General features: G+C 45.9%; 54 protein-coding genes and 6 pseudogenes (1 of these 60 running past the window's edge). 32 read left to right on the plus strand and 28 right to left on the minus strand.

Features of this window, described 5'->3' with window-relative positions; translation table 11 throughout:
• Both NDI33_RS14930 and NDI33_RS14935 read left to right on the plus strand, forming a co-directional pair.
• Positions 1–100: pseudogene (locus tag NDI33_RS14930) on the plus strand (IS982 family transposase); the annotation flags it as partial.
• A 523-nt stretch (positions 101–623) separates the two neighbouring features.
• On the plus strand, positions 624–1028 hold the full coding sequence (locus tag NDI33_RS14935) for a fasciclin domain-containing protein (protein ID WP_190444781.1): 405 nt from the start codon (positions 624–626) through the stop codon (positions 1026–1028).
• A gap of 218 nt (positions 1029–1246) precedes the next feature.
• Here NDI33_RS14935 and NDI33_RS14940 read toward each other — a convergent pair whose 3' ends face one another.
• From NDI33_RS14940 to NDI33_RS14960, 5 genes are all read right to left on the minus strand, one after another.
• A complete protein-coding gene (locus tag NDI33_RS14940; protein ID WP_347275852.1) occupies positions 1247–1699 on the minus strand; it encodes an HNH endonuclease signature motif containing protein in 453 nt (150 codons plus the stop codon).
• Positions 1645–2031 carry a hypothetical protein gene (locus NDI33_RS14945; RefSeq protein ID WP_190672972.1) on the minus strand — a complete coding sequence of 129 codons (387 nt, stop codon included), beginning with the start codon at positions 2029–2031 and terminating at the stop codon, positions 1645–1647. The genes NDI33_RS14940 and NDI33_RS14945 overlap by 55 nt, the downstream gene beginning before the upstream one ends.
• Before the next feature lie 63 nt (positions 2032–2094).
• Positions 2095–2235 carry a hypothetical protein gene (locus NDI33_RS14950; RefSeq protein WP_190672975.1) on the minus strand — a complete coding sequence of 47 codons (141 nt, stop codon included), beginning with the start codon at positions 2233–2235 and terminating at the stop codon, positions 2095–2097.
• Between the two features lie 8 nt (positions 2236–2243).
• Positions 2244–2882 carry a VTT domain-containing protein gene (locus NDI33_RS14955; protein ID WP_190672977.1) on the minus strand — a complete coding sequence of 213 codons (639 nt, stop codon included), beginning with the start codon at positions 2880–2882 and terminating at the stop codon, positions 2244–2246.
• Between the two features lie 20 nt (positions 2883–2902).
• Complete coding sequence (locus NDI33_RS14960; protein WP_190672980.1) at positions 2903–3082, minus strand: hypothetical protein; 180 nt, start codon at positions 3080–3082, stop codon at positions 2903–2905.
• 37 nt (positions 3083–3119) lie between these two features.
• Between NDI33_RS14960 and NDI33_RS14965 the strand changes: the two genes are divergently transcribed.
• The 4 genes from NDI33_RS14965 (at position 3120) to NDI33_RS14980 (ending at position 5124) form a co-directional block, all read left to right on the plus strand.
• Entirely contained in the window at positions 3120–3560 is a 441-nt protein-coding gene (locus tag NDI33_RS14965) for a hypothetical protein (protein ID WP_190672983.1), read from the plus strand.
• Positions 3561–3757: 197 nt separating this feature from the next.
• Positions 3758–4201 (plus strand): hypothetical protein, encoded by a 444-nt coding sequence (locus tag NDI33_RS14970; protein ID WP_190672986.1) that lies wholly within the window; start codon positions 3758–3760, stop codon positions 4199–4201.
• A 168-nt stretch (positions 4202–4369) separates the two neighbouring features.
• A complete protein-coding gene (locus NDI33_RS14975) occupies positions 4370–4834 on the plus strand; it encodes a XisH family protein (RefSeq protein WP_190450961.1) in 465 nt (154 codons plus the stop codon).
• Positions 4801–5124, plus strand: a complete 324-nt coding sequence (locus NDI33_RS14980) for a XisI protein (RefSeq protein WP_190433059.1) — start codon at positions 4801–4803, stop codon at positions 5122–5124. The genes NDI33_RS14975 and NDI33_RS14980 overlap by 34 nt, the downstream gene beginning before the upstream one ends.
• A 129-nt stretch (positions 5125–5253) precedes the next feature.
• On the opposite strand, the gene NDI33_RS14985 is transcribed toward NDI33_RS14980, so the two are convergent.
• Positions 5254–8652 carry a leucine-rich repeat domain-containing protein gene (locus NDI33_RS14985; protein ID WP_190672989.1) on the minus strand — a complete coding sequence of 1133 codons (3399 nt, stop codon included), beginning with the start codon at positions 8650–8652 and terminating at the stop codon, positions 5254–5256.
• A gap of 223 nt (positions 8653–8875) precedes the next feature.
• On the opposite strand from NDI33_RS14985, the gene NDI33_RS14990 reads away from it, so the two are divergent.
• The gene (locus tag NDI33_RS14990) at positions 8876–9472 is read left to right on the plus strand and encodes a Uma2 family endonuclease (protein WP_190672992.1); all 597 of its coding nucleotides are present in this window, start codon (positions 8876–8878) and stop codon (positions 9470–9472) included.
• A gap of 114 nt (positions 9473–9586) precedes the next feature.
• Here NDI33_RS14990 and nudC read toward each other — a convergent pair whose 3' ends face one another.
• Positions 9587–10405: an NAD(+) diphosphatase gene (gene nudC, locus NDI33_RS14995; RefSeq protein WP_190672995.1), complete on the minus strand. Its 819-nt coding sequence runs from the start codon at positions 10403–10405 to the stop codon at positions 9587–9589.
• Positions 10406–10744: 339 nt separating this feature from the next.
• Complete coding sequence (leuA, locus tag NDI33_RS15000; protein WP_190672998.1) at positions 10745–12445, minus strand: 2-isopropylmalate synthase; 1701 nt, start codon at positions 12443–12445, stop codon at positions 10745–10747.
• Between the two features lie 567 nt (positions 12446–13012).
• Between leuA and NDI33_RS15005 the strand changes: the two genes are divergently transcribed.
• Together NDI33_RS15005 and NDI33_RS15010 are read left to right on the plus strand one after the other, a co-directional pair.
• Entirely contained in the window at positions 13013–15397 is a 2385-nt protein-coding gene (locus tag NDI33_RS15005) for an MASE1 domain-containing protein (protein ID WP_242033020.1), read from the plus strand.
• A 57-nt stretch (positions 15398–15454) separates the two neighbouring features.
• Positions 15455–16771 (plus strand): response regulator, encoded by a 1317-nt coding sequence (locus NDI33_RS15010; RefSeq protein ID WP_190673004.1) that lies wholly within the window; start codon positions 15455–15457, stop codon positions 16769–16771.
• A gap of 281 nt (positions 16772–17052) precedes the next feature.
• Here NDI33_RS15010 and NDI33_RS15015 read toward each other — a convergent pair whose 3' ends face one another.
• Complete coding sequence (locus tag NDI33_RS15015; protein ID WP_190673007.1) at positions 17053–18231, minus strand: MFS transporter; 1179 nt, start codon at positions 18229–18231, stop codon at positions 17053–17055.
• 430 nt (positions 18232–18661) lie between these two features.
• Here NDI33_RS15015 and NDI33_RS15020 point away from each other — a divergent pair, with 430 nt between their 5' ends.
• The 5 genes from NDI33_RS15020 to NDI33_RS15040 all read left to right on the plus strand — a co-directional run bounded on the left by NDI33_RS15020 (position 18662) and on the right by NDI33_RS15040 (position 22811).
• Positions 18662–21145 carry a BsuBI/PstI family type II restriction endonuclease gene (locus NDI33_RS15020; protein WP_190673010.1) on the plus strand — a complete coding sequence of 828 codons (2484 nt, stop codon included), beginning with the start codon at positions 18662–18664 and terminating at the stop codon, positions 21143–21145.
• A 115-nt stretch (positions 21146–21260) separates the two neighbouring features.
• The gene (locus tag NDI33_RS15025; protein ID WP_190412492.1) at positions 21261–21605 is read left to right on the plus strand and encodes a metalloregulator ArsR/SmtB family transcription factor; all 345 of its coding nucleotides are present in this window, start codon (positions 21261–21263) and stop codon (positions 21603–21605) included.
• The gene (locus tag NDI33_RS15030; protein WP_199302297.1) at positions 21595–22116 is read left to right on the plus strand and encodes an SRPBCC domain-containing protein; all 522 of its coding nucleotides are present in this window, start codon (positions 21595–21597) and stop codon (positions 22114–22116) included. Before NDI33_RS15025 ends, NDI33_RS15030 begins: the two co-directional genes overlap by 11 nt.
• 121 nt (positions 22117–22237) lie before the next feature.
• A complete protein-coding gene (locus tag NDI33_RS15035) occupies positions 22238–22645 on the plus strand; it encodes a VOC family protein (protein WP_190453974.1) in 408 nt (135 codons plus the stop codon).
• 16 nt (positions 22646–22661) lie between these two features.
• Positions 22662–22811: a hypothetical protein gene (locus tag NDI33_RS15040; RefSeq protein ID WP_190673014.1), complete on the plus strand. Its 150-nt coding sequence runs from the start codon at positions 22662–22664 to the stop codon at positions 22809–22811.
• A 67-nt stretch (positions 22812–22878) separates the two neighbouring features.
• Here the strand turns inward: NDI33_RS15040 and NDI33_RS15045 are convergent, their stop codons facing one another.
• Entirely contained in the window at positions 22879–23496 is a 618-nt protein-coding gene (locus NDI33_RS15045) for a TetR/AcrR family transcriptional regulator (protein ID WP_190412490.1), read from the minus strand.
• A gap of 166 nt (positions 23497–23662) precedes the next feature.
• Between NDI33_RS15045 and NDI33_RS15050 the strand changes: the two genes are divergently transcribed.
• The 4 genes from NDI33_RS15050 to NDI33_RS15065 all read left to right on the plus strand — a co-directional run bounded on the left by NDI33_RS15050 (position 23663) and on the right by NDI33_RS15065 (position 28606).
• On the plus strand, positions 23663–24859 hold the full coding sequence (locus NDI33_RS15050) for an ABC exporter membrane fusion protein (RefSeq protein ID WP_190673017.1): 1197 nt from the start codon (positions 23663–23665) through the stop codon (positions 24857–24859).
• A complete protein-coding gene (devC, locus tag NDI33_RS15055) occupies positions 24856–26028 on the plus strand; it encodes an ABC transporter permease DevC (protein WP_190673020.1) in 1173 nt (390 codons plus the stop codon). Before NDI33_RS15050 ends, devC begins: the two co-directional genes overlap by 4 nt.
• Positions 26029–26040: 12 nt before the next feature.
• Complete coding sequence (locus tag NDI33_RS15060; RefSeq protein WP_190528269.1) at positions 26041–26748, plus strand: DevA family ABC transporter ATP-binding protein; 708 nt, start codon at positions 26041–26043, stop codon at positions 26746–26748.
• A gap of 142 nt (positions 26749–26890) precedes the next feature.
• On the plus strand, positions 26891–28606 hold the full coding sequence (locus NDI33_RS15065) for a pseudouridine synthase (protein ID WP_347275850.1): 1716 nt from the start codon (positions 26891–26893) through the stop codon (positions 28604–28606).
• Between the two features lie 45 nt (positions 28607–28651).
• On the opposite strand, the gene NDI33_RS15070 is transcribed toward NDI33_RS15065, so the two are convergent.
• A complete protein-coding gene (locus NDI33_RS15070) occupies positions 28652–29746 on the minus strand; it encodes a WD40 repeat domain-containing protein (protein ID WP_190673023.1) in 1095 nt (364 codons plus the stop codon).
• A gap of 567 nt (positions 29747–30313) precedes the next feature.
• Between NDI33_RS15070 and NDI33_RS15075 the strand changes: the two genes are divergently transcribed.
• The gene (locus NDI33_RS15075; protein WP_242033028.1) at positions 30314–31996 is read left to right on the plus strand and encodes an ABC transporter ATP-binding protein; all 1683 of its coding nucleotides are present in this window, start codon (positions 30314–30316) and stop codon (positions 31994–31996) included.
• 212 nt (positions 31997–32208) lie between these two features.
• Positions 32209–32868 (plus strand): SDR family oxidoreductase, encoded by a 660-nt coding sequence (locus NDI33_RS15080; protein ID WP_190673026.1) that lies wholly within the window; start codon positions 32209–32211, stop codon positions 32866–32868.
• Between the two features lie 11 nt (positions 32869–32879).
• Here NDI33_RS15080 and NDI33_RS15085 read toward each other — a convergent pair whose 3' ends face one another.
• The 5 genes from NDI33_RS15085 to NDI33_RS15105 all read right to left on the minus strand — a co-directional run bounded on the left by NDI33_RS15085 (position 32880) and on the right by NDI33_RS15105 (position 39050).
• A complete protein-coding gene (locus NDI33_RS15085; RefSeq protein WP_190673029.1) occupies positions 32880–34040 on the minus strand; it encodes a hypothetical protein in 1161 nt (386 codons plus the stop codon).
• 382 nt (positions 34041–34422) lie between these two features.
• Entirely contained in the window at positions 34423–35091 is a 669-nt protein-coding gene (locus NDI33_RS15090) for a hypothetical protein (RefSeq protein ID WP_190673032.1), read from the minus strand.
• The gene (locus tag NDI33_RS15095; protein ID WP_190673036.1) at positions 35091–38072 is read right to left on the minus strand and encodes an N-6 DNA methylase; all 2982 of its coding nucleotides are present in this window, start codon (positions 38070–38072) and stop codon (positions 35091–35093) included. The genes NDI33_RS15090 and NDI33_RS15095 overlap by 1 nt, the downstream gene beginning before the upstream one ends.
• A gap of 288 nt (positions 38073–38360) precedes the next feature.
• Positions 38361–38627 (minus strand): Precorrin-3B methylase, encoded by a 267-nt coding sequence (locus NDI33_RS15100; protein WP_190673038.1) that lies wholly within the window; start codon positions 38625–38627, stop codon positions 38361–38363.
• 147 nt (positions 38628–38774) lie between these two features.
• Complete coding sequence (locus tag NDI33_RS15105) at positions 38775–39050, minus strand: UBP-type zinc finger domain-containing protein (protein ID WP_190673040.1); 276 nt, start codon at positions 39048–39050, stop codon at positions 38775–38777.
• Positions 39051–39393: 343 nt separating this feature from the next.
• On the opposite strand from NDI33_RS15105, the gene NDI33_RS15110 reads away from it, so the two are divergent.
• Positions 39394–39948 carry a DUF6438 domain-containing protein gene (locus tag NDI33_RS15110; RefSeq protein WP_190673042.1) on the plus strand — a complete coding sequence of 185 codons (555 nt, stop codon included), beginning with the start codon at positions 39394–39396 and terminating at the stop codon, positions 39946–39948.
• A 312-nt stretch (positions 39949–40260) separates the two neighbouring features.
• The gene (locus tag NDI33_RS15115; RefSeq protein WP_190673044.1) at positions 40261–40947 is read left to right on the plus strand and encodes a Coq4 family protein; all 687 of its coding nucleotides are present in this window, start codon (positions 40261–40263) and stop codon (positions 40945–40947) included.
• 186 nt (positions 40948–41133) lie between these two features.
• Here the strand turns inward: NDI33_RS15115 and NDI33_RS15120 are convergent, their stop codons facing one another.
• Both NDI33_RS15120 and NDI33_RS15125 read right to left on the minus strand, forming a co-directional pair.
• Positions 41134–41427, minus strand: a complete 294-nt coding sequence (locus NDI33_RS15120; protein ID WP_190433004.1) for a hypothetical protein — start codon at positions 41425–41427, stop codon at positions 41134–41136.
• A 166-nt stretch (positions 41428–41593) separates the two neighbouring features.
• On the minus strand, positions 41594–43333 hold the full coding sequence (locus NDI33_RS15125) for an ABC transporter ATP-binding protein/permease (RefSeq protein WP_190673047.1): 1740 nt from the start codon (positions 43331–43333) through the stop codon (positions 41594–41596).
• 107 nt (positions 43334–43440) lie between these two features.
• Here NDI33_RS15125 and NDI33_RS15130 point away from each other — a divergent pair.
• Positions 43441–43548, plus strand: a pseudogene (locus NDI33_RS15130) (aminoacyl-tRNA hydrolase); the annotation flags it as partial.
• A 215-nt stretch (positions 43549–43763) separates the two neighbouring features.
• On the opposite strand, the gene NDI33_RS15135 reads toward NDI33_RS15130, so the two are convergent.
• On the minus strand, positions 43764–44381 hold the full coding sequence (locus NDI33_RS15135; protein WP_190673050.1) for a L,D-transpeptidase: 618 nt from the start codon (positions 44379–44381) through the stop codon (positions 43764–43766).
• Between the two features lie 155 nt (positions 44382–44536).
• Positions 44537–45253, minus strand: a complete 717-nt coding sequence (locus tag NDI33_RS15140; protein WP_190673053.1) for a class I SAM-dependent methyltransferase — start codon at positions 45251–45253, stop codon at positions 44537–44539.
• Between the two features lie 270 nt (positions 45254–45523).
• On the opposite strand from NDI33_RS15140, the gene arfB reads away from it, so the two are divergent.
• Entirely contained in the window at positions 45524–45940 is a 417-nt protein-coding gene (gene arfB, locus NDI33_RS15145) for an alternative ribosome rescue aminoacyl-tRNA hydrolase ArfB (protein WP_190673057.1), read from the plus strand.
• Between the two features lie 14 nt (positions 45941–45954).
• Here the strand turns inward: arfB and NDI33_RS15150 are convergent, their stop codons facing one another.
• The gene (locus tag NDI33_RS15150) at positions 45955–46548 is read right to left on the minus strand and encodes a TetR/AcrR family transcriptional regulator (RefSeq protein WP_190673060.1); all 594 of its coding nucleotides are present in this window, start codon (positions 46546–46548) and stop codon (positions 45955–45957) included.
• A 5-nt stretch (positions 46549–46553) separates the two neighbouring features.
• Positions 46554–47303: an alpha/beta hydrolase gene (locus NDI33_RS15155; protein WP_190673063.1), complete on the minus strand. Its 750-nt coding sequence runs from the start codon at positions 47301–47303 to the stop codon at positions 46554–46556.
• A 277-nt stretch (positions 47304–47580) separates the two neighbouring features.
• On the opposite strand from NDI33_RS15155, the pseudogene NDI33_RS15160 reads away from it, so the two are divergent.
• Together NDI33_RS15160 and NDI33_RS15165 are read left to right on the plus strand one after the other, a co-directional pair.
• A pseudogene (locus tag NDI33_RS15160) lies at positions 47581–47869 on the plus strand (aminoacyl-tRNA hydrolase); the annotation flags it as partial.
• Complete coding sequence (locus NDI33_RS15165; protein ID WP_190673066.1) at positions 47862–48596, plus strand: class I SAM-dependent methyltransferase; 735 nt, start codon at positions 47862–47864, stop codon at positions 48594–48596. The pseudogene NDI33_RS15160 and the gene NDI33_RS15165, both read left to right, overlap by 8 nt.
• A gap of 101 nt (positions 48597–48697) precedes the next feature.
• Here the strand turns inward: NDI33_RS15165 and NDI33_RS15170 are convergent, their stop codons facing one another.
• Both NDI33_RS15170 and NDI33_RS15175 read right to left on the minus strand, forming a co-directional pair.
• Positions 48698–49942, minus strand: a complete 1245-nt coding sequence (locus NDI33_RS15170; protein ID WP_190673069.1) for a family 1 glycosylhydrolase — start codon at positions 49940–49942, stop codon at positions 48698–48700.
• A 99-nt stretch (positions 49943–50041) separates the two neighbouring features.
• Positions 50042–50875, minus strand: a complete 834-nt coding sequence (locus tag NDI33_RS15175; protein WP_199302298.1) for an aldo/keto reductase — start codon at positions 50873–50875, stop codon at positions 50042–50044.
• A gap of 30 nt (positions 50876–50905) precedes the next feature.
• Between NDI33_RS15175 and NDI33_RS15180 the strand changes: the two genes are divergently transcribed.
• Positions 50906–51094, plus strand: a complete 189-nt coding sequence (locus NDI33_RS15180) for a hypothetical protein (protein WP_190412461.1) — start codon at positions 50906–50908, stop codon at positions 51092–51094.
• A gap of 40 nt (positions 51095–51134) precedes the next feature.
• On the opposite strand, the pseudogene NDI33_RS15185 reads toward NDI33_RS15180, so the two are convergent.
• A pseudogene (locus NDI33_RS15185) lies at positions 51135–51431 on the minus strand (Uma2 family endonuclease); the annotation flags it as partial.
• A 68-nt stretch (positions 51432–51499) separates the two neighbouring features.
• On the opposite strand from NDI33_RS15185, the gene NDI33_RS15190 reads away from it, so the two are divergent.
• Positions 51500–51706 carry a hypothetical protein gene (locus tag NDI33_RS15190; RefSeq protein WP_190527990.1) on the plus strand — a complete coding sequence of 69 codons (207 nt, stop codon included), beginning with the start codon at positions 51500–51502 and terminating at the stop codon, positions 51704–51706.
• 193 nt (positions 51707–51899) lie between these two features.
• A complete protein-coding gene (locus NDI33_RS15195) occupies positions 51900–52244 on the plus strand; it encodes a hypothetical protein (protein WP_190412460.1) in 345 nt (114 codons plus the stop codon).
• A gap of 213 nt (positions 52245–52457) precedes the next feature.
• Here the strand turns inward: NDI33_RS15195 and NDI33_RS15200 are convergent.
• Both NDI33_RS15200 and NDI33_RS15205 read right to left on the minus strand, forming a co-directional pair.
• A pseudogene (locus NDI33_RS15200) lies at positions 52458–52763 on the minus strand (Uma2 family endonuclease); the annotation flags it as partial.
• A 131-nt stretch (positions 52764–52894) separates the two neighbouring features.
• Positions 52895–55918 (minus strand): NACHT domain-containing protein, encoded by a 3024-nt coding sequence (locus NDI33_RS15205; protein WP_190673075.1) that lies wholly within the window; start codon positions 55916–55918, stop codon positions 52895–52897.
• 126 nt (positions 55919–56044) lie between these two features.
• Between NDI33_RS15205 and NDI33_RS15210 the strand changes: the two genes are divergently transcribed.
• The 3 genes and pseudogenes from NDI33_RS15210 (at position 56045) to NDI33_RS15220 (ending at position 57344) form a co-directional block, all read left to right on the plus strand.
• The gene (locus NDI33_RS15210; protein WP_190673078.1) at positions 56045–56278 is read left to right on the plus strand and encodes a hypothetical protein; all 234 of its coding nucleotides are present in this window, start codon (positions 56045–56047) and stop codon (positions 56276–56278) included.
• Between the two features lie 234 nt (positions 56279–56512).
• Positions 56513–56671, plus strand: a pseudogene (locus NDI33_RS15215) (TrpB-like pyridoxal-phosphate dependent enzyme); the annotation flags it as partial.
• Between the two features lie 52 nt (positions 56672–56723).
• A complete protein-coding gene (locus NDI33_RS15220; protein WP_190673080.1) occupies positions 56724–57344 on the plus strand; it encodes an alpha-ketoglutarate-dependent dioxygenase AlkB in 621 nt (206 codons plus the stop codon).
• Here the strand turns inward: NDI33_RS15220 and NDI33_RS15225 are convergent.
• On the minus strand, positions 57322–57671 hold the 3' end of the coding sequence (locus NDI33_RS15225) for a GUN4 domain-containing protein (RefSeq protein ID WP_190673083.1). Its footprint extends 844 nt past the window's final position; 350 of the gene's 1194 nt are visible here — the last part of the coding sequence; its start codon lies beyond the right edge, outside the window — the gene reads right to left on this strand; the stop codon is at positions 57322–57324. The genes NDI33_RS15220 and NDI33_RS15225 overlap by 23 nt on opposite strands.

The following is a 57671-nucleotide window of genomic DNA, read 5'->3' on the forward strand; positions in this document are numbered from 1 at the left end:
TCCTGTCAACTTTGCCGTCAATTTGATAGCCGGCTTAATTGCCTACTGCCACCAGCCCAAGAAGCCCTCCCTGATCAACGATGCTGCCTTGCCTGCTTAACCCGAACTCACGTTAACTAGGCTTTATTTAAGAAGAGTGCGATCGCGCTTAGCAGCTTTTGGGATCTCTTGAGACAGTCCCTGGGCTTTGCCCAATCGCACTTACCGTTACAAAACAGAAAATCTGCTTTCGCTGAAACGCTGCTTTAGGTCTCCATTGCTCCGCATTTGCCAAATTCAGCTAAGCAGGTTAATCTACAAGATTAGGATAAAACTACATGAATTTATATTAAAAATATGAGAAACTGGTGCGTCGGCTGTGTTTGCAGCAATGTATGCTATTCCAGTAATTATTGTTATAAAAACGCTCAGTAATCTTCTTAAATAAAGTTGAAGTTTATCCTATAACTTTTGCATAAACTCAACTTAACCTAAATCAAATCTATGACTTTGTTAGTATAAACGATATCTAGTATTTGTGTGGCTTTCGACTCAACAAATTGGGGATATGCCTAAAGGTACAGACAATTTATTAAAATAAACTTTATAGTTGTTAACAAGAGACAAAAAACTAGGTAAAAAACTTGGCTAATATCGTTGATACCGCCGTTCAGGCTGGTTCATTTAACACCCTAGTTGCTGCCGTCAAAGCTGCTGGTTTGGTTGATACACTACAAGGCGCTGGTCCCTTCACTGTGTTTGCGCCTACTGATGAAGCTTTCGCTAAACTTCCCGCAGGTACAGTAGATTCTTTGCTTCAAGATATTCCGAAGCTTAAGCAAATCCTGACCTATCATGTCGTTTCCGGCAAAGTGATGGCAGCTGACGTAGTTAAGCTGAAGTCAGCTACTACAGTTCAGGGTTCAGACGTGAAAATTGATGCTTCCAATGGTGGCGTCAAAGTGAATGATGCAACAGTTGCAACAGCGGATGTTGCTGCTGATAATGGTGTCATCCACGTCATTGACACAGTATTGCTTCCTGCGTAAGTAACGCAAGAAATAGTGAATACTCTGTGTGGGGCAGCGATTATTTATAATCGCTGCCCCACAACTATTTAAATGTGTTTTCCCTATGGGAAAGTTGCGAGTACATTTCTCAAGCGATCTTACAGTTAATATGCGATCGCGTTGCCCTGACTTGTCAATTCGCATAGCTTACTATAAGCTAGTCGTTCAGCTTATCACCCATGACGATATAGGTAGTGTTAAGGAAATAAACTTAGACGAATCCATAGCTGCTGCGCCGTTACTTGTGCTTGACTATTTATCTCTAAACACGCAATCGTTACTCTTCCAATAGGCGTTTTTCCCACAAGCGTTCCAGAATCGCTGTCTACTTGGAAATGGTCGTTCCATTGGTCTTGTCTTGGATTAAACAGACGAACTTCCGTACCGGATTCAGGATCGATTCCACTGATGCGAGTTCCTTTCCGAAGATTGCAGGAGCGACAAGCGAGAGCTAAATTGAATTCAGCATCAGCGCCGCCTCGGTAAAGAGGGACAATATGTTCGACTTCAAACGGGAAGTTGAAAACTAGCTCTGGAGCATAACAATATTCACATCGATGAGCAGCGTGATCAGCGACTAGAGTATAGAAAGGGTTTATTGACTCAGTTGTTGCACCAAAGCTGCTGTTCGGGCTGTGGCTGCTTTTAATTCAGCTTCAACAAGTTTATCTAGCTCTGCTTGTTGTTCTGGAGGTAGCACCTGTCCTTCATCGCGTGCTGTTCGCCACAAACTCATCAACTCTGATAAACGCTGTTGCTCCCCAGCACTAAAAAACCAGTCAGGACGAAAACTCTGGATAAGCAGTAACGTACCCGATTCGCTACCTTCTAACTGAGCAGTTAACGCATCGAGCGCTTCACCTGCGGTTTTACCTGTTGATTGCTTATCACCTGCGTTCGCGTAGCGTGCGCCAAGCGCAATCGCTCGATAAAGCCTCTCGCCATTGGCATCAGATACTGGCAAGATAGCGACTGTAGTCATGTCTTTACCTGAGAGCCTTTTGTCCAATTATAGTTGGAGCAAGATTACCGCAACTGCCTAAACTCAAACTATAACGACAGGCGATCGCGCTTCTACGTGCAGCCAAAATTTAGCAAAGATGCGATAGCGAAGCGCTGAGTTGTCAGTTCGCGCAAGTTTGTTCGAGGATGCGATCGCGTTTGTCACATCGCCGCCATTCAGCACCTAGCCGATTATTGCTTCGACTGGCGTTGGACAATAGCGGTGACGATGCCGATGCCAAATGCTCCGAGGATCGCAAAGCCTAAGAGTAACTGACTGCCTTCAAAGATTCCAGCGCCAGCAGCGACCCAAAGCGGTTTGGCAATCAGAATGCTGACGCCGAGAGCTAAGAAATAGCTTTGCCAACGCATTGTGGTCATTCCGGCAGCATAAGCGACAAAATCAAACAGTCCGGTCATCAAAAGACCCGTCATCAGGAAAAAGTTGCCTTCTAAATGTTGTTGAGCGAGGCGATCGACTTTTTCCATAAATTGCTGACCGACAAATCGCTCTACTAAACCCCGTCCGTAACGACGAGCAATATAGAAATTGAACGTACACGAGGCTAAATCTGCCAACGCAACCACTAGCAATCCTTGAGCGAACCCAAACAGACCTCCTGCTAAAATCGCGTAAGCAGTACCTGGAAGCACTGGCACGATGATACTGGTAAAGCGCAGCCCAAACACGATCGCGGGTGCCCAGATGCCAAACTGCTCCACCTGTTCTCGAACTTGCTCAATCCCATATTTGTTGAGCAGCCAGATTGCTAAAGTAATGAGAACTCCAATCGCAAACCAGCGCAGAATTTTTATCCAGTTGTATTTCATGCGGCTCAACTACTCGAAACCTATTTGGTATGGTTGCATGAAATTGATGGCACCGTGATGGAGCGATCGCGTTGCGCTGACAAGTCAGTTCGCGCAAGTTTATTTGTAGGTTGCGATCGCAAGTGCGGGTGATGAATGCGATCCCTGTTGAAGGGAACTGAGAAGTCGTGCTGAGTGTCATACAGGTTAAAGCATGGCACGCTCCAATCTTTTTTCTTTTATTAATAGAAACCGACCATGAAGACTCTGCTACTCGCCAGTGTATTCGCTTCTTTTTTGGCGTCTAATCCCTTGAATGTGTCCTCAACGAACACGCCTTCTCAAGCAGACTGGTTTCGTTTCATTGCTCAACCACGTACCTCAGGGCAAGCGTTAGAACGTCCTTTGGTGAGTGCAAAAGGTGGCGCGGGAAGTATTGTAATTCGTGCAGACCTATCTGCATCAGATCCTTGCCAGAAGCTCAGCGGTGCGGCGGAACGCAAAGGAAAGAAAGTAACAGTGCGCGTTACCATCCGTCAACCTGAGGGTGGATGTATCGCCACAATCGGCAATTTTCGCTATGAAGCTACTCTTAACAAGCTTACCCCTGGCAAGTACCAGGTTGAAGTAATCCACGAATATGTGAATAATGGTTGGCCAAGTGGAACAGTATTCAAGCGTAAGGTGAGCGTAAGATAAGACAGGAAATCTTCTACCAAGAGCGATCGCGTTGCGCTGACTTGTTAGTTCGCGCAAGTTTGTTTGAGGTTGCGATCGCAAGTGCGGGTGATGAATGCGATCGCTGTTGAAGGGAACTGAGAAGTCGTGCTGAGTGTCATACAGGTTAAAGCATGGCACGCTCCAATCTTTTTTCCTTTTATTAATAGCAACCGACCATGAAGACTCTGCTACTCGCCAGTGTATTCGCTTCTTTTTTGGCGTCCAATCCCTTGAATGTGTCCTCAACGAACACGCCTTCTCAAGCAGACTGGTTTCGGTTCATCGTTCAACCGGGTACGCCTGGACAAGTGTTAGAACGTCCTTTGGTGAGTGCAAGAGGTGGCGCGGGAAATATTACGGTTCGTACAGACCTATCCGCATCAACTCCTTGCCAGAAGCTCAGCGGTGCAGCGGAACGCAAAGGTAAGAAAGTAACAGTGCGCGTTACCATCCGTCCACGTGAGACTGGTGGATGTATCCTCATGGTCGGCAATTTCCGCTATGAAGCGAATCTTAACAAGCTTACCCCTGGCAAGTACCAAGTTGAAGTAATCCACGAATACCCGAATAGTGGTTGGTTAAGTGAGACGGTATTCAAGCGTCAGGTGAGCGTAAGATAAGACAGGAAATCTTCTACCAAGAGCGATCGCGCAAGTTTGTGCGAGGATGCGATCGCACTGATTTCTGCTTGCAACTAAAATTTAGCAAGGATGCGATCGCGTTGCGCTGACAAGTCAGTTCGCATAGCGTACTATAGGCTAGTCATGCGGCTTATGACCGATTAAGTCATGCCTCAACGAGATGCGATCCATAACATCATCAGGCAAGCTCTCATCAAGGAGGGTTGGGAAATCACGGACGATCCCTATGTCATATCCTATGGTGAGCGATTTCTCTTTATCGACTTAGCAGCAAGATTAGATGCCGTCAGCGGTATTGCAGGGCGATTTATTGGTGCCAGACGCGGCAGCAGTCGAATCGCCGTTGAAATTAAGGAGTTTCGAGGCAATTCGGCAATTGCTGATTTGGAGCAAGCGATTGGTCAATATGTTCTTTATCGACTTCTACTTGAACAGGTCGATCCAGATCGTGAATTGTATCTCGCTATTGCAGACACAACCTTCGACGGGATTTTCAGCGAACCGATTGGTGAGTTGGTGAGGCGTGAGTTACCGATGAAATTGCTTATTGTAGATGTAGCGGCGCAAGAGGTGAAGCAATGGATACCACCACTCAAGAACGGGACATTGTAAAGCAAGTAATTCAACGATACGCCCAGTTCAAGCCTTCTCACGGTGATATTCGTCTCGACACGGTATTTGACGACACGCAAAACCGCTATGCGCTGATGCAAGTGGGTTGGGATAGAGGACGAAGAGTTAGGGGAAATTTGATTTATGTGACTCTGCGTGAGGGTAAGGTTTGGGTGGAGTATGACGGGATGGAACAGGGAATCACCAAAGACTTAATCGCCGCAGGCATTCCAAGAGAGCGAATTGTTCTAGCATTTCTCCCTGAAGAGCAAACCGCTGCAACTGCTTAAACTTAGGCTAGATAATAGGTGATCGCGCTTCTACGTGCAGCGAAAACTTAGCAAAGATGCGATCGCACTGCTTCAAAACTTGAGTTAGAAATGCAATACATTAAAGCCCATATCCCTCCAAAGCGCTAGTTAATTAGAGTCGTCTGTCCAAATCTCTAGATTTGTTAGTTCTTTAAGAGGGCTGATATCTAGTACCTGGGTTCTTATCAAAGATAATCTTTGTAACTGAGTCAGCGCAGTTAGAGGAGTGATATTTTGTACCTGAGTTCCGCTCAAATCCAATGTTTGTAACTGAGTCAGCGCAGTTAGAGGAGTGATATCTTGTACCTGAGTTCCGCTCAAATCCAATGCTTGTAACTGAGTCAGCGCAGTTAGAGGAGTGATATCTTGTACCTGAGTTCCGCTCAAATCCAATGTTTGTAACTGAGTCAGCGCAGTTAGAGGAGTGATATCTTGTACCTGAGTTCCGCTCAAATCCAATGTTTGTAACTGAGTCAGCGCAGTTAGAGGAGTGATATCTTGTACCTGAGTTCCGCTCAAATCCAATGTTTGTAACTGAGTCAGCGCAGTTAGAGGAGTGATATCTTGTACCTGAGTTCCGCTCAGATACAATGCTTGTAATTGAGTCAGGCCAGTCAGAGGGGTGATATCTTGTACCTGGGTTCCGCTCAAATCCAATGTTTGTAACTGAGTCAGGCCAGTCAGAGGGGTGATATCTTGTATCTGGGTTTCTCTCAACTCCAATGTTTGTAACTGAGCCAGTACAGTCAGAGGAGTGATATCTTGTACTTGGGTTTCGCTTAAAAACAATGTTTGTAACTGAGTCAGCGCAGTTAGAGGAGTGATATCTTTTAACTGGGTTTCGCTCAAAAACAATGTTTGTAACTGAGTCAGCGCAGTTAGAGGAGTGATATCTTTTACCTGGGTTCCGCTCAGATACAATGCTTGTAACTGAGTCAGCGCAGTCAGAGGAGTGATATCTTGTACCTGGGTTCCGCTCAAAAACAATGTTTGTAACTGAGTCAGCGCAGTTAGAGGAGTGATATCTTGTACCTGGGTTCCGCTCAAAAACAATGTTTGTAACTGAGTCAGCGCAGTCAGAGGAGTGATATCTTTTACCTGGATTCCGCTCAAAAACAATGTTTTTAGAAGTGATAGAACATCACGAACGTAGGCATCACGGTCAAAGTAGTCCCAGCCTCTTCCCAATACGTGACTGAGCCGAGATGCGCCCTCCTGTGAATTAAACTTTGCCTCTGCATAGGGTACTAGCTTTTGCATAGCAGTACTGCTCCCGATGCGGGTCAGTGCTGCAATACAATTGCAGGCTTCTTCAGCAGAAAATTGCGGCTTGTACTCTAGCAAAGGAACAATCGCATCCCCTGCTCTGGCAACCATTGCAACCTCATCCTCATCTTTTGGCGGCAACAGTACCTTTGCATTGTCCAGTACCTCCTGCCGGATATTAGCATCGACTTCTACAACAGTTTCTAGGCAGGCAACGGCTAGCAGATGCAGATAGTGTTTTTTGTCTGGGTCTGTATTGCCTTTCTCAATTAATGCTTTAAGCAATTTCTCTTTCTCTTTAGCACGACCCAGCCCCGCCGCCGCGATAATGGCTTCACGCCACTGGTCATCCGTCGCCCGCTGCAATAGCAAATCAAGACTATCGTCTTCCAGTGCTGCCTTCGCTGCCAGATACTCTTGAAAGGTGCGATGAGCAAAATCAATTTGTCCCATTACGGGTTCTCGTAACAGCCCCGATCGATCGACAAACAGAGACCGGATTTGCTCTCCGGTCACGGCTTGCGGCAGACTCATCAGTTTCAAACGGCGATCAAAATGAGCATCCACTCGGTCTATTTCAATATCAGAGCGATTGTTTTCCATTAACCAGAAGGCAAGGCTTTGAATAAATGCCATCTTCTGGTCTTCATTCAACCCAGTTGGGTAAGTTTCATCCAAGGGAATTTTGCGTCCCTCATCCCGACGGTTCAACAGCATATCAATACACTCTCGATAGAGCTGAAGCCTTGAACTGGGAAGGGCTTCAAGTCGTTCGCGATGCAACGCGCAAATCATCGCACACAGAAGCGGAGTAGATGCCAGCCGCCTCAATTCCGCACGCTGGCGCAACTGACGCTTCAAATTGTCAGCAATTTGCATTGGATCGTCTTGCTGAGTGTTAGATGAACTGTTACTGTTAAGCGCACGATGCCAACGACTCACAAACTCTTCAACATTTGTGGAACTCATCGGTTCCAGCGTAAGATTCTTAAAATTTTCATTCTTGACCCAATCTTCCCATTCCTCACCCTGTAAACTCTTTAGACCAGAAGGACGAGAGGTCACGATATACGTTGCATCAGAAAAATCTCTTACCAAATCTTGGAGAGCTTCAAAAAAAGCTTGCCGTTGCTGGCTGGGCAACTCATCCACACCGTCAATTAAAACTAATGCGTGTCCGCGATCGAGATATTTATGTGCCCAGCCTTGGGGCATGGTTGCTGCAAAATTACGAGCAATCAGTTTAGGGAACTCTTCCGGTGTGGGAAACCCTTCGTCAACCAAACTTCGCAGCCGAATGAAAAAAGGAATCTTGTAATTCCAATGTTGCAACTTTTCAGGGAAATTTCGACTGGCGGCACGTACCGCAAGCCACTGAAGCAACGTACTTTTTCCCGCACCCGCACCTCCCCGGATCACCAGCCTGCGACAATTGCAAATCACCTCATCAACTCGGCGCGATCGATTTACTGCTTCCCGTCCCACCCCTATATCATCAATCAACGTCACAGGGGAACAGTCTGGTTCATCGTCTCCACTCACAGATAGCGTAATGTATGCCATGCTAAGACTCTGCTTATGCGTCAACTTGTCCAGGCGCGGCAGCCCAAACACCTCAAGGCGATCGAGTTCACTGATAACCGTTTTGCAATAACGCTCCACAAACTCGTCTGCGGCTTGTAACGCTTGTTCCCGCTGAGTTTTCAAATCATTCAAAACCTCGTCAAGCCGCTGTAGAGTTGTGGCAGCAACGCTGAGCGAGAATTCTTCTAACTTAGGTGCAGCTTCAATCAAACTTTGGCTTGCGACTAAGAGGGCTTGCTCATACAAAGCTTTCTCATCCCAAGAAAAATCTCGACTTATTTTGGGATTTGCTTTCAGCAGATGTTGATAAAGCTGCTGTGCATCCAAATTCATTCCTACAAGTGCATCAGGCGATAAACCCCCTTTGAATAGGGTTTCAGCAACTCCCAGCAAAACTGCCTCTCGACTATTTGCTGCCAGATTCTTCGCTTCTTGCTCAAACAGAGGACGTATCTGGGTTCCGAGTTCACCTGCTATCTGCCCTATCTTCTGTTCCAACTTGCGCCTATTTCCCGAATCAGGAATTCCATTGGCGGCAGCATCAAACCCTTGCTCTAATACTTTCTTTGTCAAAGTTGAGTCAATACCAGCGGCATCTAGAAGTGTTTTTGCCACAGCAGGAACCAAAATTTTCAGTGCAACAAGGGAAAAAGACATAAGATTGCTGTCCACTCCATAAAAAACCAACCTTGCTTTCCTCTATCAAAATAGCAACTGCCTCAGCAAGCGATCGCACACTCTGGATGTGGAGAATGAACAGTGAGAGCGATCGCTCAAGATTGAAACTGGGACAATAACCAAACATTCAGTTTGTCATAATTTATTTACCGACTTAGCCAAAAGGCTTATCCCAATAGTGTAATTTTCAAACTTAGAAACAATGATTATGCAAGCTGAAGATAAAAAAGTTTACACACCCGAAGAATACCTTGAGTTTGAGGTTAACTCAGAAGAACGGCATGAATATATCAATGGTGAAATTGCCCTAATGACTGGCGGAACCCCCAATCACAATCAAATTGCGCTTAACCTGAGTGGTGCGTTGAATTTTGCACTCAAGCGTCAACCTTATCGAGTATTCGTCACCGACCAACGACTCTGGATTCCTAGAAAACGTATCTATACTTATCCAGATGTCATGGTAGTTCAGGGTGAATTGCAATTACAAGAAGGACGGCGAGACACCATTACTAACCCGTTAATGATTGCTGAAGTGTTGTCAGCGTCCACTAGAAGCTATGACAAAGACGCAAAATTTACCGCTTATCGTACTATTCCCAGTTTTCAAGAATATATCTTAATTGACCAATACACGATGCACATTGAGCAATACTTCAAAACTGAGCAAAAACGCTGGACATTTACTGAGTATGACGATGCTAATGAAATAGTATCTCTAAATTCCCCTTCATTCCAAATAACGCTTGCAGATATATATGACAAGGTTGAGTTTGAGTCAGGAGAAGTAAGCACCTGAAGATATTATTGTTGAACTTATTTCAATGTCTTGATTTTTGCCAATAGCGATCGCACGCTCTGGATGTAGAGAATGAACAGTGCGATCGCTTCTTTTATTACAGACTCGAATCGCTTAATCCGTAGAAACAAACCAGTCGAGAAGTTTTCGAGCGATGCTTAGTTTAGGAGGAATTAACGGTAGGTTGTCTTTACTAAACCAAGCAGCATCCTCCAATTCTTGCGGGTCGATGATAATGTCGCCACTGGCATAGATGGCGGTGAATCCAATCATCAGCGAGTTGGGAAAAGGCCAAGGTTGCGAACCAAAATAACGAATATCCTTGACTTCTATACCAACTTCCTCTCGGACTTCGCGCACGATTGTTTCTTCAAGTGATTCTCCCGGTTCGACAAATCCAGCAATCAAACCGTACATTCCGGCTGGAAACCGAGAAGCGCGAGCTAACAATATCTCTTCACCACGGGAGATGAGTACAATCACCGCAGGCGAGAGGCGAGGATAATTGACTAATCCACACTTAGGACAACGCTTGGCACGTTCGTTGGGTAATTGGGTTTTGGGAGCCGCACACTGTCCGCAATACTGATGGGTGCGATCCCATTCCATAACCTGAATCGCACGACTGCTGAGCGCATACAAGTCTTCGTCTAAGGTGCCGTACAATTCGCGCAGTCCTTGCAAAGTCATGCCATCGGCTATCACCGCATCTTTCGGCAGTTCCGCCGAGTAACATGGTCTATCGTCCAGGGTGCCGAGAAATTGCGATCGCACGGGCACCAAGCCAATCTCTGCCAAACTGATGAGGGTAGGAATTGTGCTGAGTGTCCCTTCCCGTCGAACCAACAGCTGATTCCCGACAAAGGTGAACCACCACGCAGGTTCAGATTGTACTGGAGGTGGAGCAATGCCAGGGATGAAAGTTCGATACATATCCGAGTAGAGTGCGATCGCGTAGCGTGCCGTAGGAATTCGCCTTCATCGTATCATTGCGATCGCATACAGCATCATACAAAAAGCCGCCCGATCGGGGCGGGACTTTCTACCCAGTTTTCAATAATGCGATGTCTAATTCGTAGTCGTGCGGGGCAAGTTTTAGCCAAGAAACGCTAAAAAGCCCCAGGGCGTCTTTCCGTGTTTCGACTCCAAGGGCTTTTCGCTATAACTTTCACTCCTCACACTTACATCATGTTGCTAAAGACATAATTTTGCTATACACCTTCTGACATATATTGAAGTGGATCGGCGATCGCTCTTACTCAAAAATCAGGCTTAAACCGACTCAAAGCTTTGTAATACCTGGATTTGAGTTTCTGAATCAAATTGCTGCCAAGCACGGTTAACCGCACCCAGAACAGCGAGTAACGATGCCGTGACAATATTGGAGTGGATGCCAACGCCGTAGAAAGAACCAGGGAAGCGATCGCCAGCCACCTCAACATAAGCGATCGCAGACGCATTGCTACCCTGGCTGAGTGAGTGTTCGTCGTAACGATCGATGCGAATGCCCAGATTTAGTGCCTTCAGAAATGCATCAATAGGGCCGTTGCCTTTTCCGGTTAGAGCGATGCGTTTCCCGTTCATGTCTAGCGATACTGCGATCGCTTGTTCATCGCCGTCTGTTTCCGACAAGTCGTGAGAGAGGTACTTAAACGGCGATACTGCCTGCAAATACTCTTGCTCGAATAGTTGCCACAGATCCGTTGCAGACATTTCCTGCCCGGAAGCATCCATTGCCCTTTGCACCACTTGGCTAAACTCGATTTGCAACCTCCGAGGCAATACAAGGCTGTAATCCCGTTCCAGCAAGAAGGTAATGCCACCCTTACCCGATTGGCTATTCACCCGAATCACCGATTCGTAGCTGCGTCCCACATCGGTTGGATCGAGTGGCAGATACGGAACTTCCCAAAGTGCATCCGATTCCTGTACCGCCAAGCCTTTCTTGATCGCATCTTGGTGGGAACCAGAGAACGCAGTAAAGACCAAATCCCCAACATACGGATGGCGGGGGTGAATTGGCAATTGCGTGCAATCTTCCACCGTTCTCGCCACCATATTGATATCAGAAAAATCCAAACCGGGATGGATACCTTGGGTGTAAAGGTTCAGCGCCAGCGTCACCAGATCGACATTTCCAGTGCGTTCGCCATTGCCAAACAGACAGCCTTCAACTCGATCCGCACCTGCCATCTGCGCCAGTTCTGCTGCTGCAACGCCGCACCCGCGATCGTTATGGGGATGTACGCACAAAATTACGCTATCTCGTCGCGCCAAGTTACGATGCATCCACTCGACTTGATCGGCGAATATATTAGGCGTTGCAACTTCAACAGTTGCAGGCAAATTGATAATTGCCTTGTGCTGGGGTGTGGGTTGCCAAACATCCAGAACTGCATCGCAAATATCTTTAGCAAAATCCAGTTCAGTCGCCGTAAAGGTTTCTGGAGAGTATTGGAAATACCAATCAGTTTCCGGTTGCGCTGCGGCAAGTTCGTTCATCAATTGCGCTGCGGATGTTGCCATCTCGATAGTACCCGCGCGATCGAGATTAAAGACAGTGCGGCGGAAGACTGGAGAGGTGGCATTGTAAAGATGCACGATCGCTCGTTTTGCACCTTGCAATGCTTCAAAGGTACGACGAATTAGATGTTCGCGGGCAGGGGTTAAAACCTGAATTGTGACGTTATCGGGTATTAATTGCTGCTCGATCAGGCGGCGGACGAAATCAAAGTCAGTTTGTGAAGCGGAGGGAAATGCAACTTCGATTTCTTGAAACCCAATTTCGACTAAAAGCTTAAACAGACGTAACTTGCGTTCAACGTGCATCGGCTCGATTAGTGCCTGATTGCCATCGCGCAAATCGGTACTCAGCCAGATGGGAGGATGGGTAATGGTTTTCGAGGACCAAGTGCGGTCTGGTAAGTTAATTGGCGCAAATGAACGATATTTGGTTCCGGGATGCTTCAACACGATCGATATTTCCTATATTTTTGGTGTTTGTGAGATGCTGTGGCGATCGCAATCGAGTTAAACAAGGAGTTGCCAGGTTGCGACGCAGACCAATCCTGACAACCCACCAACAGTCGCAGTAACATCTCAAGTGCTGTATGAAGTCGCATAAAAATCTCCAAAAAATTGGTGAATGAATGACAATGCCGCACTTGCCCGCGTAGGCAAGGAGATTTAGGCTTGAAAGGGAAAAACTTGGTTTAAGTGGTAAAAAATTATTTGCGCCCAAGGCGCAGCAGCAGCCCTAGCCCTAGTAGTTGGCTAGTGGAGTGGTGTAGAGATTGCTGCCGTGGAAGCATGAGATCGAGACAATAAACTATGGATATATTAGCCCTAGACCTTACAGGGGTCAATATTCAGATGGACATACTTTGGTAACATAACGCCAATCAACTTGCGATCGCACGGGCACCAACTCAATCTCACCCGCTGTTAACTTCAAATTCAATTTGGGAACTATAAGGGTAGCAGCCTTCCTAGAAGTTTGCTGCTTTTATGCTCTGTGCGCGGAGACAGGAAATGCAGCCGATGGCGATAACGCAGAAATTCCCAATTAAACTCGATCGCACTTTTTTGATAGCAGCGCTGGTAATTCCGATTGTTCACCTCTATTTAGGATACGTAGGATTATCCACGACCTTTGTAAATGGTGCCTCCGTATTTTGGCCTTCACTCGGTGTCTTTTTGGCAGCGATGCTGCTACTAGGCTATCGCGTCTGGCCTATTTTATTTGTGAGTGATTTCATTGTTAGTCATATTCTTTTTTTCCCAAACAATCTTTTAATCAGTCTGATTATTCCCGCTGTCAACCTGATTACTCCATTCAGCGGGACTTTTTTAATTAATCGTTATATCAAACGCCACAATTTTTTAGAGCGATCGCAAGATGTTTTTAAATTTATCATCCTGACTATCCCCACCCCCCTGATTAGTTCCCTCTTGGCTGCCGTCACGCTTTGCACCAGTGGGATTGCGCCCTGGACAGCATTTGCAGAAGTGTGTCGAACCTGGTTGGCATCAGACACCACGGGAATTTTGGTTGTCACACCTCTATTACTAGCATGGTTGCAAAAATCTGAACGTTTCAAAAAATTTGACCAGCAACAAATTCTCGAATTTGTATTTGTATTGGTCTGGGTAATCGCGCTCGATCATATTGCCTTTTCGGGAGGATACCCAATCGAATACATGGTAATTCCCCCCCTGATTTGGGCGGCATTTCGGTTTGAAGCGCGGGTATCAACGCTACTCGTGCTAATTGTGTCAGCGATCGCAGTTTTTGGAACCGTTCGCGGCTTCGGCTCGTTCGCCAAACAAGCCACTCCCAACGAATCGCTGATCCTGCTGCAATCGTTTATTTGTGTCATTGCTATCACCACATTTGTCATCTCTGCGGTGACGAATGAAAACCGCAAGGCAGAAAGAAAACTTCGGCAAGCGAATGATGAATTAGAGCAAAGAGTTGAAGAACGGACGACTGAACTCAATGAGGCGAAGAATTCTGCCGAAGTTGCCAACCAAGCTAAAAGTGAATTTCTTGCCAACATGAGCCACGAACTACGCACCCCCCTCAACGGTGTCCTGGGATATGCTCAAGTTCTTTCTGCTGCCCCCAATCTTACCGAACAGCAACAACACGGCATCGACATTATCTATAATTGCGGCTCTCATTTGTTAACGCTGATCGAAGACGTACTCGATCTCTCCAAAATCGAAGCGCGTAAGATGGAACTGCATTTGAGCGATTTACATCTACCTGGCTTTCTGCAAGGAGTCGAGGAAATTTGCCGCATCCGCGCCGAGCAAAAAGGCATTGAGTTCATTTATCAGCCACCCGATAATTTGCCCACAGCGATCGCAACTGACGAGAAACGCTTGCGACAAGTGCTGCTGAACCTCTTGGGCAATGCGATTAAATTCACCGACGCCGGTAGCGTGACATTCCGAGTGGAGGTGACTGAAAATCCGCAGCAACTAGCGTTCGCGAAGCTTCGCTTTGCGGTTGAAGACACGGGTATTGGGATGTTACCCGAACAACTAGAGCAAATTTTCCTCCCCTTTGAGCAGGTTGGCGATATTAAGCGACAAGCGGAGGGGACTGGATTGGGACTTGCGATCGCCAAAAAAATTGTCGAACTCATGGGAGGGGACATCTACGTTAAGAGCTTACCGAAGGTCGGTAGTACATTTGAGTTTGAGATCGAGTGTGCTTTCTCGACGAACTCAATAGTAAGCAACATTTCCAGGGGGCGAATTTCTGGTTATTCGGGCGATCGCAAAAGCATTTTGATTGTGGACGATCGATGGGAAAATCGCTCGGTCATGGTTAACTTGCTGCAACCGTTGGGATTCACCGTCATTGAAGCCAGCAACGGACGGGAGGGGTTGGAAAAGGCGCATCAAGTTCAACCAGATTTAATCATTACTGACCTGATCATGCCTACCCTGAATGGTTGGGATTTGCTCGTGCTGCTGCGCCAGTCAGAAACGTTGAAAGATTTGCCAGTCCTTGTGTCATCGGCAAGCGTGTATGATGCCGATCGCCGTAAAAGCCTTGCAGCAGGCGGCAACGATTTTCTGGCTAAACCCGTGCAAGTCGAGGAACTATATCGACTCTTGGCAAAACATCTGCACCTGGACTGGATCTATGCCGATGCAAAACCTGTTGAACGTGCGATCGCAACGCCCTTCGCAAACGCAACCCCAACCGAACTCTCTGTGCCACCCCTATCTGAACTGTCGAGCCTACTGGAATATGCCAAGCGAGGACAAATCAAAGGCATCCAACAAGAACTGGAACGACTTGCCCAACTAGATGAAAGTTATCAGCCGTTTGCCAACAAATTAAGTTTGTTAGTGAAAGAATTTAATATTCACAAAATTCGCAAATTTCTTCAAGAAACTGTGGGTTAATTGCCCCGTATTTCAATTCATAAATAAACCAAAAGTCAACAAAGGAGCAATTATAAAATGTCATTTAATTCCGATCGCGAAATCATTTTAGTAGTTGATGATAATCCAACTAATCTAGAATTATTATATAACGCTTTGGGTTCATCTGGCTATGAAGTTTTGGTAGAAATGGATGGTTTTAGCGGAATTGAGCAAGCTAAGAACTATCCACCAGACTTGATTTTGCTAGATGTCCAGATGCCAGGAATTGATGGGTTTGAAACCTGCCGTAAATTGCAGCTCAATCCAGCTACAAAAAACATTCCAGTAATTTTCATGACGGCGCTGACAGATACCACAGACAAAGTGAAAGGATTACACTTAGGAGCAGTAGATTATATTACAAAACCCTTCCGTCATGAAGAAGCACTTGCTCGGATTCAAACCCATTTAAAAATTCGTCGTTTGAGCTTAGAACTCGAACAACAAAAGCAAGAACTTGAGGAAATTGTTCAAAAACGCACAGCCGAATTAACCGGCACGCTACAAGAACTAAAAAAAACGCAATTGCAGTTCATTCAAAATGAAAAATTGTCTACAATTGGTCAGTTAGTTTCTGGTATCGCTCATGAGATTAATAATCCAGTTGGTTGTATTTCTGGCAATTTAGAGCAAGCGACTCTTGCTGTTAAAGATGCGGTTGACTATATACGTCTTTATCAAGCTAAATTTCCAAATCCTGGCATAGAAATTGAACAAAAAGCTGAAGAGATTGATATTGAATACCTTCTAGGAGATTTACCAAAAATGTTCTTGTCTATGCAGACGGGAATCGAGCGAATTCGTAACATTAGTACATCCCTTAGAACATTCTCCCGTGCTGATGTAGATTACAAGGTATCAGTTGACATCCATGAGGGACTTGAGAGTACCTTGATGATTCTGCAACATCGTTTGAAAGCTCAGAATTATCGTCCAGCAATTCAAATCATTAAAAATTACGGTGGAATTCCTAAAGTTGAGTGTTATTTAGGACAACTCAATCAGGTATTTATGAATATTTTGGCAAATGCAATCGACGCAGTGGAAGAAGCGAACCTGGGTCACACCTATGAAGCGATTAAAGAAAACCCCAACCATATTATTGTTCAAACCGAAATGAAGAACGAACATCAGGTTGCAATCCGAATCGCAGATAATGGGATGGGAATGACGAAAGATATCAAGCAACGCATCTTTGACCATCTATTTACAACTAAACCTGTTGGTAAAGGAACAGGTTTAGGATTAACGATTGCTCATCAAATTATTGTTGAAAAGCACGGAGGAACGCTCGAAGTCAATTCTGAATGGGGACGAGGCACAGAGTTTGTGATAACGCTTCCGATTGTGTAATCTAGTCTCTAAAACTAAATTAGATGAATCAATCCCTCAATCAGCTCTGGTTTTGACTGTGAAATTATTAGTGAAACTGCTGCTGTTAAGGTGGCAATAATTTTGAGAGAAGCTTGTAGTTCTTAGATAGCGATCGCCTGGTCAACGAGCGTGTTAACCAGTTGAGCTGTGGGTAACGGGAACATCCCCTAAATTGCAAATACACGCCCGTTGATACAATCCTATTCCTTACCAGTGGCAAGAGTGCGAAATGGATGCAACGCCTGCCAGTGGTAAAGGATTTAAAAAAGCGCAATTAGTAAGGCAATGGGTGCTGCAAGTAACATCCACATCGTCGGTTGCAAACCATACTGTTGAGCAACCAAACCCAGTGCAAACGGAGCTAAACCACCCACCAAACCTGCCAGGTTGTTGAGCGTCATGACGGTTCCGGTCTGCCCCGGCATCGCCGTGTACAATTGCCCCTGGAGAATAGAGTACCATCCCGAATTAAGGAGGCCCAGAAAGCAAAGAATGACCAGCTTGAGATTGATATTGGGTACAAGCAAAAAAGCTGGATAAAGACACAAAACAAGGATAGCGCTAACCTTCAAATAAGCAAGTCCTTGCACTCGTTCGAGTAAGGGAATCAGGAGAAAATCTCCCAATAAGCCAAACCCCAACCAGGCTGTGAGAGCGAAACTCGCTTGTGTGTTGTTTACACCCACGACATCAACGAAATACAGTGCTAAAAAGCCACTCAAAACATCCAGCATTAAATCGGAAAATTGCAACAACGTTAACCAACGCAACACGTTACCTCGTTTTAAGCTTTGGATAGCATAACGGATGCCATCTTTGAAGCTGTGCGTGGGTTGATCAATATCAGAGGATGCCGTTGGAGTTGCGATTGGATACTGCCACAACATTCCGACAAGTAATCCCGTCAATACCGCCAATAGTAAAAACACACTCCGCCAACTTTGATGGAATGCGATCGCACCCGCTAAAGCCAAAGGCCCAAGGACATTGCCGACAGAACCCGCTAATGCCCACCGTGCCATGTTTTGTTCGTGGCGCGTTGGTTCCATGTCCATCAGCGTCGCCTGGGAAAGACTGACAAAGGCACCAGATGCAGGATAAAACACCACAAAGGCTGCTAATAACCAGGAAAAGTTATCGCTAAGGGAGATGAGGAGTAATGCGATCGCAAAACCAACGCCTCCTCCCAAAATTAATTGCCGTCGCTGACCGATATCTGCCCAAATTCCCAAAATTGGCTCTATCAGGCTGCTGATTGTATTGGGTATCGTCAGCAACAGCCCCACTTGCACATAGGAAAGATGCAGGTCATTGCGAATCAATGGATACGCAGCACCCCGGACTCCATCCACAAGTTCGTCTAATAATTCAATCACCAGGAAGATCATCGTTAATAAAATGACAGTCCTGGTCGTTTTGTTTTTACCATTCAATGACATCGTGAAATTCTCCCGTCCTCAAAATTTGAACACCAGCGCAACATCTTCACGGCGTTGGTGATTGGAGGGGGAATCCACGAACAAACTCTCCGCCTTAGTTGTAAGGCGAATCGCTGGTTGGATTGAGTTCTAGAAGCTTACCAAGGAGGAAAAATCATACAAGCGAAGGGCAAAGAAATGACTTGCAAATAGGTCTGTAACCCATTGTAGGCATATTAGAAGAGATTGTCTTTCTTACGAGTTGAAACTCTATAGATTCAAAAGTTGGCAGCAAAATATGTCTGTTATGAAGACGGTTGGGATGTTATACAAACAATATCTACATAACATCCCAATTTAAAAAGTTAGACAGGAGCTGCCGAATCACGAGTTAGGTGTACTACAAGACAAATATATGGTATGTCTTCATATCGAACACTAAATTGAGAGCATGACGACGTTCCTTACAGACTCGGCTGACATCGCCAGGATTCATTTCTCTTCAAAGCTAAATTTGAAGCAGCGTAGTGAATTGGGACAGTTTATGACTCCTGCTCCGGTTGCTCGTTTTATGGCGAGACAATTTAGCAGTTTATCCGGTCACGTCAACCTTCTAGATCCCGGAGCCGGAGTTGGGGCATTAACGGCTGCCTTTGTAGAGCGACTATTGGCAAATCCTAACAAGGTTGAGAGCTGTTTCATAACAGCATATGAAGTTGAATCAAATTTTTTATCATCTTTGAAAGAATGCCTCATAAAGTGTTGTGTAGCTTTAGAAAGCAGAGGGATTCAAGCAAATTACTGTTTACATGAAGAAAGCTTTATAAAGTCCTTTACTGAAATAAATTTGCCGCTTTTTAGTAAGTCCTCTATTCGTTTTACTCACGCGATTCTGAATCCACCTTATAAGAAAATTAACAGCCAATCAATAGAAAAGAAAATTCTTTCAAAATTTGGGATTGAAACTGTAAATTTATATAGTGCGTTTGTTTGGCTTACTGTATTACAGCTTGCCGACGACGGAGAGATAGTTGCAATTACGCCTAGAAGTTTCTGTAATGGTGCTTATTATCGTCCTTTCCGTAAAGCTTTTCTTGAAAAAATCGAACTTAAAAAAGTTCATGTTTTTGAGAGCCGCTCGACCGCCTTTTGCGAGGATGGCGTATTGCAAGAAAATATCATTTTTCATGCTTTAAAGTCCGGAGAAAAGCCTAATTATGTAGAAATAAGTAGTAGTTCTGGAACCAATGCAAATGATTTTTTAGAATTACGAGTCATTCCTTATAACCAAGTTGTTGAAACAAATGACTCGGAAAGCTTTATTCATATTGTCACAAACCCTCTTGAAGATGCTTTGAAAGTCCAAATGGATAAATTTCCATCCACTTTGGATGAAATTGGGTTAGAAGTTTCAACAGGCCCAGTTGTTGATTTTCGTCTCAAATCAGCTTTGAGAAATTACTTGGATGAGCAAAGTGTTCCACTACTTTACCCAGAAGCTATGAAAGCAGGGAAAGTTTTATTTCCACCCAACAATCCTCGCAAGTCGCTCGCAATTGAACAAAACCAAGAAACAGGAAAATGGTTAGTTCAATCGGGTTGGTACGTTTTAACAAAGCGGTTTTCTGCTAAGGAGGAAAAGCGTCGTATTGTTGCTGCTGTGTGTCCTCCAGTAGATGCGCCAACACTAGGCATAGAGAATCATCTTAATTACTACCATGCTAAAGGTAAGGGGATGAATCCCGACCTTGCACGAGGATTATCTGCATTTCTCAATTCAACTTTCTTTGACAGTTACTTCCGACAGTTCAGTGGACACACACAAGTCAACGCAACGGATTTGCGTAAAATTAAATACCCTGGCAAAGATGATCTAATGCGACTTGGAAAACAAATAAGTGATTCTCACTTTGATCAAGAGCAACTTGATACGGTTGTACACAAAACTCTGTCAATTATGAGCGAAGCAATAAATGCAGTTCAGGCTGGCAAACGCATTGAGGAAGCACTTGCAATTCTCAAAGATATTTCTGCTCCCAGAGAGCAGCAGAACGAACGATCAGCACTTTGCTTACTTGCATTAGCAGACATTCGGCCTGAAACATCTTGGAATCAAGCGACAACACCAAGACGCGGAATTACAGAAATGATGGATTGGTTTCGTGATTATTACGGAAAACAATACGCACCCAATACACGCGAAACAGTTCGACGGCAGACAATGCACCAGTTTGTGCAGATGGGGATAGTTGTTGAGAATCCTGATCGACCTGATCGACCAATTAACAGCCCCAAATGGTGTTATCAACTTCATCAACAAGCATTGTCACTTCTTAAAGCCTATGGCTCTGAGCAATGGGAAGAAGCCCGTCGAAATTATGCTGTTTCAGTCACAAATCTATTGCAGTCTAGGAAGCGAAATATCCCGACGATTCCCGTAAGTTTGCCTAATGGTCAAGCCATTCAGCTATCATCAGGTGGGCAAAATATATTGATAAAAGATATTTTGGAAAGCTTCTGTCCCAGATTTACACCTGGAGGTTTAGTTCTGTATGTTGGCGATGCCGGAAATAAGTTCATCATCAATGAAACTCAGAAATTCCGAGAAATAGGGATTGAATTAGATCCTCACGGTAAAATGCCAGACATTGTAGTTTACTATGAGCGGCAAGATTGGCTTGTATTGATAGAAGCTGTGATTAGTCATGGTCCAGTCAACTTGAAACGTCACAATGAATTAAAGCGGCTCTTTCAGTCGAGTCGGAAGGGATTAGTTTTTGTTACGGCTTTCCCAAGCCGTAAGGAAATGACTCGGTATCTTGCTGAGATTTCTTGGGAAACAGAAGTTTGGGTAGCAGATCAACCCGATCACATGATTCATTTCAACGGGGAGAGATTTCTTGGGCCCTATGAAGATCCAAGGAATTGTTCTTAAATATCTCAGACAGTACACGTAACACGACGCAGCAAGCGATCGCTTAAATCAGCACTTGACATTCTTGGACAGTTTATTTAATCTTATAGTTAATTAACTAGATGGTTAAATACAAGTGTCTTCCGATCAACTGAGCGTCACCTTTGCCGCCCTTGCCGATCCTACCCGGCGTGCAATCCTAGCTCACCTAGCCAAGGGTGAGGCATCGGTCACGGAGTTAGCAGAACCCTTTGAGATGAGCCTTCCTGCCATCTCCAAGCATCTCAAGGTGCTGGAGCGTGCGGGACTGATCGCGCGGGGTCGAGAGGCTCAATGGCGACCCTGCCAGATCAAAGCGGAGCCACTCAAGGACGCAATGGATTGGATCGAGCAATATCGCCAATTTTGGGAAGAGAGACTTGATCGGCTGGATGATTACCTGCACGAGTTACAAACCCAGGAGAAACAAGATGGGCAATAAAAATGATTCCATTGATGCTCAAAGCGAGGGTCTACGACCGACCTCCGGTCAACGCGAGATCGTCATCACCCGCGTCTTCAACGCACCCCGTGAACTCGTATTCAAGGCGTGGACTGACCCGAAACACGTAGCGCAGTGGTGGGGGCCGAAAGGCTTCACGACCAAGGTGACTGAGCTGGATCTGCGTCCAGGCGGTAAATCGCGCTACGTCATGATTGGCCCAGACGGTACGGAGTACCCGGTTAAAGGTGTCTTCCGCGAAGTCGTGCCTCTTGAACGGATTGTTACCACTGATGAATTTGATGAAGGCTTTGAAAAGGTCGTGAACGCTGATCTGCCAAAGGGAATCGTGATGACGGTGCTTTTCGAGGATTTGGACGGCAAGACCAAGCTCACACTCCGCATTGTGCATGAGTCTGCCGAAGACCGCCGGAAGCATGAGGAAATGGGGGTTATTGGTGGGTGGAACTCCAGCTTTGACTGCCTTGATGAGTTCTTGGCGACGGCTTGAGTCTCCCTTGCCACGCATGAGACAGTCAACTGGTGGTCTTTTGTGAAACGGCTCAAGCGGAACATTAGTATCGTCTTGCCGATACTTCCATATATTCAATGAACTCTCAAAAGGAGAAAACATGGCTACTAAAATTTTCGTGAATCTGCCTGTAAAAGACCTCAATCAGTCTGTCGAGTTTTTTACAAAACTTGGCTTCAGTTTTAACGCCCAATTTACTGATGAAACGGCGACTTGCATGATCGTCAGCGATGACATCTTCGTGATGCTATTGACTCACGACAAGTTTAAGACGTTTACTCCGAAAGAAATTTGTGATGCAACCAAAAGCACAGAAGTGCTGGTTTGCTTATCTTCTGATAGCCGAGAACAAGTCGATGAAATGGTTCGCAAGGCAGTCGCCGCTGGTGGGTCAACTTACAATGAACCACAAGATCACGGTTTTATGTACGCACATGGGTTTCAAGATTTAGATAGCCACATTTGGGAACTTGTCTACATGGAACCTAGTGCAATCAATCAAGGTTAAAAATGGAATTAGAGGAATGCCATTCAAGGGTCTATCGTTGTGGTGGTCAAAGGAATTTCGGGTTGAACAATCGCCAATGCGGATTGCAACGATTGGAAGCAGTTTTCCATTTGGTAAATTTGTGGCGATCGCATATCTAGATATTTGCCCACAACTCAATCGGTAGTCCCCGAACTGTCATCAACTGTTCGGGGTGACAAGGATGTGCAAACCGTTGCTAATATCAACTCCGCTCAAGCTTCGGATTCCTTGAGAAGATTCATTAAGCTATCGATCAGGCGATCGCTCTCCATCGGCAGAATATCCTGACCGTGAAGCATTTTCTGTACCATCATGAAATGAACTAATGCACCTAAAAAAATACGTGCGGTTGCTTCGGGATCGGCAATCTTTAAGTTTGGACTCGATGCCAGATACTGGCTCAATGTTTCAACGCCCGGTTTTACCAACGTGCGAACAAAGATTTGCGCCAGTTCGGGAAAGCGTCCAGACTCGCCAATAATTAGCCGCAACAGGGCAATTTCTTCACCATCGCAAATGATCTCATTCAGTGCCTTCGTTAATAGCTGCCGCAGCACCACGAAAGCATCTCCTTCCGACGGCAGAAAACGTTGGATGATGGAAAACTTTCTTTGAGCAAACCGTTGGACGAGGGCAGTGAACAGTCCTTCTTTATCTTGAAAGTAGGTGTAAACCGTTGGTTTGGATACGCCAGCCGTCTTCGCCACCCGATCCATGCTAGTCGCGGCATAGCCATGCACCAGAAACTCTTGCATTGCGCCTGTCAATATCTGTTCGGCTTTCTCTGCTAACCCATCCTGCTTCGGTTCCGTCATCTTCGTCCGTCTCATTCATTCCTGATCTGATTGTCACAGTCATTCTAGGGGTATTCGCTTTGAGGAGTTCTAGAGAATTTTCAGGACTCCCTTGACGTTATTGTACTAAACCGTTTAGTTTAGTTGTATGAAAACTAAACCGTTTAGTTTAGTCCCTTCCTAGAACTGGGGAATCTGACAGATGATGCAAGAAGTGGCAGCAGGTAATCCATCCTCTAAACGTCTTTCTCGACCACTGACTCTGCTGGCGATCGCTGCAACCTTGGCAACAGGTGGAGTGATGGCATATACCGTTTGGGCGGGGCGTATCCAGCAATCCAGTACGACCCCATCCACAGCGATCAGTACGCCCCAAATCAAAACCGTGACGGCGTTGGGACGGCTAGAGCCAGAAGGGGAAGCGATCGCGCTTTCTGCACCCACATCTGCGGAGGGGAATCGAGTGGATCAACTGTTAGTCAAAGAAGGCGATCGCGTTCGCAAGGGACAAGCAATTGCGGTACTCAACAGTCGCGATCGCCTCCAGGCATCTGTGATGCAGGCACAAGAACAGGTGCGAGTTGCCCAAGCCAAACTGGATCAGGTGCGTGCAGGGGCGAAGACGGGCGAAATCCAGGCGCAACGCTCCCAGATAGCCCAACTAGAAGCTGAACGGGTTGGGGACTTGAACGCGCAAGCCGCTACCGTTGCCCGTCTGGAAGCGGAAGTGCAAAATGCACAGGTGGAGTACCAGCGCTACGCATTGCTTTACCAGAACGGAGCGGTTTCGGCATCCCAACGCGATAGTAAGCGACTGACACTGACAACTGCCCAAAAGCAACTGCAAGAAGCGCAAGCCGCCCGCGATCGCACTCGGAATTCTCGCCAACAGCAACTGAATGAAGCCCGCGCCACCTTGGATCGAATTGCAGAGGTGCGCCCAGTAGACGTGCAGGTAGCCCACGCCGATGTTCGGCAAGCCTTAGCAGCCGTTGAGCAAGCCAAGGCAAACTTAGAGCAGGCATCCGTGCGATCGCCTCAAGATGGTCAAATCCTCAAAATCTACACCCGTCCCGGCGAACTAATTAGCAACGACGGAATTGCCGAAATTGGGCGAACTCAGCAGATGTTTGCGATCGCAGAAGTTTATCAGAGTGACATCAAGAACATCCGTCCAGGGCAAACGGCGCGGGTAAGTAGTGACTCCATTGACAGCGAACTCAGCGGGACTGTCGAACAGGTTGGCTACAAAGTGCTGCGCCAAGATATTGTGAACAGCGATCCGTCCGCCAATATTGATGGGCGCATTGTAGAAGTCAAAATCCGTCTGGATGCAGATTCTACTCGCAAGGCTGCCCGACTCACGAATCAGCAAGTTAAGGTGGTCATTGAACTATGATTAGCTTCCAACAACTCCAACGCCGGACACCTTTAGGATGGCTACAACTGAGTCATCAAAAAGGAAAACTGGTCGTAGCTTGTGCGGGTGTTGTGTTTGCAGATGTCTTGATGTTGATGCAGTTGGGGTTTCAGAGTGCGCTATTCAACAGTGCCGTTTTAGTCCACAATAGCGTTCGCGCCGATGTCGTTCTGCTCAGCCCTCAAGCTCGCAATCTATCAAATATGTCGTCCTTCCCGCGACGGCGTTTGTACCAGTCGATGGATATTCCAGGCGTTCAGTCTGCGGAAGCACTCTACGCCAACATGGTGAACTGGAAGCATCCCACCACCCAGCGCGAAACGAGTATGCTGATGTTGGGATTTGACCCTAACAGCTCAGTCTTTGAGCAACCAGACATTAACCAACAATTAAACCAGATTAAGCTGCCTAACACAGTTTTGTTTGACAGCGGTAGCCGTGGAGACTACAAAGCAGCGATCGCGCAACTCGAACAAAACCAGCCACTGAAGACAGAAATTGAGCGGCATAGTATTACCGTTGCTGGCAAAATTCGCATCGGATCTTCCTTTGGTGCAGACGGACACCTGATTACCAGCGACCAAAACTTTCTGCGGTTGTTTCCCCGCAGACAGGCAAGCAGCGTCAGTGTCGGCTTACTGCAACTGCAACCCGGAACCGATGCAGTGCAAACGGTACAAGCTTTGAAAGCACACTTGCCGAATGATGTTCAGGTTCTGACTCGGCAGGAATTTATCGAGTTTGAAAGAAGCTACTGGGCAAAGAATACACCGATTGGATTTATTTTTAACTTGGGCGTGACAATGGGCTTCATTGTTGGCGTCATTATTGTCTACCAAGTTCTCTCAACGGATGTGAACGCACACATGGGAGAATACGCCACTTTCAAGGCAATGGGCTACCGCAATCGCTACCTACTTATGGTGGTGTTTGAAGAAGCCGTTATCTTAGCAATCATCGGCTTTATCCCTAGTATTGCCATTTCCGCAGGACTGTACCGCCTGACTCGTAATGCGACGAATTTGCCTCTGTACATGACTGTGGCGCGAGGGATTTTCGTGCTGATGTTGACGATGGTGATGTGTACCCTTTCTGGAGCGATCGCTACCCGCAAATTGCAATCCGCTGACCCGGCTGATATGTTTTAGGTTTATATTATTATGTCTCTTCAACCTGTCATCTCTATTCACAACCTCGATCACTACTTTGGTCAAGGTCAACTACGCAAACAAGTTTTATTTGACATCAGTTTAGAAATCAATGCTGGCGAGATTATCATCATGACCGGCCCTTCTGGTTCCGGCAAAACCACACTGCTTACTTTAGTTGGTGGACTGCGATCTGCCCAATCGGGTAGTCTCAAGGTGTTAGGACAAGAACTCTGTGGTGCAAATCCGACAGCACTGGTACAAGCGCGACGGCACAATGGTTATATCTTTCAGGCGCACAACTTGCACGGTAGCTTAACGGCACTCCAGAACGTCAAGATGGGCTTAGAGTTGCACAGGGATATTTCTCCACACCAGATGCGCCAGCGCTCAGCCGAAATGCTAGAACAGGTAGGATTGGGAAATCGGATCAATTACTATCCTGCCGATCTGTCGGGTGGACAAAAGCAACGGGTAGCGATCGCCCGCGCCTTGGTAAGCCATCCCAAACTAATTCTTGCTGACGAACCGACTGCTGCTCTCGATAGCAAATCCGGTCGTGAAGTCGTTAGCCTGATGCAAACACTAGCAAAAGAACAAGGTTGCACCATTCTACTGGTGACTCATGACAACCGCATTTTGGATATTGCCGATCGCATTGTTCACATGGAAGATGGACACTTAATAAGTGATACTGCCAAGGTTGCAGCGGTTATTTAGGAACTGCTTTTAAATAGATGACTAGAGGCAATGTGCAAATTTTTAATTTGTAACAAAGCCATTAAACTGCAAAAGCTCCCAACCGCATGGCAGATTCTTATTGTGGGTCTTTTTGTTGTCGGCGTTGCTGGAGTAATCATCGGTGCATGAGAAAATAGATACCCGCGAGAGACTATCTACAGAGGTTGCCAAAGGTATTCAAAACTATTGGTATGAAGGGCGCTGTCCTCAAAGTGGTGAACTACTGAGACTACCCCGCACTCCGGAAGCAGAAGCGATCGCTAGAAGTTTAATGGAACACCTTGCCAACAACGATCCTTATTCTGATGAAGGCAAGATGTATGGCATCCTGCTGGTTGAACTGCCGAATGGCGAACAACAGATACTTAAAGCTTTCTCCGGTCTTCTCAATGGTAATCGTACAAGTGAGGGCTGGGTGCCGCCAATTCCGGGACGAGATGAAGTTGCCCTAGAAGAAGCCCGCACCTTAGCCCAACTGGAGGCGATTAAGCAAGAACTGATTACCCTGAAGCAACTTCCAGAATGGCAGCAGTACGAAACGCACTCTCGCAAGTTTGAACAGCAGTTGCAAGAAATGAGCGATCGCCATCGAGATTGTAAGCAGCAACGATACCAAAAACGTCAGATACTCTGCGAAACGCTGACTGGAGAGGCGCTAACGATTGCCCTCGAAGAACTTGACGAAGAAAGTCGTCAGCATGGAATTGAGCGACGAATGCTCAAACGCCAGCAGAATGAAGTGTTGCAGCCACTCAAGGAATTGATTGAAGCAACCCAAGCACGGATGCGCGAACTTAAACAACAGCGCAAAGAACTATCCCGCGAATTGCAGACTCAGATGCACGCGGCGTATAGGCTGACGAATTTTGCAGGAGAGTCTCTATCTTTGCAGGAATTGATGCCAGGAGGCTCTATGCCCACTGGAACCGGAGACTGTTGCGCCCCTAAGCTGCTGCACTATGCGGCAACGCATGGACTGAAGCCACTGGCAATGGCAGAGTTTTGGTGGGGGTCATCATCAGCCGATGGTGACAAAATTCAGGGAGAATTTTATGGAGCCTGTGCAGAACGCTGTCAGCCACTGATGGGATTTTTACTATCGGGATGGGAACCCTCCCCCCCCTTTCCTTCCCCCCTCCCCCCCCTTAAAAAGGAGGGGATGGAAGAGGGAGTAAGAAGCCCCTCCCCTATTAGGGGAGGGGTGTGGGGAGAGGTCCCCATTGTTTATGAAGATGAATGGCTGATTGCGATGAACAAACCCGCAGGGTTCCTATCAGTACCTGGTCGTTATCACCACACCTTTGATAGTGTCCTCAGTCGCTTGCGTCATCTGTTACCGGATGGCATGGCGATCGCATCTGTGCATCGTCTGGATCAAGAAACATCTGGTATTCTCTTGCTGGCACGCGATCGCTCAACCCATCGTCAACTCAGTCAGCAGTTTCAGCGGCGGCAAGTTTACAAGGTTTACGAAGCCTTACTTTCCGGTTCGGTGACAATTGAGCAAGGTGCGATCGCACTCCCTTTATGGGGAGATCCGGAAAATCGTCCCTATCAAAAAGTCGATGAACGCGGTAAACCTAGCTTGACTCGCTTCCAAGTTATCGCTAGGGAAGGCGATTGGACTCGCATAGAGTTTATCCCCCTAACTGGACGCACCCATCAGCTACGGGTTCACGCAGCCGATCCGCGAGGACTTGGGGTAACGATATTAGGCGATCGCCTTTACGGATGTCGTGCAACTGTCAGTCGGTTACATCTGCACGCCAGGGAACTTCGCTTTGTGCATCCGCAATCTGGACAACCTTTGCATTTACAAACAAAGACACCGTTTTGATGAATTGCTCTGATGACGGTAACTTATCAAAAGGCGATCGGCGCTTCAAAAAGACCCCCGCAAAACACTGATTCCAAAAGTGGACAAAACACCCCCAGAACCGATGGCAATCGTTTTGCCATCCGGACTAAAGGCAATGCTGGTTGTGTATATGCGACCAAGATTTTGGTCGTTAATAGAAGGCTCAAACAGTGTTTTAAGTAGCGTTCCAGTCCGCAAATTCCACAATTTAACTGAATGATCCCAAGCAGCCGTAACCAGTTTCTGCCCATCAGGGCTAATTGAAATGGAAGCGGAACCTCCGGGTAAGGTGTGGAGAAGCTGCTTTGTTCTCAGGTTCCATATCTTGATGGAATCTGCAACACTGACAAGCGTCTGCCCATCGGGAGCGATCGCAATGGAACTGATTGGGCTAGTCTGTCCTTCGAGAGTACCCAGCAGTTTTCCTGTCTTGATATCCCATAGCTGAATGCTGGTGTCCGTACTGGTATTTTGATCCACATATTCTCCACCGCCAGTCGCGAGTATCTGACTGTTTGGGCTGAGGGCAATCGACCGAATTGGGGTTGATTGGGGATTGATAGTCTGTAGCCGTTTGCCTGTTTTCAGGTTCCACACCAACACTTTCTTGTCATTACTGGCACTGACTAAAGTTTGCCCATCGGCACTAATTTCAAGGTGATTGACTGGTTGTGAATGACCGTTCAAGGTGCGGAGAAGTTTATTCGTTTTCAGATTCCACACCTTAATCGTTTTGTCATTATCCTGTGCCTTACGGTCAACAGTCACCAAGGTTTGGGTATCGGGAGTAATTGCAACGACGCCTGCGGCATATATTTTTTCATTCAGGGTACGCAGCAGCTTACCTGTTTTGAGGTTCCACAGCTTGATTGCCGTACCAGGGCTATGGCTAACCAGGATTTGACTATTCGTATTGAAGGTTAGAAAAGTAACATCGCTGTTATGCCCGCTTAAATTGTAGATTGGCTCAAAGTCTCTTTTGGAGTTAGCGGTTGTTGAACTGGGTTGGGTTGAGGGTTGGGCTGTTGACGGGAGTTTAGCGATCGCGCCAGTGGCAATTGTTGCCATAACAGCCAGAGCGAGCGCATTTTTCCAAGACAATTGCTTGAGATTTTTCATATAGATAGGTATATAGCTCAGGTAGGACAAAAACTTTATGACTCGCCGATACAATCCAATAAGACGGCAGTTGTATATGCAAATGTTGCCGTCATAACAGCTACAACAGCCCGACCTTAACAAAGCAATTTGCGATCGCACATCACCCAGTTGATTCACCCAACTGATTGATGCTTTTTTGAACTGGCAGGTCTTACGGCATGAACGCGCCTACGCTTACGTCCTACCTAACCTAGAATTTTTCAAGGGTTTCAGGAGTTTTGAATCGTCTTTCAAGGGGTTAAAAACCAAAGTTGATTTCTGACCCCCGACTCTCTGAAATTGTCCAATTGGTGTTCATTGTTCTGCTTAGAGCCACCCAGCACATCCATGACTTTTCCACTCAAAGCATCTTTGAAGAGCCGGGAAAATCCGCCAAAAATGGTGAAGCGGTCAATATACCAACATTGGTTGGTGCGGATCGTCCTCCGGTCTATTTCTTACTTTCGTAGGGACATCTGGCTGATCATCACGCTCTTATTTTTGATTGGGGCATCGGTGCTTTGCAACCTTCTCAACGCTTGGCCTATGGCGATTCTAGTCGATACGGTTCTCTCCCCAACCCCGAAACCCAACTGGATTCATCGGCTGTTTCTTGCCCCGTTTGGTGAAGGCAAGCTGAACCAAATTTTCGGAATGGCGTTCGTGGCGATGCTCATTAGGATCGTGAGCGATACCGTCATCATGCTCCGCAAGATGTTGAACTACCGCATCCAGTACAACGGAACCTTGCGGGTTCGCACCGAACTCTACGACAAAATGCAGGCGCTCAGTCTTGGCTGGCACGGTTCGCGATCGCAAGGCGATGCCATCTATCGGTTGAGCTACGATAGCCTCGGCCCTTGGGGGGTAATCGATACGCTGATCGGCTCTACCGCTGCATCGGTGACGCTGACGGCGATGATCTGGATTATGCTGTCGCGCCATGTCCTTCTCACCGTGTTTGCACTTTCGTTCACGCCGCTTCTGCTAGTCGCAAACTGGTACTTCGAGGGAAGGATTCGGCGTCGTGCGTTTGAGTCAAAGCAGACCGATGCGGTCATGACCTCGACGATGCAGCAAGCGATAGAGTTGATCGGACTCATCCAGTCTTTCCGTCGAGAAGCGACGGAGTCGCGGCGCTTCACGCGGGTGGTCGATCGCAGCGTCGCTGCCTCCATGCGGCTCCATTGGCAGGAAAACCTGTATCCGCTCGCGGTTCAGGTAGTCTTCGCTCTGGGAAGCGGGGTAATCTTCGGCTACGGCGGGTATCTGGTCTATCGCGACCAGTTTTTGCGCCAGGTGCCGAACGGCCTGACCCTCGGCGATCTGATCGTATTCTTGGCGTACCTTAATCAGTTCTGGGACCCAATCGGTTGGGTGTTGGGGTTCACGACCAAGATCCAGACATTCGTAGCCTCATGCGATCGCGTGTTTACAGTAATCGACGAGCCACCCACCATCAAGGACGAGCCTGATGCGCGATCGTTTCCCGCCCATCCCCGCACCCTAACCCTTTCCAACGTGAGCTTTGAATACATCCCTGAGCGACCCGTGTTACGGGAGATCGATGCAACTATCGAACCGGGTCAGATGGTAGCGTTTTTGGGTCCAAGCGGGACGGGAAAAAGCACGTTGCTCAATCTCTTGCCGCGCTTCTACGACCCAACAAACGGGAGCGTTCAACTGGACGGTTTCGATATCCGCACCCTTAAGGTTGCCGATGTCCGCAAACACATGGCGCTGGTTACGCAAGGCAGCCCACTTTTCCCCGGAACGATCGCGGAGAATATTACCTATGGCTGCGAGGAAGCGACCTTACAAGAGATTCGGGAGGCGGCGGTGGAATCCGGGGCGGCTGAGTTCATCGAAGCCTTGCCGGAGCGGTACGATACGATGCTCAGCGAGGGCGGACAGAACCTTTCCGGCGGACAGCGGCAGCGTTTAGCGATCGCGCGGGCGCTAGCGACGAAGGCTCCAATACTTATCCTCGACGAACCCACGAGTTCGCTAGATTTGAAGCACGAGCAATGGGTGATAGAAACCCTCCAGCGTCTGCGTCGCAAAAGAACAATTATCTTGGTGACACACCGACTCGAAACCGCCGTAGACTGCGATCGCATTTTTGTGATGCAGGAGGGCGAGATCGTTGAAGAAGGCACTCATGACGAACTTCTATCCCAAAAAGGACTCTACTTCCGAATGCTGGGCTACAAGCCATCCTCGACCTGACGATGCTAGAAAATTGAAACACTTTAAGCTCATTCCCCGCCTGAAGGTCGGAGGATCAGCGCTAAAGCAGTCAATTCTACAGATTCCCACTTGAGATTTTGTTCGGGTAATTATCGCACCCGGCAACATTCTGGAACACGATGGTAAGCGACAGTTTCAGATAGGCTATGAGTGTCTAGAAATGTCCCTCTAATCAAGACATTGGAGTTCGCATGGCAACTTATCTGGTTACGGGTGCTAATCGCGGAATTGGTTACGAATATTGTCGTCAACTGCAAGCGCGGGGAGAGCAAGTAATTGCCATTTGTCGCAGTGCTTCTGAGGAGTTGAAGCAGCTAGGGGTGCAGGTTGACGAGGGAATTGATATTACCTCTGATGCATCGGTTGCTGATTTACGCGATCGCCTGGGTGACACGACGATTGATGTTCTAATTAATAATGCCGGAATCATCAAGCGCGTGACGCTGGAAAACTTGGATTTTGAGAGCATTCGAGAGCAGTTTGAAGTGAATGCGCTGGGGCCTTTACGAGTGACTCACGCCCTATTGCCACTGCTTAAAGCAGGTTCCAAGATTGCGCTGATGACAAGTCGGATGGGTTCAATTGCAGATAATACCTCTGGCAGTTCTTATGGCTATCGGATGTCGAAGGTGGCGTTATCGATGGCTGGCAAATCGCTATCTCTCGACCTCAAACCGCGTGCGATCGCAGTGGCAATTCTGCATCCAGGGTTAGTTCAAAGTCGTATGACGAACTTTACTGGCATTACGCCGGAAGAGTCTGTAAAGGGGTTGTTGGCGCGGATTGATGAGTTGACGCTGGAGAATACAGGCACTTTTTGGCACGCCAATGGAGAAGTGCTGCCTTGGTAAGTAACCAATTACTAATTACCAGAAGCTTGCCAAATCGGAATTCCTGCTACCGTTGGAACAGCCAACATCTGACCATCTGGGCTAAATAATCCTGTACTAGCACCACTACTCACATCAAAACCACGAAGAGGCCATTCCTTGCGAATTTCGACATTAATAATACGTGAACCAGCTACCTGACCAGCAACCAGATAGGTTTTAGCATCAGGACTGAGTGATAACTGATCATCCGTTCTGTCTACCGAAGCCGAAACAGTATGCACAGTTGCACCCGTTTTCACGTCCCAAGTGCGGAGGTGAGCTTCATATATCGCGTCTTTTGACAGACTGGTTAACATTTGACCATCCGGGCTAAAGGCTATGCTCTGGGGAAGTAACTCATTTTTTTCTTTTAGGGTATGGAGGAGTTGACCTGTGTTAGGATTCCAAAGTTGAATCAAGCCTTGCCAGTGATAAGTTCCTCCCTTGAGGATAGATTGACTGGAACCGAGGCTGGCTAACACTTGGCTATCAGGGCTAAAACTCATCCTTCGTAAAGATTTGATATTACTCCTGAGTACAAAACGCTTTTCGCCGGTTGCTACATCCCATAGCTGAATCTGGGGATTTTCGGAACCAAAATATTTTCGGGCGCTACTGGCAATAGATTGTCCGTTTGGGCTAAATTCCAAGCTGGAAATAATGCTAGCCGGGAAATTTTCCCCAGAATCAATAGGCGAGCGAAACTCTGCGCTATTGGTAACAATTGGTTTTTTCCAGATCGCTTCTCCGGTTTTGCTATTCCACAGACCAACCTCTATTGATTTATCAATTTGCGAGTAGATGATGCTGGCAACAAACTGTCCATCAGCGCTGATGGCAACATCGCCAAAGGAAGTGGTATCGTCGGCTTTGATAGATGAGAGTAATTTCCCTTTGGTGACATCCCACAACTGAATGGCTTTACCTTGTTCACCATTAGCGACGAGTAGAAGCCCATTAGAGCTAAACTTGGCATAGTTGGCGACAGTGGGCAACTTGTGAACTAGCTTGGAGTTTTCCCAAGATGGTTTAGCTTGAGCTACGGAAGGGGTTGGTGCTTGAGCGAAGAAGCCAGCCGATTGTGCCACAGATGTCCCCACAAGTGTAGCGATCGCGAGGACGGTCACTGTTAAGGCAGTTGTTTTCTTCATACTCAAGGCAAAAGTAGTAGTGATTCACTACTAACTAATGACTCTTGATGAATGATTCTGTTTCCCTTGGCTTGGCAACATTTCGCCCAAGATAGAGGCATGAATGGATGCGGCTTCGTTTGCGATCGCCTTCTTTTAGAATTGCTTGATAGTTAGCTTTAGAGATTAGGGTTTCCAGAGTCACTTCCTTGAGGTGTTGATAGGGCCAAGGGTTTCATGATAAGTGTATGAGTTGGAGTTGCTGATTGAATGCTTTCAATTCTAAGGTCTAAACTAGCGATCGCTTGCTTTGTGTACCCCTTGAAGATATGGCTGTGTGTTCGGTTGTCAAAGCTCAGTTGTTCTTCGGAAACTCTGGCAGAATTGTGAGGAATTATTGCGATTATGGTGAAGATGCTGAACAGTTGAGAAAGATGTGATACACAGTTATCGAGCCACTTACTACTCGTTCATGTTCACTAACCCATGCATCAGGTAAAGATGTGAGAACTTGTGTTTTCTGTAATATCTGTTTGATGCACAAATCGTTGCTTGGGTCGTGATTAAATCTCCGCTTTAATTCGTTTTCCCAATATGTTGCAGCATCGCTTTGAATGTAACCTACCATCGCTGCTTCAGGATACTGGGATGCGTATATCCCTTTGATGTAGCACTGCAATCCATCTTTACCTACATATTCACCAATGGGGTAGCCATTCTTTCGGAGCCTCTTGGCTTCAAAGATGTATTCTGGTCTTAGATAGTTGAGGCTACTCTCAACAACAATATCTAGCCTCCGCCTACGTTTGCCAGTTCGCCCCTCAACTGAAACTAGCCTTTCCTCGTCTACAAAATATCTGTCAAAACGTTCAGGAAGATTAGGATCAACTAATCTTCTTAGGCGTTTTCTCATTGATTCTACTATCAAACCTGTAATCTCTTCTTCCTCAAGATCACAGTGAATTTGAGTCAATGAATCCTCATAACCCCAAGCAAGAAGCTGATGTGCATCTCGTCGAAAACCAAAGAAATATGCACTTAATACCGTTGAGTTAAGGTTCTCCGCTCCCATTATCGAACTACCTCATGTAGTTCACGGTTTGCAGAAAGTATTTCTGCAATGATGTCATCAGAATCATTGAGAGCTTGTGTTCTAGTCCAGTCGATTAAACGTGGAGACTTACAGATGTAAACTCTTGAATCATCAAAAATACGCAGGCTTTGTTGCACATAGACCCATTGGCTAAAACGTTGCTTTGTCTTCTTCTGAATGTAAGCAAGAAATGAAAGTAAGTCTCCCTCAGCTTTTTCAACACTTACATCTATAGGGTTATCTGAGCGGACAAACTCTACTGAACATATAATTATTTTTTTTGAGTAAGTCAATATAACTTGATGTCGAAGCCCACTTCCTTCGGTGAAATCATCAAGCTGACGTTGAAGAGTTTTTGCATAATCAAGTAAATCTTTTAAATAAGGCAAGCTGACAGCAATTCCTTGAGATTTACCTTCATTTATACTCAACCGTATTTTCATAAAATCTCTTGCCAAAACACCTAGGTTTTTAGGTATATCTAGAATATCTTCAACTTCATTGTCTAGCTCATCTTGCACATTCTCATTATTTACCAAAAATTTACTTTCTCTTCTAGCCAATTTTTTATGAAGCTGTGAAAGTTCTCTCACTTGACGTTCTGAAAACAAAGGGATTGGTAGATTTTCAAATGCATCAAGCGTAATTCGGCCTCGATCAATCCCTAATTGGGGGCTTGTAAAAAAAAGATAGTATTGAATGAGACTAGAATTACGAACAATGGATAAAGCTCGTAGGTAATCAGCATCTTCTCCAGAAGCTGAAAGTCCTATCTGACCACTAGGAATAACAAAATCTTGGTCACTGTACATGGCATAGGAAGAGTTGAGTACCAAGTGTGGAGCTTTCACCAAATTTAGACCAGCCATTCCTCCCCGCTTCCGCACAAATTGTTCTGCTTCTGGTATTATTTCAAGAGCATCTTCAGGAACTATGAATCGATTGAGCAGATTACGTAAAGCTTTAACATTAAAACGTCTCAATCCTTTGATTTCATCAACTTGCTCAAGAGTTGCCTCATCAACTTCATACTTGTTTCGCAGTTGAATCCCCTCACAAAGAAACCAATTTCGCTCTTCTTTAATTGCACCTAATGTACTTGGAAAAAGTCGTTTCAAGCGTTGAATAGCTTGTTTGTCTCTATGAGTGCCCCAGAACGCTATTTTCCAAGTTAAAGAATCTCCAGCCTCTGCTTCTTCATGCGAGATAGATTGTATTTCGTTACCATTGATTGTTATTACCCAACCTGCTTTTTGCTTAGGGCTTCCCCAAGGACAAATAGACATCTGATTGATTACAAAGGGAGCATAATGGATAATAGGAGTTTTAATACTATTTTGTTTAGCTCGACGGTATATGAATGTTGCAGCAGGTGCTTTTGCTCTTCCATCAAATAACACCTTACGAAGGCTGGAGAAATTAGTGATCCTTACAATTTTGTATTGTTTAAAGAATTCTGAGCGATATTTTTCTGAACTATTGTTAAATAAACTTTTTGCATGAACAAGCAAGCCTATACAGCCATCATCATCTAGCAAATCAACCACTCGCCAGCTAAATGCTTCGCAGACACGGTTACTTGAAACTGGTTTTTGCTCAGAATTTTGACTAATCCAATTTAAAGCAGGTTTTTCTGTTTCAGAATGAGATTCTAGCTCAATCCAAGGTGGATTACCAATAATCAAATCAAACTTTTTACTCTGTTTCCAGAAAACTGAATTATCATCAAAAAAGTCACATTCAAAAATTTGTGTGTTGTGGAGCGGAGGAAATTTGAACTGTTCATTTCGATGCAAGTCTGGAGGCTCAACATAGTTCAGTAATGTCAAAATGAGGCTAAATTCAGCTACATAGCAAGCCTCTTTATTCCGCTCTATGCCATAGAGACTTTCACACAAAATTCTACATAACTCCGTAGGCTTCAATTTCCCAGGCGCACGATGAACTAACTCAAGTTCAATAAGTCTACGGTAAGCCAAAACTAGAAATATTCCTGATCCACAGCATGGATCAAGGATTTTCATTCCTCTTTGTAAGGGTTTAGATTCCTCTAATTCACATAACAAGTAATCTGCAACAGGCTCAGGTGTATAGACGGCACCAACTTTTTTACCCGTTCCTTGTGTCCGTAGGAACTGCTCATAGATTGAGGACAGTATTTCAACTGGAATGTAGAAGAAGTTATAAGCTTCAAAGTCAAGATGTAGCTGCCCTGATATAGGATCATCTCCCTTAAAAGTAGACGCTACCAGAGCAACGATTTCATCTATCTTGGCTATGTCTTCAATGTTTGAAGGTAAAGGAAAAATAGCACCATTAAAGCGTTCCTCTAGAATCTGAGTTAAATGGAGCAATCCGTCTAAGGTTGCATTGCGACCAAGTACACTATCTAAATTTATGTTGTTCTCTGCCAACCACTCCTTAGAGAGAATGCCTCGATCGTAGAGATAGCGAATATAAACATACTTTCCAATTAATGCATGGATAATTGGAAGCTCTAATCCCAATCCTTCTAAGTATTCTTCTAACTTCCTAAGATTATTGAGTAAATGCATATCTACCCTCTTTTCAGGAGTGATATGCTTTGCCTGAGCCTCCCAAAGCCTTCCAGAATCAATAGAATCAGCCCTAAAATCTACAAGTTGCTCTCGAATACTCTCAAAAGTGAGATCAACTATCTCTTCTATTTTCTTTACTAAGCCTTTCTTCTCATTTTCTAAAGAGAAGTCGAACCCTGTATAAACTCTAATTTCATTAGGAAGGAGAATGACTAGAAAAGGTGCATTTCCTAAATTCCAGAGCCTGCGATGAATCTCTCTAGCCTCATCTCTTGTTTTAGCTTCAGCAACATAGACAGCCGGACGGGGTGGAAGAGTTTTCTGCTCCGGGGGACTCGTTTGAAAAAGATAGGTTCCCTGCACTCCAGCTTTCTTAGCTGCACGGAAAAGGTGCTCAGTCAATGGCTCTTGCGAAGGCTCGCTAATAGCACGATAGTTTAGTGACTGAGCATATCCAAGTTCATCTAAGAGTTGCTCCAGATTCAGAGAAATACCTCCAATGCACGCTCAACCCTTCATAGTACAGATATTGCAGCTATTTGAAGCAAGTTTTAGACTTAAGTTATATTAGACAGTCTAGTACATATGATCTTCTCTTTAAAGATGCTGCTGCAAGAATACCTACTTGAATAGGTAATCACCATTATCTGATTTGCGCGATCGCACTTCCCTGACAACCCAAGGAAAACACTATTTCGGCTTTCGTTTCGACTTGGGCGGTGTTCGGTGTGCACCAAAGTATTTTTCACTGCGATAGCGAAGCCACACCCGCAACTGCTGCGGAATCTGGTCTTTTTGTTCTTTCGTCAGCGTATTGTAAAGGGCTAAGGCGCGATCGCGTTCTCCCCGACAAGCAGCATTATTGTGAGCATCCCAGTAGCTACGGGCAACCCGAATCCGCCGACAGACTTCCTTAATGAGTGCTTCTCCCGTGAGGGGATTTTCCTGCTTTGCCATACTTCAATCAGAACGCCCTACCCTAAATCCTAACCTGTAGCATCAAGGCGATCGCTCCTTCTTCGATCTAGTGTTTGGAAGGATTATGCGATCGCATTCCTTTAAAATTACTTGTAAGTTGGGGAGATGCCCCAATGGAGCGCATCTTCAATAATTCTTCTGCTGCTCATCCACAAAACACCACAGCCATTGCTCTCCTAACTCCGCTGAACTGATTACAGTGTGTCCGGTTTCCTCATAGTGACGACGAGAATGCTGATGTTCTGACGAGTCGCAGCACAGCATCTTACCGCACGTCTGACAAATGCGAAGATGCACCCAGCGACCATTAATCCGAATGCACTCTTCACAGCGAAACACCGGATAGTTGGCTTTAGGGATTAGGTTTTGCAGCGTCACTTCATTGAGGTGTTGGCAGGACATAGGGTTTCCGAATCAATGTATGAGTTGGAGTCGCTCATTGGATGCTTCCAATTCTAGAGGCTAAACAAGCGATCGCTTGCTTTCTGCACCTCTTGAAGATATCGCTGTGCGTTCGGTTGTCAAAGCTGAGTTGTTCTAGGGTGCGCTGCGGTGTAAGAACTCAACTCTTCTACGGAGAACACCAATGATTTCCCGATTGCATCAACAGCCGATAATTTAGCCTAAAAATAGAAAATTCCTACATCGTCTTCCGGTTTCTGAATTAGAAACCGGGAACTGAGAGCTGAAACAGCCGAATAGACTCGAAGTTAAGTGAATCTTTCTGATTTGGAGCCAAACGATAATGCGATCGCCACTTCTTCTAAGTCTAATCATCGGTGTAGCCAGTAGTGTTCTAAGCGTCTCTATTCCTAACTCCCCGTTCCTGGCGGCTGAAACCAATACTCCGAATCAAAGGCTACTCAATCAACCTCAACAAGTCTCACCACAAGTTGCGCTGACACTCGAACGAACAGCCTGTTTTGGCTTTTGCCCCATTTATAAGCTCACTGTTTATGGCAATGGCAAGGTGGTTTACGAGGGCAAACGGTTTGTGAAAGTGACTGGCACCCGAACAACAACTATCAGTAAAACAGCAGCGAGAAAGCTCATTGCAGACTTTCAAAAGCTCAATTACTTCAAGCTTCAAGACAGCTATACAGGTGGACACACCGATGCACCTTCTGCCATCACCTCATTGACAATCGGCAAGAAACAAAAAACAGTACACCATTACCTTCCTTCACCTGATGCACCGACTCAACTAACAGAATTGGAAAATAAAATCGATACCGTAGTGAATTCTAAGCAGTGGATTGGAACAGATGCTGAACGCGCCCCACGGGGAACTAGGAAGTAATTAGATTGGCGATCGCGCAACCTGCCGGAGGCATCTCGCTCCTGCTCAATTGCTACAAAAATTTGCCCCATCGATAGTCGCAATCAGGCAATTCAAGAATCCATAAAATAGTCCTAAACAGACGGTGGCTGCGCTAGTATGATGCACAAGGAAGTTGCGTGTCTGAGGTAGAAGCCGAACGCAACAGAGCGATCGCAGCTAGAGTATAGGGCAGCACAACTGGCAGAGCGGCTAAGAGCTGCGGGTCTAGATCCAGATATCTGAAGTTATCCCGCTAAGGGTTCGTTCATTTTGATTACCGAAGGTTTCCCAATGTCAAAATCTCCCTCCATTATCAATGCTGATATGAGTCGCTCGGTTACTCCAGAACTTCTGAAAGGTTTGGAAGGTTTCCTTGCCTTTATCGATAACGGAACAGATATCGAGGCAGTTTTTGATATTGCTGCTGCCTTAGCCAACCATAAAGTTTCTGCTGCCGCGATTACCTATCTCAAGTCCCATCCTGAAATCGCTCAACTTTTTGAAGAACAATATATTGCACCGACTCCCAATTTAGAAGCGTTACTCAAGCTGCCTGAAGATTCGTTAGGCTTTGCCTATGCCTCTCATATGCGAGCAGCCAACCTCGATCCAGAGTTTTATCGCCAAGTCGAACTTCAAGATGACACAAGCTATTTAGCACTGCGTATGCGACAAACTCATGATATTTGGCATACCGTTACAGGATTTGGCACCGATCCTGTTGGAGAGATTGGGCTGCAAGCATTTACGCTCGCGCAAAATCGCTCTCCCCTTGCAGTGATGTTGATTGCCGCAATCACCTTGAATACGATCAAGATGAACAGCGATTTAAACCCGCTTGTAAGTCTCATTCAGCAGAGCTACGATTTGGGGGATCGGGCAAAACCCTTTCTAGGGCAGAAGTGGGAAGAGGCTTGGGAAAAACCACTAGCAGACTGGAGAGCGGAGCTAAATGTCACTCCTTTTCGCCATGTTTGAGCAGAGCTAGCGGTTGTTTAATCTGCCACGTTTGAGCCTGGGATTCCAGCAAAGACTGATGGTAATTTGTCCACGTAGAGTGATGCCCGACACTCAAAAAAGTCGTCCCTTTCGCGTGTAAATTCAGAGTACACGCGAATCGGTGGCTGCGGCTATCAAGCGAGCGCGCTAGGTGAATCGCCACTGCTAATCCTTATCTTCTCCATCCTTCTCCTCTTGTCCATCCTTCTCCTCATCGTCATTTTGATCGGATGAGCCAGTGGTCTCTTGCCCCTCGTTATCGTCATCATCAGCCTGATTACCCTGGTTGGATTCTTTTTCCGATTCTTGTACAGGTTCGGAATTTTTAGCGGCTTCACCACAACCAATCAGAACGATATTCCCTGCGAACATCACAAGCAGACTCAAGCAAAAAGCACTAAAAGATTTATTCCACAGCGGTATCATTTGGGATTTGGATTCTCCATCAATACGATTCATATCTTTTTAAACTTTAGCGAACTGCACGGGATTTAAACCTTAGATTTGATATGTCTATGGTCATGGATTGGCTTATCTCTGGACTTGTGCTTGCCAGCTTCCATTGACTTGGCTATTTCAATCAGCAGGTATTTTTTCACAAATGGGATGCTTCTGCCATCGCCCTTTAGGTAGTCGATGGAAGTTCCAACAACTCCGGTTGTTCTTCGACAAGAGCTAGGGGTTGTTTAAGCTGCCAAGTCCTATCCTGGGAGAGTTCCAGCAATGACTGATGATAATTTGCCAACGTAGCACGATGTCCCACACTTAAGAAAGTAGTCCCTTTTGCCTGCAAATGTTGATACAACCGTTCCTCGTTATCCAAATCTAGGGCGCTAGTTGCTTCATCTAGGATGGCGTAGTTGGGTTTGTTCAGCAGCAACCGGGCGAAAGTTAGCCGTTGTTGTTCGCCCAAAGAGAGGACATCTGCCCAATCCTCCTGGGCATCAAAACCGCCAAATCTTTCCTCTAAACCTGCTAAATTAACCTGTTCCAGCACTTGCTTTAAGTGTTCGTCGTCAACCTCAAGATGCGTGTTGGGATACAGCAATTGATCGCGCAGAGTACCAAGCACCATGTAGGGACGTTGCGGCAAAAATAGGATCTCGTCGGATTCAGGACGAACAATTTTCCCTGTACCAGAATCCCACAAACCTGCGATCGCTCTCAGCAGCGAACTCTTACCACAACCACTTGGTCCCATCACCAAAAGTCCCTCTCCCGCAGGTAACTCTAGCGACAAATCTTCGACTAATGTGCGCTGATAGTTAGGCGTTTGCAGGCTGAGATGTTCGACTGCCAGCCGATCTGCTGATACCGTCTGAATCCTGGGTTGCTCATCGGATGCCCGATCTGCCTCTGCCTGTTCTAAAAACTGGGCAAAGGTATAAAGACGATTAATCCCAGCGCCAAAAGTGGTCAATTGCTGGAAGCGGGCAACGACAACATTGAGCGAGAAAAAGACGCGGACAAAAGCCCCCTGTGCCTCAGAAACTTTACCCACCTCCATTTCCCCGGCAAAAATCGCGGGTGCGACAACTAGGGCAGGCAGGACGAAGGGGATGAACTCATAAGCGTTGGTGAGAACATTTAAGTTTAATTCCCAAACCAGCAGGCGTTTGACGTTCTCAAACACATCGAGGAACCGATGCTTAACTTGGTTTGACTCCTGTTCTTCCCCTCGATAGAATGCGATCGCTTCCGCATTCTCCCGAATCCGCACCAAACCAAAGCGGAGATTCGCTTCTCTCTTCAATTGTTCAAAGTTGAGTCGGACAAGCGGCTTACCAAATACAAAAGTTGTTACTACTGTCCCAATTAGGGCATACAGCACCAGAAACAACACCAGGGGTTTAGAAATGCCCCAGAGTACGCTGCTGAAGGCGATCGTTGACAGCACAGACTGCACCAACACCAGTACAAAGGTGAGAGATTCCTGGGTAAAACTCCTAACATCCTCTGCAATCCGCTGATCTGGGTTATCGATTTCAGTGCCTGAGATATGCAGATTGTAATAGGCACGATCGCGAAAGTAGTTATCCACAAACCGATGAGTCAGCCATTTCCGCCATTGCAAACTGAGGCGATCGCGCAGATAGGTATAGCCTGCGAGCAATGGTGCATAGATCACCAACACAGCGATGAAAATGATGACAGTTTCCCAGAAGCGTGGCTCATCACGGGCTGAGAGGGCTGAAATCAGCACTCCTCGCTTGTTGTTGAGAACTACACTCAATCCCGTATACGCCAGCAGTAACAGCACTACGCCCAGCAATAACCCTCTGGCTTGCCATTTTTCATCCCCTGACCAATAGGACTTAGCGATCGTCCAGAACTGCTGGACTACATTGAAATTCAATCGATCCATCGGCTTATTTTCCTTACTTTGTCTGTCAGGAGATAATGAATAAAGGCGAATCAGAGCGAAATCTGCTCAACGACTGGTGCGACTCATCTCTGGACAATTGTTAAATTATGCTACAAATTTTTAACACGGTGAGTATCCCAGAGTATGAGATTGAGATGATTGCAATGCCCTCTCAAGGGGCAGGCGGGCAAAACGTCAATAAGGTACCAAATTCTGAGCGCAGTTGCAGCCAATCAATACAAACTTCTGTCAAATCTTCAGGTATAAAAGTGCGGAGTGCGATGCCAATTGCAGAAGCTAACTATACAAAGGCGCGAATAATAAGTTATGAAGGGGCAAGTTTAGCGGAAAACTAGCTTATTTATAGTCAGCTTGATTTGTGAATAAAGAGCATTACCGCGATCGCAGAAAACACAACCACGTCAATACATTAATCAACAATCGTTACTTTGGTACCTAACTTCACCCAACCCTTCTCAATTAACTGCTGCAAAGTGTTTGAGTCCAGATGGATGCAGCCACCTGAGTTAGCTTGACCAATATTGTCAGGATCGGGTGTACCATGAAGTGCGATTGAAAACCAGTAAGGCGTTCCCTGAAATGTACTCATTTTAGGACCCGTGATGCTTGTCGTTGAAGTGAGTCCGATATAGCCATTTCCATAGGCACTGTCTGGGCTACCGTTCCCATCAAAGTCAAGATGCTTCATGTTCTTGAATAGCTGAACTAATCCTTGCTGAGGATTAACTAAGTTGCGATACTGAGTAACTTTGACAAAACGCTTAACGTTATCTTGGGCAATTTGGTTGTACTCAGACTTTTTGTAGAGAATCAAGTCTACGCTCATCTCGCCTGTGGGAGTAACAAAGTCATTCATGTTTTGTTTGTCTTTGAGTCCGCCCTTACCAATGCCGATAGTTGCTTTGTAAATCGGAACGCTTTGGTTATTGAGTACCTCCAAGCGCTTGTCTACTCGATGAATGAGCAGCGAGTAACGTTCTTCTTGAATGCTGTTGAGTTTCTCAGCATTATTTACGGATGGTGGCAAGGATTGTGGCTTGGCTTCAATTACGTTTTTTGGAGTTGAAACGACAGCATCAGATGATGCACAAGCGCATAGGGCTATTGGTAGTGCAACTAAGAGCCAGTTTGAGATGAGACGAGATGTTGTAAACACAACTAACCTAACTGGGGCTTGCTCAACTATTTCTCATCATATAAGGCAGATCCTCTGAATTGTTCTTCTACGCAGGACACGAGAATAAGCGATAGAGGATGCTGCGTTGTTGGCTCAAGTGGTTCAATACATTGGCGTATCTGCAACTTTGCTTGGTTAAAAGCTGTCAGCCACGAACTGATAGTCCGAAAATACCAAGGCATTGGCTCCCACTCGTCCTCGCCAAAGCTCGTGAAGCACTCGGTTCGCCAGCCCTCCTTGTAGGCGGTGTCGCCACAGGCACTCCACGGGTGAACCGTCTGCACAACTAGGTGCCCATTAGGTACTAGAACTGTACCCAGCGCAGCCAGCAGCGGTACAATGGTTTCCCCTAACAGCGAGAAGTTACAGACTACGAGATCGTATAGTCCATCGAGTTGATTTGGGTCGTTGACGATCCGATCGTAAGAGAGGGTGCGAAACCTACCACCACCTGCTGCGTGAGCTTGTTGAACTAAAGCAGGACTCCCATCTACCCCAAAGGCTTGGATACCGCGTTCGTTTAATGCGCGTACCAGCCAACCTTCACCGCATCCAACATCTAGCACGCGGCGAGGTTGCAGCGCCACCAAAACCTCCACAATGGCGGCATCAGTCACAACGCGGCGACTAGATATTAGTTGCTCGCGGACTGCTTTTGTCCAAGCACGAGCATTCGCATTCCAACTTAAATGCAAGCGGTATTCCAAATCAGATTGGGACATAAAAGCCTCCAGTTGTGCAAATTATACGTGCAGCGATCGCCAATGGCATGAACAGTATGAAAGCACTCAAGCGTTGTCGAGGAAATACTTGCAGTACAAAGCGAACGTTTCTAGGCATAGTGAAAGAAAAACTCCGTGTTTGATATATTGCAGCTAGAGAGGGAGCTAGAGGCGAGGCTGCTACTTTATGCTGGAATCAGCACCAATAGAGCGAAACTGGGCAACAATTTCTGTGCAATGCTGCACTGTCTATAATCAAGCGAATCAATCATGCTGCAAATTTCTAACACCGTAAGTATTCCAGAGCATGAGATTGAGATGAGTGCGGTGCGATCGCAAGGGGCAGGGGGACAAAATGTAAATAAGGTGGCAACTGCCATTCACCTGCGCTTTGACATCATCGCTTCCTCACTACCTGAACGCTACAAAGAGCGGCTGTTGAAGCTTTCCGACCAACGCATCACTAAAGAAGGTGTCATTGTCATCAAAGCACAGGAACACCGTAGCCAAGAGCAAAATCGAGAAGAAGCATTGCAACGATTGCAAGACTTGATCAAGAGTGCGATCGCACTCCCCAAACCTCGTAAACCCAGCAAACCGACTCGGAGTTCTCAAAGAAAGCGTCTGGATAGCAAAACTAAGCGATCGCAACTCAAGACGATGCGAGGAAAGGTTACGGATGAATGAGATGGTGCGAACATTCAGTCTACCTCTCCACAAAACTCCGCAATCACCTGTACCTTGACCGCATCTAACGGATAGGTGTTGGGATAGGTTGAAAACATCAGCATGATGCCCTGAAGTGTTGAGGAAAAATAGAGCGATCGCTGTCGTGGGTTAGCAACTCCCAACTCGCTGAACATCTGCGTCTGGATTTCAAACTGCTTTGCCTGCTCATCCATCAACTTCTGGCTGTATTTCGCCACAATCGGGTCGAGCCGGGGTTGGGTAAACAGATTGAGATAAAATCGGAAAACCTCCGGTTGCCGTCGCACATCGTCTAACGCACCCTCGGCAATATGGCGAATTTGCCCAGCAGGCGTTGACTTTGCAACGGCGGCATTCATGACAACCAGCAGATCGTTGAGCCGCACATCGACCATTGCTGCCAAAACGTCTTCTTTACCCTTGAAGTAGTGGTAAAGCAGTCCCTTTGAAATCTGCGCTTGTTTGGCGATATCTTCAATCGACGTGGCGTGATAGCCTTTCGTGAAGAACAAATCCATCGCCGTTTTCAAGATTTGCTCCCGCGTTGCCTGACGGATGCGCTCATTTTCTGCTGGGGTACGTGGCATGGCTTCTACTGACTGAGAAATTGAACGATCCGACTCGAAACCTCATCAGCATGAGTGAATGTAGGCATATGATCGGCTCCTTCAAGGTAGGCAAAGTGAATGTCGGGTACCTGTTGAAATAATTCGGCAACCTTGAAAAGGTCAGGCATATCCTTTTTGCCGATGATAAACAGCGTTTTGGTTTGAAGCTCACTTAAGCGATCAATGGTGGGTGGCTGTGCCCAGAGCATCTCATAGGTTTTCCATTCAAAAGACCGTTTCATGTTGTGCGTTGTCATCTCAATTATGCGATCGCGCTGTGGACTGGACATCACGACACTGTACACAGGATGGTTCAACAACACCTCAACCATTTTTTCCAAATCTGGAGCTACTGCATTGATTTGCGCGTACCATTGTTGAACATCGGGTGAGAACTGGAAGCCCGATAATCCCGGAGCCACCAGCACCAGCCTGGTTACTCGATCGGGATAAGCCAGGGCAAAATCGGTCGCAATTTGACCGCCGATCGAATGTCCTACTAGAATCACGCGATCGAGATTGAGATGGTCAAGCAACTGCCGCAAATCCTCAACATAGTGGGCAGGTTTGAGTAGTGGGGGTGACTGTCCGGCACCGCGTCCGTCAAAAGTGATGACCTGATAAGTCTGGGCTAGTTGCGGGGCAATGAACTCCCAATCCCGCAAATCTGCCATTGCGTTATGAATCAGGACAACCGCCTCACCCTTACCTTGAACTTCGTAATGCAAATCCATGTCTGTCTCCTTTCAGGTTTGTAGGACAGTCACAATGAACGTTTCAGCCTGATTTTCCAGCAACAGCCTGGGCTGATAGGATCGATTGTTTCATCCTCAATATAATTTATGACTGAATATACAGTCAATAAAAATATCTCTACATTCCTAACATTCCTAACAACGCAACTATCTTGCCCTACCAATTATCTCTGCTACAATTTTCTGGAAACTCATAACCCCTGGTAATCCCACTTTTGGATGGGTTCCGGCTCCTACACAATAGAGATTTGGAACATCCTGTGCGATTCATCTGTGCTTTGATATCCTGGCTTCCTCGCTGCCCAATCGCTACAAAGAGCGGCTGTTGAAGCTTCCCGACCAGTGCATTACCAAGGAAGGGGTGATTGTCATCAAGGCTCAAGAACACCGCAGCCAGGAGCAGAACCGAGAAGAGGCATTGCAACGATTGCAAAACTTGATTAAAAGTGCGATCTGCGCTTCGCTGTTCTCAAAGAAAGCGTCTGGATAGTAAAACTAAGCGAAGTCAGATTAAGACGATGCGAGGAAAAGTTACGGATGAGTGAGTGGTACAGAAAAGACCTTGCTTATATTCACGATGTCGGCTTCAGGAGTTACGTTCTGCAAGCAATGCCAGAAATTCTGGCAATTCTCAAACAGCATGGCATTCAGGATGGACTGATTGTAGATTTGGGGTGTGGTAGTGGTCTGTCAGCTGAGGAGTTGGTTAGGACAGGCTACCAAGTATTGGGAGTTGATATCTCAGCTGACATGATTGAGATTGCCCGTTGTCGAGTTCCTATGGCTGAATTTCAGCTAGGCTCATTGTTCAAGGTCGAAATTCCTGACTGTAATGCGGTGATTTCGATTAGTGAATGTTTTAATTACCTGTTTGACCCCGACCACCAAACACTTACCCAGGTGTTCCAACGCATCTATGATGCTCTCGCGCCGGGAGGCGTTTTTATCTTTGATATTGCAGAACCCGGACAGCTGACTTCTGCAACTCCAGTCAAAAGCTTTACTGAAGGCGAAGATTGGATTGTTTTGGTAGAAAAACAGGAAGATTCACAGCACATCTTGACTCGGCGAATCATTACCTTTCGGCAAGTAGGAAACGATTATCGTCGAGATGACGAGGTTCATCGCCAGCAACTATATGCAGCAGAAGAAATTGCCACGATGTTGCAACAAGTGGGCTACCAAGTCGAAATTCAGCGTTGTTATGGTCAGTTTGCTTTACCCAATGCCCATGCTGCATTGATTGCCAGAAAGCCTATGAGCAACCTTTGACTCTTGGCGATTGTTCCGACAGCCATCAAGACTTTAAGCGATCGCAACTTAAGACGATGCGAGGAAAAGTTACAGATGAATGACACTGCTGGATTAAATCTTTAACTCCAATTGCGATCGGCTTCTGGCTGCAATCGTTTAGCCGCGTCAATCACATCTTGCAATTCTACTGGATCGCTCAACGGATCAGTATCAAGTGTCATGACCCGATTGAGTTCCTTCTGCCAACGTCGCAGTTCTGCAACGTATGCTTCGCAAGGCACCCGCTTCAGATTATCCCCTTCCTCCACCAAATCGTAAATCCCATTGTGCAGCCACTTTCCAGTATGCCAATCCGGCATATCAACAGCGGGAAATAAACAAATTCCATGCAGATCCATCCCAGAATTAACCGCTGCTAGAGACTCTTCCACTACGTCTTTTAGCCACTCATCTCTGCCTGTTTCCATCCCACTGGTTTCGCCAACGATCATCGGTCTGCGATAGCGTTCCCACACCCAGCGCATTAGCTCGCAAAGCGGTTTGATGCGATCGTCGTCGGGTTCTAGCGCCTGATGGGGGCCGTGTTCTCGGTATTCCATCTGACCGAAAGAGTAGTGATTTGCGCCAACGATATCGAGAATTTCCGGGGAACCGCCGAGTTCAGGATGCTCTTTCCCGTAGAGAATATCCCACGCCAAAAACGTATCCACATAGGTTTCGTGATGTGCTGCCTCGATCTGATCCGGGCGATCGCGCGGTGCGACCACCTGAACCAAGGGATCGATGTGAACCATCCTAGAGGCAGGTTCTACCTCCCGAATCGCTTTCACCCCTGCGATCGCTGCCTTACACAACGCCAATCGCAAGCGAAAACGGTCTTCTTTTGTGGTTTTATAAGGAGCAACCCAACCCCACTCACCACCGCAGAACGAGAAAAACGTAATTTCATTAATCGGCGTGAAAAAATAGGGGCCACGCAAGCGGGGAATTACATACTCTGCTGCGGCGCGACAGTAACGGGCAAAGCGATCGCTAAACTCATCAGAAAATGGATCGAGATCGTCTGGATATCCGTAGTGGCACAGATCCCAGATGGGAAGAATCTGCGTCTCCTGCATCGCTTCAATCATGGGGTCAAGGCTAGAGAAGTCGTAGCAGCCACCGCGATCGACTAACGGCCAAGGAATCGCTTCGCGTGCCACATCAATCCCCAGCGATCGCAATATGTTGTAGTCTTCCTGCGCGTGGCGATCGTGCTGTGTCTCCTTAATCAGATTCCGCCGCTGCTTGTCCTTCCAGAGAAACGTCGAACACTCAAAGCCAGAGATGAAGAAGGTGGGGAAGATTCCAGGTCGTTGAGCCATGCGTTTGCTCTGTAAGTTAACTCGTCATGGTAGGCACTCTTGCTCATTTGAGACACTATCCAACGCGAGATAAATCCGTTGAGTTCTTTGGAGAAGTGTTTACAGCATTTCTAAGGAAACAGGTTTAGTGGGTGCTGGAAAGGCAGCATCTAAGGAAGCCAATTCATCAGCACTCAATTTCAAATTCAGGGCAGCATAATTCTGCTCTACATGGTCAATGCGGCTGGATTTGGGGATTACAATTACATTTTCCTGATGCAACAACCAGGCGATCGCTACTTGAGCCGCAGTGACTCCTCGTTCCCCAGCGATCGCCTTGAGTGTTTGATGGTTCAGCAAACGCCCTTGCTCAAGTGGAGAATACGCCATGATAGGGATACCTCGTTGCTGACACCAGGGCAGTAAATTCCACTCAATTCCCCGTCGCATCAGGTTGTAGAGGACTTGATTGGTAGCAATTCCTTTCCCATCCTTCAACCCAATGGCTTCTTCCATATCCTCGACATCAAAATTACTCACCCCATAGGTGCGAATTTTGCCGGATTGTTGAAGCGTCGCCAATGCTTCCAGCGTCTCTGCCAGTGGCACAGAACCGCGCCAGTGCAGCAGGTAAAGGTCAAGATAGTCGGTTTTCAAGCGTTGGAGACTTCTTTCGCAGGCAGCAATTGTCCCTCGTTTCGAGGCGTTATGAGGGTAGACCTTGCTGACTAGAAAGACTTCCGCCCGACGAGAAGCGATCGCTTCTGCGATTACTTCCTCTGCACCGCCTTCGCCATACATTTCGGCAGTGTCAATCAAAGATAAACCCAAATCGAGTCCGTGACGTAAGGCATCAATTTCGCTTTGGCGATTCCTGGCATTCTCCCCCATCTGCCAGGTGCCCATACCAAGAATCGGAATTAATTGTCCAGAAGGTAGTTTAAGGGTTCGCATAGCAGTTTCCATCTATTCAAGCTATTGCCCTTGAGCGCTTTTTGGCTGACGCATGGGCATGGCATCAATTGTAGAGAAAAGCGCTGTTGTGGGAAACGCAATGAGCTTGTAGTTCTGCTTGCACTTGTTCTCATCGCAATGCGGCGATCGCCTTCTCTATCAACTGCTGGCAAGCTTCTAGTTGAGTCACATCAGTGGGAATTGCGATCGCCGTTATAGTGAAATACCGAAGATCAGAGCCGCGATCGCCTTTGACCAGCTATTTCTGGAGTGCCTGTTGAAAGGTCTTGATGGCATCAACGTGATTCACCATATTGATGCAACGTAACAACAAATCCAGATCGATCCCTTTCATTTCCTTACTACTGGAAATTTTTTCGTAGTCCAGAGTGTTGCCCTCTCCCCGCAGGTGATAAATCTCTAGCACTCCGTCTTCCCAGAACCACACTTCAGGAATCTTCAGGCGCTTGTATACCTCTAGTTTGTTAATGCCGCCACTGGTAAACACCACTTCGATCGCCAGATCGGGACGCACTCGACCAGGGGTAAGTTTATAGAACCCATTTGACATCTCAACAAAAGACTTTCAGCCTCTTGTTGAGATGTCAAATGGGTTCTATAGGCATGGCAAAGCTTATCTCTGTACTACCCTCTTGTGCTGGGATGCTGTTTAGGCGATCGCTTCCTGACCCCTTGAAAATGACCTACAAGCATTTGACCTTGGTGTTCCTGCCTACCCCTTCCCGTGGCTCTCGTAGGTTGCTAGAACAGAATCCGGAAACTTCTCAACGTCTCCCCTCTATCAGGTTTCTGCGATGCGATCTCTTATAGCAGCAACGCTTCGCGATCGCTTTCAGCCTCTACTCATCCCTACTCAATCTTCCAATTAGGCGTATAACCAGAAGTAACTTGGCTATACATTTGCAAGACCGATGCAGAAATACGTCCTGAGAGTTTTGCGATCGCCCATAGCGCTCTTGTAAAATCATTTTCAATTGTTGAGAATTCGCCCAGGAAAAAGTTTATGGCAGATATGTCCGGTCAAGACCCCTCAGAAATCATAATGGCAACGGTTGATGAAGAACGAAAAGGCACAACTTTCAGTGGTCAGGTCATCCTTGGTATACATCCTGAGGGTGGGCAAGTCGTTTTATTTAGCGACTTTTTAATTGAAGATTATAAAGGCGAACTTACCGCAAATCTTGCAACAGATGGCGATATAACGAAAAGCATTGATTTGGGCGAACTCGATCATAAAAACCCCAGTTTTTGGCTGCCAATTCCGCCGGGAACGGATACATCACCCTACAATACAGTCGTGTTGAGCGACAAAAAAAGCAAGAAAAAAATCCTGACGATCAATCTATAAAATTTGTAACTTAGCTCGTAGTTCAGCCAAATTCGATTGCCCTCTTGTATAGAACCCATTTGAGATCTATTCCTGAAACTAAAAGCCTTGCAGCTAGCTGGTTTTATCCCTGTTCTTGCAAAAAACAGTCGAGTTTAAGCAGGCTCTATCATTGATCGCAAAGTAACGGCTTACTTCAAAGCCAAGCACCCCAGCAAAAGATGTCAAATGGGTTCTATAGGATTCATCCGCCTCTCGCTTGACGGCTCCAGCTTCACTTTCTAGGATCATGGAGCCAGTTGGGGTGAAGTCAAACCCTGCTATAAGCAGGTAAAGCTCCACCAATGCACCGATCCTCTTCTTAACTGTTTCGTGGGGTTCCCCTGGCATCCGTCGAATCTCCAGTACTCCATCCAGGAAGGAAAGCCGATATCCTGGACGGTCTAACAATTGCTCGACTGCTTTGAACTCTCTCCAGGTCAATCCCTCAAACAGGAGGGGTTCTTCCCTTTGGGGTGTTGCTATCGTTGCCGTGGTCATAAGAGTCTCTGGTCTGTTTCCAGATTAGGAGTGATGGGGTTTGGATGGCGATCGCTTTAACGTAACTTCTTTTATAGTATTTGCTTAAATCTGAACAGCTTCTAAACGATACATATTATCTACAGGGTATCTTAAGTAAGATTATTCCATGCTCGATAAAACTCTAAATAGCTCATATTTTGAGTACAATGCCAAATCAATTGATAACAATCTACATAAAACCAAGGATTAATTTCTATAGTCCGATCTACTAGATATTTTTTAAAAACTCTAATTATTTTCGAATAATCCTCTTTAGTAATAATCTTTTTTATTTTGTGAAGCACATCTGTACCATCAGATAAACCTTGACTTGTTTGAGCTAGATCCAGTAGGGTTTGGAGAGCAAAAGATTTACCAGACTTTATTTTCGCCAGTTCCTCTGAAGCTAACATACAAAAAGATGCGGTATGAGAATTTTCTATAATCATTTTTCTTAACAGCTCTTCAATAGGTGTTTGTATATTTTTATCTGGTAATAATTGCATTAATACTACAGCACCATTTAAACGCTCCCAATAAGCTAGCTCATCTCCATAAAACACGATCTTCATTAATTCAGAAATATTTTCTGGATTATTAGGTTCGATTTTGCTCAAATTAATTATTGCTTCGTACCTTAAAAATTCATCATCTTCATCGACTCTAGTCTTAATTAAAGCTCTTAAAGTGTTCACAGCCTCTTTGTTTGCTGTTTGTTCCAGTATATCTCCTAGTATATCAATTAACAATCTACAAAAAGATTCATTTTCTATCTTTGGAATCGTTCGTATCAAAGTATTTACAGCAAAAATATTTCCAGGGTTGATTTTATTTAATGTGCTAGCTAAAAGGTAAGTATTTAAATTTTTTTGTTCGAATTTCTCAATCTTACTCTCTAATATTTTTATTACTTCTCTCTTATCTGTAAGAATTTCCTTCAAAGCCAAAGCAGACATTCTATAATCATTTCCTTTAAGTAAACCTAAGAGTTTCTGAATTGACATTGAATTATTAGGAACGATTTTATATAAAACTTTAGCTGCTTCTATAGATGTACTACTAAAATGACTTGTATCAATTATGTATTCTAAAACTTGTATCGCTATTGATCTACCTCCAACAAAATTTGCTAATGAAATAGCAATCTCTATAAGTATTTTTTCATTATTACAAGTGCTTATTAAGTTACTCAATTTCTTGGTTATTTTTTCATTGCTAATCCTTCCTAAGGATTCCTTTGCCTGAAACGAAATCGGGTTAATAAAAGTTTTCCACTCTTTTTCCTTTGAATCAAAATATCCGAAACTCCATTCAATGATTCTATCTATAATGCTGTCCAGATATTTTAGAGAAGCAAATTCCGACATACATTCAGCCGCCAAACAAAAAGCTTTGTACCAATAAAAATTTTCTTTGCTGTCAAAATAGATTAATTGTTTAATAAACATATCCTTGAGATGAGGGGATATTTCCTCTCTTCCAGCCCACAATAAAATTACCTCTTTCCAATTAAATTCAAAAATTCGATAAGTTCCTTCCTCCGGATTGTGAGAAGTGTGATTTAGAAAATCATGCCAATCATCGATCGATAACGCAGCAAAATATTCCTGAAAGGTTGGATGAAAGAATGTGTATACTTTGTCTGACGGTTTATCTGAATCTCTAGCAACTTGAAGCCAGCCAAGATTAAGAGCTAACCAAAAATAAGAACCGTCTTCATCGGGATCGCCCAGTTCATCAAAAACTAAATTGTGTGGCAATCGAAATGGTGATGATTCCTCATCTAATGCACGACACGCTAAACGCCCAAGAGCTTTATTGAGTTTTTCTTGTTTAGCTACTGTATTTGGAAAGAATGCATAATTCAGGTCTTTCTTCCACTTGCTTCTATTCCACTTGTAAAACTCACTGACAAATCGCTTGTATAACTCAGCCTTAGTTGCTGGCAAGCTCTCTTGCTCATGCCATGTCGTACAAAGCATCATCAACTGTAATGGGTTTCTGACGAGTTGTTGAAGCCGAGTACGTTCAGTGTTGGCTAACTCGGTTTTAAGACGTTCACCGCTTTGTTGATTGCTTTTACGAAATCCACTTTCAATGAATTGTTCTACTTGAGTTGGATAATGAAACTCCTTTGTGCGATAGGTTTGGAAATCTCTAAGAGCATTGCTATCTACTTCCCAAACATTGATGCGGCAGGTCAGAATAATGCACGACTGACTTATCCAACCGCGAAGCTGATTATTAATTTCGCGTAGTGCAATGCCAGACGACGCAACAATTTCATCGGCTCCATCCAGCAACAGCCACACTCGTTGTTCATTTAACTGTTTCAAAAAATCAGATTTAACGTCCTGAGTAACATCTCGCACGGCATTATCCAACCACACCTGAGTTAAGTAATCCTTTAGACGTTGCAAATCACCGTTTTTAATCAAGTCACCCAAAGAGATCCAAATTGGTAGACCAAGCTCTTTGTCTAGAATCCAGAAGGCGATGTGCTGTAAAAGTGTTGTCTTTCCGGCTCCGGGTTCACCAATGATGGCAATGCGATCGCTCTTTCCCTGTCGCAAGATCTGTTCCCGAAACTGCTCATACTCAATCGGCGGTTTTTCCTCATACTGCTCTATAGGTCTTGCAGGATGAACATTCTGGCTCAATCGCTCTGGCTCCTTCCGCTCAACCAATGCCAGCGAGATAAAGATTTCATCATCCAGTAAATCAAACTGCATCGCTTCTGAAGCAATAACTTCATTGGTGCTGAACTTCTTCTGGCGATCAAGCATGGTTCGGCAAACTTGTTGCCAGTTAACGCGATGGTTCTCTCCAATTCCATAGCCCGCCTCAATCAGCCATCCTGGAAGGCGTTTCCAATCCACATTCTTCTTGTCTGGAAAAAGGTTGAGAATATGGAGCCTAACGCGCCTGGATAAAGCAACTTTAACAGTCTCTTTTGCAACGCAGCATTGTTTTGCAATCTCTCCTTGCTCCAAGCCACAAAGTACACCCTTCAGGAATTCCCAATCTCTAGGGTCAATTTGCCCTATTTCCTCTAAATCAGATTGGAGCTTATCAATATCAAACTTTTGCTTAACCTGCTCAAAAAGCGACACTTGTGATGAACTCGGAGACATTAAAATTCAGTCTTGCTAGGCAAATACTGAATCAATGCTAACTGATTACTAACTTCTGTTGGTCGATGCTGAGGATTGGCGCTGGCTACTCTTGAGACATCAATGTTCCAGTTACTGAAGCGACAAATGAACAATATCAAGAGTAAGTCTGTATTCCAGCAAGTTTTTTTCACCGTGTTCATGCTGACACTGATATCAGGTGGGACATCATTTTGGCTAGCCTCCTATTCAAAACTGTCTGCTCAGCAAAATCGCCTTTTTGAGATATCAACTATCACTTGGCAAATGGGGATGAACACTATCTTTGGGTTATTGGGAAGCAAGACGTTAGAAGCGTTACAGCAAGACAAAGAAAAATAATTCAGAAGCGATCGCTGGTGTGATTGGGTCAATTGCCCTTCTCCTAAAAGTTCTCGTGCCCGTGATGCAATCCAACCCACCGCAGAAAATAGTCAGTTTTTGATACTGAACCATAACACTTCTTTGCTCAAGGTTTTGCTCAGAGGAGCGATCGCGTAGCGTCCGCTTCGTGGAATCAGCGACAATAGAAATCTCAACTCAAGAAAGCCGCTACTTTCTCTGGAACCCCGAATGTGCAAAGAGTCGGGAGAAAGTAAGGTGATTTTGTTTAACCTTTGCGGTTATTGACACTTTGATATGCAGGCGTACATGGACTATCAAACCGGAAAACTGGTAGATACTGAGTACAGTGCAGAGGAAGTCGCGATCGCTCTGGCAGGATTACCTGTTGTCGGTTGGGGTTCTGGAAAGCTGATTTCTTGCCGCCCTCAGTTTTGTTTGTATTATGCTCAGTGTCCCTCTCCAACTGCCTGACGCAGATATCGTATTCTACCCGTCTCTGCTGGATGGGGAGGAAAGCGATCGCTTGCTCACACAACTGACTGAAACAATCGACTGGCGACAAGACTGGATTAGCATCTACGGGCGCTCAATGCCTCAACCCAGACTGACGGCTTGGTATGCCAATCCCGGTGTATCCTACACTTACTCTGGCATCACGATGCACCCCTCTCCCTGGACACGCACGCTACTTGACCTCAAGGCAAAGGCTGAAGCCGTTTCTGGTGTGGTGTTCAACAGCGTGTTGCTCAATCTCTACCGAGATGGCAACGACAGTATGGGCTGGCACAGCGATGATGAACCGGAACTAGGACACAATCCAGTCATTGGTTCTCTGAGTTTGGGAGGAACGCGGCGGTTCATACTGCGGCACCGAGCCGAGAAAGGCTTAAACCATCAACTGGAGTTAACTTCTGGTAGTTTTCTACTGATGCAAGGGACAACGCAGCACTACTGGCAGCATCAAATTCCTAAGACTAAACGTCCGGTTCCTCCCCGGATTAATTTGACCTTTCGAGTCATTGACTTGTCAGTTCGCCTAACTAGCGAACTTGACACTGATTGAGTTTGGTAAACAAAGCAGGCACGTAGTCATAATAGCGATCGCTAGCAAGATAAATGGCATCCGTGGTACAACTGCCACAACCGGGTTCGCTGAGCATGTCACTCAGCAAGTTTGAGGAAATTCCTGCCCAGGGAAACTGTCCGATTGGTGCGGTAGCAGTAGAATTCAGTTCTGAATCCAACCGCCATTTGGTTCCAGCTAACACTACCCCAAAAGGATTCTTTTCCGGCAATGGTTGGGATCTATACCATCCCACTGCCTGACCGAACTTCTCAACTCGTGCTTTCGGATTTTTCGTCTGGGAGGCAGTTTGCTGCCAGATGCGCT

The organism is Trichocoleus sp. DQ-A1, assembly GCF_039961955.1.
GTDB lineage: Bacteria > Cyanobacteriota > Cyanobacteriia > Cyanobacteriales > FACHB-T130 > FACHB-T130.

What these genes read in the sequence shown, in the direction of transcription:
- NDI33_RS14945 (WP_190672972.1), bottom strand. Translation starts at nt 2,031, where the DNA reads ATGACTACAGTCGCTATCTTGCCAGTATCTGATGCCAATGGCGAGAGG.
- NDI33_RS15140 (WP_190673053.1), bottom strand. Translation starts at nt 45,253, where the DNA reads ATGTCCCAATCTGATTTGGAATACCGCTTGCATTTAAGTTGGAATGCG.
- NDI33_RS15045 (WP_190412490.1), bottom strand. Translation starts at nt 23,496, where the DNA reads ATGAGACGGACGAAGATGACGGAACCGAAGCAGGATGGGTTAGCAGAG.
- NDI33_RS15050 (WP_190673017.1), top strand. Translation starts at nt 23,663, where the DNA reads ATGATGCAAGAAGTGGCAGCAGGTAATCCATCCTCTAAACGTCTTTCT.
- NDI33_RS15110 (WP_190673042.1), top strand. Translation starts at nt 39,394, where the DNA reads ATGCGATCGCCACTTCTTCTAAGTCTAATCATCGGTGTAGCCAGTAGT.
- NDI33_RS14985 (WP_190672989.1), bottom strand. Translation starts at nt 8,652, where the DNA reads ATGTCTTTTTCCCTTGTTGCACTGAAAATTTTGGTTCCTGCTGTGGCA.
- NDI33_RS15205 (WP_190673075.1), bottom strand. Translation starts at nt 55,918, where the DNA reads ATGTCTCCGAGTTCATCACAAGTGTCGCTTTTTGAGCAGGTTAAGCAA.
- NDI33_RS15070 (WP_190673023.1), bottom strand. Translation starts at nt 29,746, where the DNA reads ATGAAAAATCTCAAGCAATTGTCTTGGAAAAATGCGCTCGCTCTGGCT.
- NDI33_RS14980 (WP_190433059.1), top strand. Translation starts at nt 4,801, where the DNA reads ATGGATACCACCACTCAAGAACGGGACATTGTAAAGCAAGTAATTCAA.
- NDI33_RS15210 (WP_190673078.1), top strand. Translation starts at nt 56,045, where the DNA reads ATGAACAATATCAAGAGTAAGTCTGTATTCCAGCAAGTTTTTTTCACC.
- NDI33_RS14965 (WP_190672983.1), top strand. Translation starts at nt 3,120, where the DNA reads ATGAAGACTCTGCTACTCGCCAGTGTATTCGCTTCTTTTTTGGCGTCT.
- NDI33_RS15195 (WP_190412460.1), top strand. Translation starts at nt 51,900, where the DNA reads ATGGCAGATATGTCCGGTCAAGACCCCTCAGAAATCATAATGGCAACG.
- arfB (WP_190673057.1), top strand. Translation starts at nt 45,524, where the DNA reads ATGCTGCAAATTTCTAACACCGTAAGTATTCCAGAGCATGAGATTGAG.
- NDI33_RS15125 (WP_190673047.1), bottom strand. Translation starts at nt 43,333, where the DNA reads ATGGATCGATTGAATTTCAATGTAGTCCAGCAGTTCTGGACGATCGCT.
- NDI33_RS15170 (WP_190673069.1), bottom strand. Translation starts at nt 49,942, where the DNA reads ATGGCTCAACGACCTGGAATCTTCCCCACCTTCTTCATCTCTGGCTTT.
- devC (WP_190673020.1), top strand. Translation starts at nt 24,856, where the DNA reads ATGATTAGCTTCCAACAACTCCAACGCCGGACACCTTTAGGATGGCTA.
- NDI33_RS15120 (WP_190433004.1), bottom strand. Translation starts at nt 41,427, where the DNA reads ATGAATCGTATTGATGGAGAATCCAAATCCCAAATGATACCGCTGTGG.
- NDI33_RS15060 (WP_190528269.1), top strand. Translation starts at nt 26,041, where the DNA reads ATGTCTCTTCAACCTGTCATCTCTATTCACAACCTCGATCACTACTTT.
- NDI33_RS15035 (WP_190453974.1), top strand. Translation starts at nt 22,238, where the DNA reads ATGGCTACTAAAATTTTCGTGAATCTGCCTGTAAAAGACCTCAATCAG.
- NDI33_RS14970 (WP_190672986.1), top strand. Translation starts at nt 3,758, where the DNA reads ATGAAGACTCTGCTACTCGCCAGTGTATTCGCTTCTTTTTTGGCGTCC.
- nudC (WP_190672995.1), bottom strand. Translation starts at nt 10,405, where the DNA reads ATGTATCGAACTTTCATCCCTGGCATTGCTCCACCTCCAGTACAATCT.
- NDI33_RS15155 (WP_190673063.1), bottom strand. Translation starts at nt 47,303, where the DNA reads ATGGATTTGCATTACGAAGTTCAAGGTAAGGGTGAGGCGGTTGTCCTG.
- NDI33_RS15175 (WP_199302298.1), bottom strand. Translation starts at nt 50,875, where the DNA reads ATGCGAACCCTTAAACTACCTTCTGGACAATTAATTCCGATTCTTGGT.
- NDI33_RS15015 (WP_190673007.1), bottom strand. Translation starts at nt 18,231, where the DNA reads ATGTCATTGAATGGTAAAAACAAAACGACCAGGACTGTCATTTTATTA.
- NDI33_RS15005 (WP_242033020.1), top strand. Translation starts at nt 13,013, where the DNA reads ATGGCGATAACGCAGAAATTCCCAATTAAACTCGATCGCACTTTTTTG.
- NDI33_RS15010 (WP_190673004.1), top strand. Translation starts at nt 15,455, where the DNA reads ATGTCATTTAATTCCGATCGCGAAATCATTTTAGTAGTTGATGATAAT.
- NDI33_RS15030 (WP_199302297.1), top strand. Translation starts at nt 21,595, where the DNA reads ATGGGCAATAAAAATGATTCCATTGATGCTCAAAGCGAGGGTCTACGA.
- NDI33_RS15080 (WP_190673026.1), top strand. Translation starts at nt 32,209, where the DNA reads ATGGCAACTTATCTGGTTACGGGTGCTAATCGCGGAATTGGTTACGAA.
- NDI33_RS15085 (WP_190673029.1), bottom strand. Translation starts at nt 34,040, where the DNA reads ATGAAGAAAACAACTGCCTTAACAGTGACCGTCCTCGCGATCGCTACA.
- NDI33_RS15220 (WP_190673080.1), top strand. Translation starts at nt 56,724, where the DNA reads ATGCTCAGTGTCCCTCTCCAACTGCCTGACGCAGATATCGTATTCTAC.
- NDI33_RS15100 (WP_190673038.1), bottom strand. Translation starts at nt 38,627, where the DNA reads ATGGCAAAGCAGGAAAATCCCCTCACGGGAGAAGCACTCATTAAGGAA.
- NDI33_RS14955 (WP_190672977.1), bottom strand. Translation starts at nt 2,882, where the DNA reads ATGAAATACAACTGGATAAAAATTCTGCGCTGGTTTGCGATTGGAGTT.
- NDI33_RS15150 (WP_190673060.1), bottom strand. Translation starts at nt 46,548, where the DNA reads ATGCCACGTACCCCAGCAGAAAATGAGCGCATCCGTCAGGCAACGCGG.
- NDI33_RS15105 (WP_190673040.1), bottom strand. Translation starts at nt 39,050, where the DNA reads ATGTCCTGCCAACACCTCAATGAAGTGACGCTGCAAAACCTAATCCCT.
- NDI33_RS15020 (WP_190673010.1), top strand. Translation starts at nt 18,662, where the DNA reads ATGACGACGTTCCTTACAGACTCGGCTGACATCGCCAGGATTCATTTC.
- NDI33_RS15040 (WP_190673014.1), top strand. Translation starts at nt 22,662, where the DNA reads ATGCCATTCAAGGGTCTATCGTTGTGGTGGTCAAAGGAATTTCGGGTT.
- NDI33_RS15090 (WP_190673032.1), bottom strand. Translation starts at nt 35,091, where the DNA reads ATGGGAGCGGAGAACCTTAACTCAACGGTATTAAGTGCATATTTCTTT.
- NDI33_RS15190 (WP_190527990.1), top strand. Translation starts at nt 51,500, where the DNA reads ATGGCAAAGCTTATCTCTGTACTACCCTCTTGTGCTGGGATGCTGTTT.
- NDI33_RS15115 (WP_190673044.1), top strand. Translation starts at nt 40,261, where the DNA reads ATGTCAAAATCTCCCTCCATTATCAATGCTGATATGAGTCGCTCGGTT.
- NDI33_RS15075 (WP_242033028.1), top strand. Translation starts at nt 30,314, where the DNA reads ATGGCGATTCTAGTCGATACGGTTCTCTCCCCAACCCCGAAACCCAAC.
- NDI33_RS14975 (WP_190450961.1), top strand. Translation starts at nt 4,370, where the DNA reads ATGCCTCAACGAGATGCGATCCATAACATCATCAGGCAAGCTCTCATC.
- NDI33_RS15165 (WP_190673066.1), top strand. Translation starts at nt 47,862, where the DNA reads ATGAGTGAGTGGTACAGAAAAGACCTTGCTTATATTCACGATGTCGGC.
- NDI33_RS14990 (WP_190672992.1), top strand. Translation starts at nt 8,876, where the DNA reads ATGATTATGCAAGCTGAAGATAAAAAAGTTTACACACCCGAAGAATAC.